Source organism: Paenibacillus sp. Mc5Re-14, from assembly GCF_001049835.1.
Lineage (GTDB): Bacteria > Bacillota > Bacilli > Paenibacillales > Paenibacillaceae > Paenibacillus > Paenibacillus polymyxa_C.
The window spans coordinates 3862501-3920171 of sequence record NZ_CVPD01000001.1; the positions used below are offsets into that span (position 1 = coordinate 3862501).

At 45.4% G+C, this 57671-nt stretch carries 53 protein-coding genes, 11 tRNA genes and 2 rRNA genes (1 of these 66 running past the window's edge); 58 read left to right on the forward strand and 8 right to left on the reverse strand.

The genetic code is table 11. From position 1 onward, the window contains the following. The first annotated feature begins 156 nt into the window (after positions 1-156). The 21 genes from BN1546_RS17555 (at position 157) to yajC (ending at position 12417) form a co-directional block, all read left to right on the forward strand. Positions 157-3085, forward strand: a 23S ribosomal RNA gene (locus tag BN1546_RS17555). A gap of 78 nt (positions 3086-3163) precedes the next feature. Then, a 5S ribosomal RNA gene (gene rrf / locus BN1546_RS17560) occupies positions 3164-3280 on the forward strand. An 18-nt stretch (positions 3281-3298) separates the two neighbouring features. After that, a tRNA-Asn gene (locus BN1546_RS17565) sits at positions 3299-3374 on the forward strand. A 3-nt stretch (positions 3375-3377) separates the two neighbouring features. Further along, positions 3378-3469 (forward strand) — tRNA-Ser (locus BN1546_RS17570). A gap of 17 nt (positions 3470-3486) precedes the next feature. Continuing rightward, positions 3487-3558, forward strand: a tRNA-Glu gene (locus tag BN1546_RS17575). A 9-nt stretch (positions 3559-3567) separates the two neighbouring features. Next, a tRNA-Val gene (locus BN1546_RS17580) sits at positions 3568-3643 on the forward strand. Between the two features lie 30 nt (positions 3644-3673). Beyond that, positions 3674-3750: transfer RNA gene (locus BN1546_RS17585), tRNA-Met, on the forward strand. A 26-nt stretch (positions 3751-3776) separates the two neighbouring features. Then, positions 3777-3853: transfer RNA gene (locus BN1546_RS17590), tRNA-Asp, on the forward strand. A 28-nt stretch (positions 3854-3881) separates the two neighbouring features. After that, positions 3882-3957, forward strand: a tRNA-Lys gene (locus BN1546_RS17595). A gap of 35 nt (positions 3958-3992) precedes the next feature. After that, positions 3993-4067, forward strand: a tRNA-Gly gene (locus tag BN1546_RS17600). Between the two features lie 5 nt (positions 4068-4072). Further along, positions 4073-4149, forward strand: a tRNA-Arg gene (locus BN1546_RS17605). A 12-nt stretch (positions 4150-4161) separates the two neighbouring features. Next, positions 4162-4241: transfer RNA gene (locus BN1546_RS17610), tRNA-Leu, on the forward strand. 7 nt (positions 4242-4248) lie between these two features. Next, a tRNA-Pro gene (locus BN1546_RS17615) sits at positions 4249-4322 on the forward strand. A 107-nt stretch (positions 4323-4429) separates the two neighbouring features. After that, on the forward strand, positions 4430-5131 hold the full coding sequence (locus BN1546_RS17620) for a BofC C-terminal domain-containing protein (protein ID WP_013372653.1): 702 nt from the start codon (positions 4430-4432) through the stop codon (positions 5129-5131). Positions 5132-5356: 225 nt separating this feature from the next. Then, positions 5357-5860, forward strand: a complete 504-nt coding sequence (gene ruvC / locus BN1546_RS17625; RefSeq protein ID WP_025675038.1) for a crossover junction endodeoxyribonuclease RuvC — start codon at positions 5357-5359, stop codon at positions 5858-5860. Then, positions 5857-6471: a Holliday junction branch migration protein RuvA gene (ruvA, locus tag BN1546_RS17630; protein ID WP_025675036.1), complete on the forward strand. Its 615-nt coding sequence runs from the start codon at positions 5857-5859 to the stop codon at positions 6469-6471. The genes ruvC and ruvA overlap by 4 nt, the downstream gene beginning before the upstream one ends. Positions 6472-6521: 50 nt before the next feature. Next, complete coding sequence (ruvB, locus tag BN1546_RS17635; RefSeq protein ID WP_013372650.1) at positions 6522-7529, forward strand: Holliday junction branch migration DNA helicase RuvB; 1008 nt, start codon at positions 6522-6524, stop codon at positions 7527-7529. Between the two features lie 227 nt (positions 7530-7756). Further along, positions 7757-9850, forward strand: a complete 2094-nt coding sequence (locus BN1546_RS17640) for a SpoIID/LytB domain-containing protein (protein ID WP_090738427.1) — start codon at positions 7757-7759, stop codon at positions 9848-9850. Positions 9851-9857: 7 nt separating this feature from the next. Next, a complete protein-coding gene (gene queA, locus BN1546_RS17645; protein WP_090738428.1) occupies positions 9858-10886 on the forward strand; it encodes a tRNA preQ1(34) S-adenosylmethionine ribosyltransferase-isomerase QueA in 1029 nt (342 codons plus the stop codon). Positions 10887-10906: 20 nt separating this feature from the next. After that, positions 10907-12046: a tRNA guanosine(34) transglycosylase Tgt gene (tgt, locus tag BN1546_RS17650; RefSeq protein WP_013372647.1), complete on the forward strand. Its 1140-nt coding sequence runs from the start codon at positions 10907-10909 to the stop codon at positions 12044-12046. 35 nt (positions 12047-12081) lie between these two features. Next, positions 12082-12417: a preprotein translocase subunit YajC gene (gene yajC / locus BN1546_RS17655; RefSeq protein ID WP_013372646.1), complete on the forward strand. Its 336-nt coding sequence runs from the start codon at positions 12082-12084 to the stop codon at positions 12415-12417. Positions 12418-12486: 69 nt separating this feature from the next. On the opposite strand, the gene BN1546_RS17660 is transcribed toward yajC, so the two are convergent. Continuing rightward, positions 12487-12876 (reverse strand): TIGR04086 family membrane protein, encoded by a 390-nt coding sequence (locus BN1546_RS17660; RefSeq protein WP_090738429.1) that lies wholly within the window; start codon positions 12874-12876, stop codon positions 12487-12489. Between the two features lie 206 nt (positions 12877-13082). Between BN1546_RS17660 and BN1546_RS17665 the strand changes: the two genes are divergently transcribed. Next, positions 13083-13859: a YetF domain-containing protein gene (locus BN1546_RS17665; protein ID WP_025675029.1), complete on the forward strand. Its 777-nt coding sequence runs from the start codon at positions 13083-13085 to the stop codon at positions 13857-13859. Between the two features lie 6 nt (positions 13860-13865). On the opposite strand, the gene spoVB is transcribed toward BN1546_RS17665, so the two are convergent. Further along, positions 13866-15437, reverse strand: coding sequence for a stage V sporulation protein B (spoVB, locus tag BN1546_RS17670; protein WP_013372643.1), 1572 nt, complete (start codon positions 15435-15437; stop codon positions 13866-13868). 308 nt (positions 15438-15745) lie between these two features. Here spoVB and BN1546_RS17675 point away from each other — a divergent pair, with 308 nt between their 5' ends. From BN1546_RS17675 to BN1546_RS17705, 7 genes are all read left to right on the forward strand, one after another. Then, the gene (locus BN1546_RS17675) at positions 15746-16003 is read left to right on the forward strand and encodes a post-transcriptional regulator (RefSeq protein WP_013372642.1); all 258 of its coding nucleotides are present in this window, start codon (positions 15746-15748) and stop codon (positions 16001-16003) included. Between the two features lie 90 nt (positions 16004-16093). Continuing rightward, positions 16094-17350 carry a protein translocase subunit SecD gene (gene secD, locus BN1546_RS17680; protein WP_013372641.1) on the forward strand — a complete coding sequence of 419 codons (1257 nt, stop codon included), beginning with the start codon at positions 16094-16096 and terminating at the stop codon, positions 17348-17350. Then, positions 17340-18254, forward strand: a complete 915-nt coding sequence (gene secF, locus BN1546_RS17685; RefSeq protein WP_058830129.1) for a protein translocase subunit SecF — start codon at positions 17340-17342, stop codon at positions 18252-18254. Before secD ends, secF begins: the two co-directional genes overlap by 11 nt. 199 nt (positions 18255-18453) lie before the next feature. Beyond that, positions 18454-19410 carry a cation diffusion facilitator family transporter gene (locus tag BN1546_RS17690; RefSeq protein ID WP_058830128.1) on the forward strand — a complete coding sequence of 319 codons (957 nt, stop codon included), beginning with the start codon at positions 18454-18456 and terminating at the stop codon, positions 19408-19410. Between the two features lie 33 nt (positions 19411-19443). Further along, a complete protein-coding gene (gene recJ / locus BN1546_RS17695) occupies positions 19444-21840 on the forward strand; it encodes a single-stranded-DNA-specific exonuclease RecJ (RefSeq protein WP_090738430.1) in 2397 nt (798 codons plus the stop codon). A 65-nt stretch (positions 21841-21905) separates the two neighbouring features. Further along, positions 21906-22418, forward strand: coding sequence for an adenine phosphoribosyltransferase (locus BN1546_RS17700; RefSeq protein WP_013372637.1), 513 nt, complete (start codon positions 21906-21908; stop codon positions 22416-22418). Positions 22419-22652: 234 nt separating this feature from the next. Then, positions 22653-24701: a methyl-accepting chemotaxis protein gene (locus BN1546_RS17705; RefSeq protein ID WP_090738431.1), complete on the forward strand. Its 2049-nt coding sequence runs from the start codon at positions 22653-22655 to the stop codon at positions 24699-24701. A gap of 137 nt (positions 24702-24838) precedes the next feature. On the opposite strand, the gene uraA is transcribed toward BN1546_RS17705, so the two are convergent. Further along, positions 24839-26149 carry a uracil permease gene (gene uraA / locus BN1546_RS17710; protein ID WP_058830125.1) on the reverse strand — a complete coding sequence of 437 codons (1311 nt, stop codon included), beginning with the start codon at positions 26147-26149 and terminating at the stop codon, positions 24839-24841. Between the two features lie 269 nt (positions 26150-26418). Between uraA and BN1546_RS17715 the strand changes: the two genes are divergently transcribed. The 14 genes from BN1546_RS17715 (at position 26419) to crcB (BN1546_RS17775) (ending at position 43560) form a co-directional block, all read left to right on the forward strand. Beyond that, complete coding sequence (locus BN1546_RS17715) at positions 26419-28596, forward strand: RelA/SpoT family protein (protein WP_013372634.1); 2178 nt, start codon at positions 26419-26421, stop codon at positions 28594-28596. A 136-nt stretch (positions 28597-28732) separates the two neighbouring features. Further along, positions 28733-29179: a D-aminoacyl-tRNA deacylase gene (gene dtd / locus BN1546_RS17720; protein WP_013372633.1), complete on the forward strand. Its 447-nt coding sequence runs from the start codon at positions 28733-28735 to the stop codon at positions 29177-29179. 132 nt (positions 29180-29311) lie between these two features. Further along, positions 29312-29473, forward strand: a complete 162-nt coding sequence (locus BN1546_RS27345) for a hypothetical protein (protein WP_013372632.1) — start codon at positions 29312-29314, stop codon at positions 29471-29473. A 233-nt stretch (positions 29474-29706) separates the two neighbouring features. Further along, positions 29707-30213: a type 1 glutamine amidotransferase domain-containing protein gene (locus tag BN1546_RS17725; RefSeq protein ID WP_013372630.1), complete on the forward strand. Its 507-nt coding sequence runs from the start codon at positions 29707-29709 to the stop codon at positions 30211-30213. A gap of 61 nt (positions 30214-30274) precedes the next feature. Beyond that, positions 30275-30745 carry a hypothetical protein gene (locus tag BN1546_RS17730; RefSeq protein WP_090738432.1) on the forward strand — a complete coding sequence of 157 codons (471 nt, stop codon included), beginning with the start codon at positions 30275-30277 and terminating at the stop codon, positions 30743-30745. 695 nt (positions 30746-31440) lie between these two features. Beyond that, on the forward strand, positions 31441-32685 hold the full coding sequence (gene hisS, locus BN1546_RS17735) for a histidine--tRNA ligase (protein WP_090738433.1): 1245 nt from the start codon (positions 31441-31443) through the stop codon (positions 32683-32685). An 85-nt stretch (positions 32686-32770) separates the two neighbouring features. Then, positions 32771-34549: an aspartate--tRNA ligase gene (gene aspS, locus BN1546_RS17740; protein WP_025676154.1), complete on the forward strand. Its 1779-nt coding sequence runs from the start codon at positions 32771-32773 to the stop codon at positions 34547-34549. A 151-nt stretch (positions 34550-34700) separates the two neighbouring features. After that, entirely contained in the window at positions 34701-35450 is a 750-nt protein-coding gene (locus tag BN1546_RS17745; RefSeq protein ID WP_013372626.1) for a tRNA threonylcarbamoyladenosine dehydratase, read from the forward strand. Positions 35451-35622: 172 nt separating this feature from the next. Beyond that, complete coding sequence (locus BN1546_RS17750; RefSeq protein ID WP_090738434.1) at positions 35623-36921, forward strand: NCS2 family permease; 1299 nt, start codon at positions 35623-35625, stop codon at positions 36919-36921. A 98-nt stretch (positions 36922-37019) separates the two neighbouring features. Next, positions 37020-38837, forward strand: coding sequence for an ABC transporter ATP-binding protein (locus tag BN1546_RS17755; RefSeq protein ID WP_090738435.1), 1818 nt, complete (start codon positions 37020-37022; stop codon positions 38835-38837). Between the two features lie 140 nt (positions 38838-38977). Beyond that, positions 38978-41119, forward strand: coding sequence for a HelD family protein (locus BN1546_RS17760; RefSeq protein ID WP_090738436.1), 2142 nt, complete (start codon positions 38978-38980; stop codon positions 41117-41119). 279 nt (positions 41120-41398) lie between these two features. Beyond that, complete coding sequence (locus BN1546_RS17765) at positions 41399-42709, forward strand: replication-associated recombination protein A (RefSeq protein ID WP_090738437.1); 1311 nt, start codon at positions 41399-41401, stop codon at positions 42707-42709. A gap of 87 nt (positions 42710-42796) precedes the next feature. Further along, complete coding sequence (crcB, locus tag BN1546_RS17770; RefSeq protein WP_058830120.1) at positions 42797-43198, forward strand: fluoride efflux transporter CrcB; 402 nt, start codon at positions 42797-42799, stop codon at positions 43196-43198. Then, a complete protein-coding gene (gene crcB, locus BN1546_RS17775; protein ID WP_058830119.1) occupies positions 43195-43560 on the forward strand; it encodes a fluoride efflux transporter CrcB in 366 nt (121 codons plus the stop codon). Before crcB (BN1546_RS17770) ends, crcB (BN1546_RS17775) begins: the two co-directional genes overlap by 4 nt. 106 nt (positions 43561-43666) lie before the next feature. Here crcB (BN1546_RS17775) and BN1546_RS17780 read toward each other — a convergent pair whose 3' ends face one another. Continuing rightward, the gene (locus BN1546_RS17780; RefSeq protein WP_090739166.1) at positions 43667-44497 is read right to left on the reverse strand and encodes a PPK2 family polyphosphate kinase; all 831 of its coding nucleotides are present in this window, start codon (positions 44495-44497) and stop codon (positions 43667-43669) included. 291 nt (positions 44498-44788) lie between these two features. On the opposite strand from BN1546_RS17780, the gene BN1546_RS17785 reads away from it, so the two are divergent. The 3 genes from BN1546_RS17785 to BN1546_RS17795 all read left to right on the forward strand — a co-directional run bounded on the left by BN1546_RS17785 (position 44789) and on the right by BN1546_RS17795 (position 46731). Next, complete coding sequence (locus tag BN1546_RS17785) at positions 44789-45994, forward strand: WXG100 family type VII secretion target (RefSeq protein ID WP_090738438.1); 1206 nt, start codon at positions 44789-44791, stop codon at positions 45992-45994. Positions 45995-46008: 14 nt separating this feature from the next. Then, positions 46009-46359 carry a hypothetical protein gene (locus BN1546_RS17790; RefSeq protein WP_013311534.1) on the forward strand — a complete coding sequence of 117 codons (351 nt, stop codon included), beginning with the start codon at positions 46009-46011 and terminating at the stop codon, positions 46357-46359. Positions 46360-46446: 87 nt separating this feature from the next. After that, positions 46447-46731, forward strand: coding sequence for a maleylpyruvate isomerase N-terminal domain-containing protein (locus BN1546_RS17795; protein ID WP_255305406.1), 285 nt, complete (start codon positions 46447-46449; stop codon positions 46729-46731). A 228-nt stretch (positions 46732-46959) separates the two neighbouring features. Here the strand turns inward: BN1546_RS17795 and mnmA are convergent, their stop codons facing one another. Beyond that, on the reverse strand, positions 46960-48081 hold the full coding sequence (gene mnmA, locus BN1546_RS17800) for a tRNA 2-thiouridine(34) synthase MnmA (protein ID WP_176702339.1): 1122 nt from the start codon (positions 48079-48081) through the stop codon (positions 46960-46962). A 304-nt stretch (positions 48082-48385) separates the two neighbouring features. Here mnmA and BN1546_RS17805 point away from each other — a divergent pair, with 304 nt between their 5' ends. Further along, positions 48386-48805, forward strand: coding sequence for a cysteine metabolism transcriptional regulator CymR (locus tag BN1546_RS17805; protein WP_013372613.1), 420 nt, complete (start codon positions 48386-48388; stop codon positions 48803-48805). Between the two features lie 92 nt (positions 48806-48897). Here the strand turns inward: BN1546_RS17805 and BN1546_RS17810 are convergent, their stop codons facing one another. The 3 genes from BN1546_RS17810 to BN1546_RS17820 form a co-directional block, all read right to left on the reverse strand. Continuing rightward, a complete protein-coding gene (locus BN1546_RS17810; RefSeq protein WP_090738440.1) occupies positions 48898-50121 on the reverse strand; it encodes a tyrosine-type recombinase/integrase in 1224 nt (407 codons plus the stop codon). Between the two features lie 88 nt (positions 50122-50209). Continuing rightward, on the reverse strand, positions 50210-50620 hold the full coding sequence (locus tag BN1546_RS17815; RefSeq protein ID WP_090739167.1) for an ImmA/IrrE family metallo-endopeptidase: 411 nt from the start codon (positions 50618-50620) through the stop codon (positions 50210-50212). Between the two features lie 9 nt (positions 50621-50629). Continuing rightward, a complete protein-coding gene (locus BN1546_RS17820) occupies positions 50630-51058 on the reverse strand; it encodes a helix-turn-helix domain-containing protein (protein WP_090738441.1) in 429 nt (142 codons plus the stop codon). A gap of 191 nt (positions 51059-51249) precedes the next feature. On the opposite strand from BN1546_RS17820, the gene BN1546_RS17825 reads away from it, so the two are divergent. The 11 genes from BN1546_RS17825 to dnaI all read left to right on the forward strand — a co-directional run. Further along, positions 51250-51450, forward strand: a complete 201-nt coding sequence (locus tag BN1546_RS17825; RefSeq protein WP_061829360.1) for a helix-turn-helix domain-containing protein — start codon at positions 51250-51252, stop codon at positions 51448-51450. A 30-nt stretch (positions 51451-51480) separates the two neighbouring features. Continuing rightward, the gene (locus tag BN1546_RS17830) at positions 51481-51672 is read left to right on the forward strand and encodes a helix-turn-helix domain-containing protein (protein WP_090738442.1); all 192 of its coding nucleotides are present in this window, start codon (positions 51481-51483) and stop codon (positions 51670-51672) included. Positions 51673-51689: 17 nt separating this feature from the next. Beyond that, positions 51690-52811: a ParB N-terminal domain-containing protein gene (locus BN1546_RS17835; protein ID WP_090738443.1), complete on the forward strand. Its 1122-nt coding sequence runs from the start codon at positions 51690-51692 to the stop codon at positions 52809-52811. Next, on the forward strand, positions 52808-53239 hold the full coding sequence (locus BN1546_RS17840) for an ORF6C domain-containing protein (protein ID WP_014599959.1): 432 nt from the start codon (positions 52808-52810) through the stop codon (positions 53237-53239). The genes BN1546_RS17835 and BN1546_RS17840 overlap by 4 nt, the downstream gene beginning before the upstream one ends. Before the next feature lie 105 nt (positions 53240-53344). Further along, positions 53345-53713, forward strand: coding sequence for a hypothetical protein (locus tag BN1546_RS17845; RefSeq protein ID WP_090738444.1), 369 nt, complete (start codon positions 53345-53347; stop codon positions 53711-53713). Next, positions 53704-54105 (forward strand): hypothetical protein, encoded by a 402-nt coding sequence (locus tag BN1546_RS17850; RefSeq protein ID WP_090738445.1) that lies wholly within the window; start codon positions 53704-53706, stop codon positions 54103-54105. The genes BN1546_RS17845 and BN1546_RS17850 overlap by 10 nt, the downstream gene beginning before the upstream one ends. Positions 54106-54162: 57 nt before the next feature. Further along, positions 54163-54696, forward strand: coding sequence for a hypothetical protein (locus BN1546_RS17855; RefSeq protein WP_255305409.1), 534 nt, complete (start codon positions 54163-54165; stop codon positions 54694-54696). Between the two features lie 179 nt (positions 54697-54875). After that, complete coding sequence (locus tag BN1546_RS17860; protein WP_255305410.1) at positions 54876-55283, forward strand: hypothetical protein; 408 nt, start codon at positions 54876-54878, stop codon at positions 55281-55283. Positions 55284-55300: 17 nt separating this feature from the next. Then, on the forward strand, positions 55301-55732 hold the full coding sequence (locus tag BN1546_RS17865) for an HNH endonuclease (RefSeq protein ID WP_090738447.1): 432 nt from the start codon (positions 55301-55303) through the stop codon (positions 55730-55732). Continuing rightward, positions 55725-56741 carry a phage replisome organizer N-terminal domain-containing protein gene (locus tag BN1546_RS17870; protein ID WP_090738448.1) on the forward strand — a complete coding sequence of 339 codons (1017 nt, stop codon included), beginning with the start codon at positions 55725-55727 and terminating at the stop codon, positions 56739-56741. Before BN1546_RS17865 ends, BN1546_RS17870 begins: the two co-directional genes overlap by 8 nt. A 6-nt stretch (positions 56742-56747) precedes the next feature. After that, positions 56748-57671 carry the 5' portion of a primosomal protein DnaI gene (gene dnaI, locus BN1546_RS17875; protein ID WP_090738449.1) on the forward strand. The gene runs 33 nt beyond the window's last position, so 924 of the gene's 957 nt are visible here — the first part of the coding sequence; its start codon is at positions 56748-56750; its stop codon lies beyond the right edge, outside the window.

The window sequence follows — 57671 nt, forward strand, 5'->3', positions numbered from 1 at the left end:
TTTGATATGATGTTCTTCCGGGATTAAAACCGGTGAATATTGCACCTTGAAAACTGGATACCGAAACGAAATTGCGTTTTAGAATATTCCTTTAAGCTGATCTTGTGTAAACAAGTGAAATAAAGGTAGCATATCGTATTTACATTGTAAATACTAGGTTAAGCTACAAAGAGCACACGGAGGATGCCTAGGCGCCAGGAGCCGACGAAGGACGTGGCGAACAACGATAAAGCCTCGGGGAGCTGTAAGCAAGCTTTGATCCGGGGATGTCCGAATGGGGAAACCCGGCTGTCTTCATCGACAGTCACTACTCACTGAATTCATAGGTGAGTGAGAGGCAGACCAGGGGAACTGAAACATCTAAGTACCCTGAGGAAGAGAAAACAATAGTGATTCCGTCAGTAGCGGCGAGCGAACGCGGATTAGCCCAAACCAAGGAGCTTACTCTTTGGGGTTGTGGGACGTCTCACATGGAGTTACAAAGGAACCGGTTAGATGAAGAGGTCTGGAAAGGCCCGCCAGAGAAGGTAAAAGCCCTGTAGTTCAAAACCTGTTCCCTCCGAGACGGATCCCGAGTAGTGCGGGGCACGTGAAACCCCGTATGAATCCGGCAGGACCATCTGCCAAGGCTAAATACTCCCTGGCGACCGATAGTGAAGCAGTACCGTGAGGGAAAGGTGAAAAGCACCCCGGAAGGGGAGTGAAATAGATCCTGAAACCGTGTGCTTACAAGAAGTCAGAGCCCGATCTATGGGTGATGGCGTGCCTTTTGTAGAATGAACCGGCGAGTTACGTTCCCGTGCAAGGTTAAGGTGAAGAGCTGAAGCCGCAGCGAAAGCGAGTCTGAATAGGGCGAATGAGTACGTGGACGTAGACCCGAAACCGGGTGATCTACCCCTGTCCAGGGTGAAGGTGCGGTAACACGCACTGGAGGCCCGAACCCACGCATGTTGAAAAATGCGGGGATGAGGTGGGGGTAGCGGAGAAATTCCAATCGAACCCGGAGATAGCTGGTTCTCCCCGAAATAGCTTTAGGGCTAGCCTCGGAAAAAAGAATCGTGGAGGTAGAGCACTGATTGGGTGCGGGGCCCGCAAGGGTTACCAAGCTCAGTCAAACTCCGAATGCCATAGATTTAGTTCCGGGAGTCAGACAGTGAGTGCTAAGATCCATTGTCGAAAGGGAAACAGCCCAGACCATCAGCTAAGGTCCCCAAGTGTGTGTTAAGTGGGAAAGGATGTGGAGTTGCACAGACAACCAGGATGTTGGCTTAGAAGCAGCCACCATTGAAAGAGTGCGTAATAGCTCACTGGTCGAGTGACTCTGCGCCGAAAATGTAACGGGGCTAAACACACCACCGAAGCTATGGCTTGATGCTTTGCATCAGGGGTAGGGGAGCGTTGAATGCGGGTTGAAGGTGTACCGGAAGGAGCGCTGGACTGCATTCAAGTGAGAATGCCGGTATGAGTAACGAAAAGATCTGTGAGAATCAGATCCGCCGAAAGCCTAAGGGTTCCTGAGGAAGGTTCGTCCGCTCAGGGTAAGTCGGGACCTAAGGCGAGGCCGATAGGCGTAGTCGAAGGACAACAGGTAGAAATTCCTGTACCACCGTAATCCGCTATGAGCGATGGGGTGACGCAGTAGGGTAGTGACGCGGACTGATGGATGTCCGTCTAAGCAGTGAGGCTGATGTGTAGGCAAATCCGCACATCGTTAAGGCTGGGCTGTGATGGGGAGCGAAAATTATAGTAGCGAAGGTCATGATCTCAGACTGCCAAGAAAAGCCTCTAGCCAGGAGAAGGTGCCCGTACCGCAAACCGACACAGGTAGGCGAGAAGAGAATTCTAAGGCGTGCGGAAGAACTCTCGTTAAGGAACTCGGCAAAATGACCCCGTAACTTCGGGAGAAGGGGTGCCTCGGTAGGGTGAATAGCCCGAGGGGGCCGCAGTGAAAAGGCCCAAGCGACTGTTTAGCAAAAACACAGGTCTGTGCGAAGCCGCAAGGCGAAGTATACGGGCTGACGCCTGCCCGGTGCTGGAAGGTTAAGGGGAGTGGTAAGCTCTTCGGAGCGAAGCTATGAACCGAAGCCCCAGTAAACGGCGGCCGTAACTATAACGGTCCTAAGGTAGCGAAATTCCTTGTCAGGTAAATTCTGACCCGCACGAATGGCGTAACGACTTGGGCGCTGTCTCAACGAGAGATCCGGTGAAATTTTAATACCTGTGAAGATGCAGGTTACCCGCGACAAGACGGAAAGACCCCATGGAGCTTTACTGCAGCTTGATATTGAATTTGGGTACGATCTGTACAGGATAGGTGGGAGCCGTTGAACTTTGAGCGCCAGCTTGAAGGGAGGCATCCTTGGGATACCACCCTGATCGTATCTAGGTTCTAACTTGGTACCGTAATCCGGTACGAGGACAGTGTCAGGTGGGCAGTTTGACTGGGGCGGTCGCCTCCTAAAGAGTAACGGAGGCGCCCCAAGGTTCCCTCAGAATGGTTGGAAATCATTCGAAGAGTGCAAAGGCAGAAGGGAGCTTGACTGCGAGACCTACAAGTCGAGCAGGGACGAAAGTCGGGCTTAGTGATCCGGTGGTACCGCATGGAAGGGCCATCGCTCAACGGATAAAAGCTACCCTGGGGATAACAGGCTTATCTCCCCCAAGAGTCCACATCGACGGGGAGGTTTGGCACCTCGATGTCGGCTCATCGCATCCTGGGGCTGAAGTAGGTCCCAAGGGTTGGGCTGTTCGCCCATTAAAGCGGTACGCGAGCTGGGTTCAGAACGTCGTGAGACAGTTCGGTCCCTATCTGTCGTGGGCGTAGGAAATTTGAGAGGAGCTGTCCTTAGTACGAGAGGACCGGGATGGACGTACCGCTGGTGTACCAGTTGTTCCGCCAGGAGCACCGCTGGGTAGCTATGTACGGAAGGGATAAGCGCTGAAAGCATCTAAGCGTGAAGCCCCCCTCAAGATGAGATTTCCCAATTAGTAAGACCCCTTGAAGACGACGAGGTAGATAGGTTGGGGGTGGAAGTGCAGTAATGCATGGAGCTGACCAATACTAATCGGTCGAGGGCTTATCCTAAAGATAAGGCGCAATGAAGTTTCGGATCCAGTTTTCAGGGTGTAACCTTGAAGTTAGAATTTGCGAGGCAAATTCATGTTTGGTGGCGATAGCGGAGGGGTTCCACACGTACCCATCCCGAACACGACCGTTAAGCCCTCCAGCGCCGATGGTACTTGGACCGCAGGGTCCTGGGAGAGTAGGACGCCGCCAAGCGAGTTTTGTAATTATTATTCCCTGATAGCTCAGTTGGTAGAGCACTCGACTGTTAATCGAGTTGTCACAGGTTCGAGTCCTGTTCGGGGAGCCATATGGAGAGGTGTCCGAGTTGGCCGAAGGAGCACGATTGGAAATCGTGTAGGCGCCAAAAGCGTCTCGAGGGTTCGAATCCCTCTCTCTCCGCCAGAATTATTTTATAGTATGGCCCGTTGGTCAAGGGGTTAAGACACCTCCCTTTCACGGAGGTAACAGGGGTTCGAATCCCCTACGGGTCATAGTAGTATGGAGGCTTAGCTCAGCTGGGAGAGCATCTGCCTTACAAGCAGAGGGTCGGGGGTTCGATCCCCTCAGCCTCCACCATTTATTTTTAATAGACTTCCCTACTATTGCCGCGGGATGGAGCAGTTCGGTAGCTCGTCGGGCTCATAACCCGAAGGTCGCAGGTTCAAATCCTGCTCCCGCAACCAATTAACTTTTTAATGAAAATTATTATGGAACTGTGGTGTAGAGGCCTAACATGCCTGCCTGTCACGCAGGAGATCGCGGGTTCGAATCCCGTCAGTTCCGCCATTTTCACAAAGTTACATTACCCTGTTGGGAGCCATTAGCTCAGTTGGTAGAGCACCTGACTTTTAATCAGGGTGTCGAAGGTTCGAGTCCTTCATGGCTCACCATTCATGTACTTATATGTCATGGATATAATTGTATTGCGGACGTGGCTCAGCGGTAGAGCATCGCCTTGCCAAGGCGAGGGTCGCGGGTTCGATTCCCGTCGTCCGCTCCATATTTGCGCCCTTAGCTCAGCTGGATAGAGCGTTTGACTACGAATCAAAAGGCCGGGAGTTCGAATCTCTCAGGGCGCGCCATTAACTTCATAAGCCGGTGTGGCGGAATTGGCAGACGCGCGCGACTCAAAATCGTGAGGGAAACCGTGGAGGTTCGAGTCCTCTCACCGGCATCTATTTCGGGATGTAGCTCAGCTTGGTAGAGCACCTGGTTTGGGACCAGGGGGTCGCATGTTCAAATCGTGTCATCCCGATTCAATAGGAAGTCGCTGGAAGCAGCGACTTTTTTGTTATTATCTTTTGTATAAATCAGTAATCTTCAGGTCACACTAACACAAAAAGTGGGACGGAAGGGATTACTGTGAAGCGATTAAGTTGGAAAAAACAGATGAAACGGCGCTGGAAACAGTGGAGAAGAACAGTGTGGGCATGTACTATTTTGGGTGCGGCTTGCTTACTGGCAGGGTTGGGTATTCTGTTTTCGAATCATATGCAGGCTATGCTGTCGCAACCACTGGCTACTCCCGTTATGGCAGAGATGGAGGAGGAGTCACCAAATTATACTTCTACCGAAGACCGCTCCTCGCAGATGCAGCTATTGCAAAGTATTCATGCTTCCGGTATAAGCAGGAAGACCCGTTTGTTAACTACCTACGTATGTGGTACGGAGACCACTTCCTTGGGAACGTTAAGTTCACAACAACTGGAAAGTTTGCTGAAGCAACATCCCGATTGGAAGGGACGGCTTAATACTAAAGGAGAAGTGTGGCTGGAGCGCAGAGTGGAAGATTTGTCGGAGTCATGCAAAGAGCGTGCATATATGGGCTTAAGCACTGATGGACAGCTTACACTGTTTGAAGGGCTGCCTAAAAAGGAAAAAGTAATTCGTACTTTTTTTCAATTGGATATAGGGTCTATGGAGACGGCCTTGCCGGAAGGGGTATATAAACAACTTCAGCAGGGAATCCGTGTACAGGATATAAATGAGTATAACAGTGTAATCTCCACTTTTAGTGACTTCGCAGTGGAGCGAACACAGAGGGTATTAAAGCAGCATTATTGATTACAAGTACGAGACGTTAGGCTTTGCCCATGAGGTGAGGCTTGTAGCGTCTCTTTTTATGTTTTCACTCATGGTTAAACTTTTTCCTCTATTAGATACAAAGTTTTGTTATAATGAAAAGAACGACACATATGTTCGCTTTATATGGAATTTACTCATGTATAATAACGATAGTGCTAGCTAATGGTTAGTTAGGCATGTTTGAGCGATAGGGGAGAGGTTTTTTTGCGTTTTTTAGGAATTGATCCCGGTATTGCCATTGTGGGCTTCGGGTTTGTAGACAAGATAGGCAGTAAGGTGGTTCCTGTGCAATATGGCTGTATCCAGACGGAGGCCCATACACCGGAAGAAGACAGGTTGCTTCATGTGTATGAAGGCATGTTGCAATTAATTGATAAGTACAAGCCGGATGCGGTTGCATTGGAGAAGCTTTTTTTTAATCGCAACGTTACAACAGCCATGTCCGTGAGTCAGGCACGTGGGGTGCTGGTATTGGCTGCCAAGCAACGTAATTTGCCTATAGGGGAATACACGCCCATGCAGGTAAAGCAGGCTATTGTAGGGTATGGCAAGGCGGAGAAGAAGCAGGTACAGGAGATGGTTAGAATGTTTCTAAAGCTCCAGGCTGTGCCCAAACCGGATGATGTAGCGGATGCTTTGGCAGTGGCTATTTGTCATGCGCATTCCTATGGACTAAATTCAAAATTAAATGAGGTATTACGAAAATGATAGATTTCTTGCGTGGTTCTGTAGCTCACTTGGAAAATGAATATGTCGTTTTGGATGTGCAGGGTGTAGGGTATCGGGTATTTTGTCCGAATCCTTACGCCTTCGCCAAAACGGAAGGACCGGTGGTTATTTACACTCACCATCATGTAAGGGAAGATGCTATTTTACTGTTTGGGTTTGCAACCCGTGAGGAGCAGCAATTATTCCGTAAATTGATCGATGTGTCTGGTATTGGACCACGGGTGGCTCTTGGTATTTTGGGAGGCGGTACGCCTGCGCATGTGGTGACGGCGATTTATCAGGAGAATATCACATTTCTCACCAAATTACCGGGGATCGGTAAAAAGACGGCACAACGTATGATTCTAGATTTAAAAGACAAGCTGGACGGTATTGGGGCGTTAGGAATGGCTACCGGATTGTTTGCGGAGCCTGCTGTAGAAGAAGGCGAAGGTTCGTACTGGAGTGAGGCGCGTGAAGCGCTTAAAGCACTCGGTTACACGGATGCTGAGTTAGATAAGGTATGGAGCAAAATGAAGAAAGATGCGAAACCTGATGATTCTGCCGACATTTTGATGAAACGGGCTTTGCAACTGTTGTTTGCCGGATAGGACGCTGTTGTCCGTGAATAGAAATCTGGTAAAAAGAGGAGCGATGGATTGTGGATGACCGGATTATTTCCGCCAATTTGATGATGGAAGACCAGACGGCGGAGTTAAGCCTTCGCCCCCGTTATCTAAATGAATATATCGGGCAAAATCAGGTCAAGGAAAATCTGAAAGTATATATTGAAGCGGCCAAGATGCGTAAAGAAGCGTTGGACCATGTATTGTTGTACGGACCGCCCGGATTGGGTAAAACCACTTTGGCTAACATTATCGCCAATGAGTTAGGGGTTAATTTACGTACAACTTCAGGTCCTGCAATTGAAAGACCGGGAGATTTGGCAGCATTGCTGACCAACCTTCAAGAGGGTGATGTTTTGTTCATTGATGAAATTCATCGCCTTCACCGTACAGTGGAAGAAGTCATGTATCCGGCGATGGAAGATTTTGCACTGGACATTATGATTGGCAAAGGCCCAAGTGCACGTTCAGTTCGTTTGGATTTACCGCCCTTTACTCTTATAGGTGCTACTACACGCGCTGGGTTGCTCTCTGCGCCATTGCGTGACCGATTTGGCGTTATTAGTCGATTAGAGTTTTATACGACAGACGAGCTGGCTTACATCGTGTCTAGGAATGCGGATATTATGGAAATCGAGATTGTTGGGGATGCGGCGGAGGAAATCGCATTGCGTTCACGGGGGACACCGCGGATTGCCAACCGACTGTTAAAAAGGGTACGTGATTTTGCTCAAGTTGCCGGAGACGGTATTATTCATTCAGAGTTGGCTGCAGAGGCACTAAAGAGACTTCAAATAGATCCACTTGGGCTGGATGAAATTGACCATAAAATGCTTAAGGCTATGATTCATTCATTCCGAGGCGGACCTGTAGGATTGGACACCATTGCTGCGACCATTGGTGAAGAGAGCCAGACGATTGAAGATGTGTACGAGCCTTATTTGTTACAAATTGGCCTTTTACAAAGAACACCTCGCGGACGAACGGTGACTCCGGCGGCATATGCTCACCTTGGAATTCCTATGCCAACAGACCCACGGTGACTAGGAAATTATAGTGCACTTTTAAAAATCATTGAGTGTTATTCGTAAGTATGACGATATGAAGTGGATTAGACAGATGAATTGAGCTAAGAAGTGTATAAGTCCGATTCAAGCGGGTTCAAATTTTAGTTTATTCCGCCGATGTATTTAAAGGGATAGACGCGGGTCGAGATCCCGATAAATCATGTAATATAAGTGCTAGTCAGCTAGAATTGGGGGAGCTAGAAATGAGTGGAGATACATTGAACCGAAATAAAAATTTCGGAGCGTGGACAGGCCGGCTCAAACGAGCAGCTTTGATTATGGTATTAGCTACAGCTTGCATACCTTGGCCTTCAGCTGTTCAGGCTGCTGCCGCCCAAGAGGATATTCGTGTAGTGATCTTTGCGGATCTAGGCAGCAAATATAAAGCGACAGTTCCCGCTGTAACTTTGAAATCATCAGGGAGCCTGAGTGTCGGACAGAACAGTGGGGGCAGCTTTCAGGCTTGGATGGGACTGCCAGACAGTACGGCTCGTTTTAGTGTAGACAGCTATCGAGTGAAGGTGCTTGAAGGAAATGAAGCGGCTGCGATAAAAGCGGCTCAAGCTCTGCAAAAGACTAATGATAAACCTACTGTTTTTATTGGTTCAAAAAACGGTGGCTCTGTCTATCAAGTGTATGCGGGATTATATGCTAGTGAACAGTCGGCACAGGCTGCCGTGCAACGGATTTCCTCAGCAACCGGAGCGCAGGCCGAAGTTAAGGGAAACAAACATTGGTCGACGGGAAGCTACGGAAGCGAGCAGGAGGCTAATCTCGTTCGCACGACAATTGCTGCCGCAGGTTTTGATGCTTTTACTGTAATTCAATCAAGAGGCCAGTATGCTGTATGGGTTGGAGAAGAAAGTAATGACAGTAAGCTGTCGGCCTTGAAAACAGAGCTGGAGAGCAAGCAGCCTAGACTCACCCTTTCCAAAGTGAATACTACTCAAACTGGTCTTATCCTAAGACAGGAAGCAGGAGTAACGACAGGCTCACAGGTGATGCCTCATTACATGCTAAGTGGCTCTAATAATAGCAAGATAATTGTCAACGGCGGTAATAATGGAATCCAAGTGGTCGAAAGGTCACAGCGTACATATCGCGGCGACATGGAGATTGGCATATCGTCAGGACAGCTGGCGCTTGTGAATGAAGTCCCTTTGGAGCAGTATTTGTATTCCGTAGTTGGAGCAGAAGTCTATTCCTCATGGCCAGCTGAAGCGCTTAAGGCTCAAGCGGTAGCGGCTCGCAGTTATGCGCTTGCCCAAGGCAATCGGTTTCAGATCGGCAATGTGGTAGATGGCACGCTAAGCCAAGCTTACAATGGTAAGAGCTCAGAACATGCAAATGTCAACGAGGCTGTAGATGCAACAACTGGTGAAGTTATTAAGAGTGGCGGCAAAGTGGTCGAAGCTGTATTCTCCTCTAATGCGGGCGGTGTGACAGCAGATGCTTCCGAAGTGTGGAATAGTGGTGGCGAAGCGTTTGCAAGCGTGGACAGCTCAGGAGATACCTCAGCGCAAAAAGGAGCACAGGAGTGGTATCATGTACTTCTCTCCAATGGCAAGACAGGTTATATCCGCGAGGATAACGCTAAGGAGCTGGAGGGAGTCACAGAAGCGGGGTTAGACAAAATCACCGTCACTGCGGAAAATACAAATGTGCGTCCTATTCCTCAAATCCAATCAACGGTTACACCCGTAGAGAAGGTGCAGCCGGGTGAAGAGATGATTGTTCTGGAAAAGGTGCCTCAATCCGGAGACTATGCATGGGTTAGAGGGCCCTTTACAGCAGCTCAGATTGCTAAGTCCTTGCAAGGGAAAATAACTGGCACAGTACCGTCCTCTGTTAATCACCTTGATGTTACCAAACGGGGTCCGTCAGGTCGAGTGTTGGAGGTTGAAGCAGATGGAACTCCTCTAAAAGTGAAGTATCCGGACATGTATCGCTCAGCGATGGGGGGACTACCAAGCACACTGTTTGATATTGCGAGTACCGGCAGTTATACTGTATTAGGCGCTGATGGAGCTACTACTCATGTAAGCGGCACACAAGGTACCCAAATTCTGTCGGCATCTGGCAGCAGCACTTTAAGTGGTAACGGGGTGGTTGTCATGAATGAAGATCGCCATGCACGAGTCATCGACAAAACGCAAAGCTTTATTTTTACAGGTAAAGGGAATGGTCATGGCTTGGGCTTATCACAATGGGGGGCCAACGGTTTGGCAGAGCAGGGGTATGATTACAAGAAAATTTTGCAACACTATTACAAAAATGTGGATATAGTTAAGGACTGACCAATATATGAACGTAAACGATTACGATTTTGAACTACCTGAAACATTAATTGCACAGACGCCTTTGCTTGAGCGGACTGCTTCTAGATTACTGACGCTAAACAAAAACAATGGTGAAGTGGGGCATCATACCTTTTCGGATATTGTGCAGTATCTTCAGCCAGGGGATACGCTGGTTCTGAATGATACCAGAGTAATTCCTGCACGTTTGTTTGGCATCAAGCAAGACACCGGGGCTAAGGCCGAGGTTTTGCTGCTTAAACAATTGGAGGGAGACCGATGGGAAGCATTGGTGAAACCCGGCAAAAAGCTGAAAAAGGGAGCTATTATTGTTTTCGGTGATGAGCTGAAGGCAGTTATTGAGGAAGAAGGAGATATGGGCGGAAGGGTACTTTCATTTTCATATGATGGTATTTTTCAGGAGATCTTGGATCGCTTGGGGCAGATGCCGCTTCCTCCGTATATCAAGGAACAGCTGGATGATCGTGAGCGGTATCAAACCGTTTATGCTCGGCATGAAGGTTCTGCTGCGGCTCCAACGGCAGGGTTACATTTTACCGAAGAATTACTGGACCGGATTAAAGAAAAGGGCGTTACGGTTGCCTTTATCACACTTCATGTCGGTTTAGGGACGTTCAGACCGATGTCGGTGGATACGATTGAAGAGCATGTCATGCATGAAGAATACTATTCATTGTCACAGGAAACGGCGGATGTACTCAATGCAACCAAGGCGCGCGGCGGAAGAGTCGTGGCAGTGGGAACAACCAGTTGCCGAACGCTGGAGACGGTGGGCAATAACTTCGTAGATGGTGTACTACAGGCCAGCAGTGGCTGGACACAGATTTTTATTTATCCAGGCTATAAATTCCGTGTGGTGGATGCAATGATTACGAATTTTCATTTGCCTAAGTCCACCTTGGTTATGCTGGTCAGCGCACTGGCTGGCAGAAAGAATATTATGCATGCTTACCAGGAGGCGATTGACCAAAAATATCGGTTCTTTAGCTTCGGGGACGCTATGTTCATTTATTAATTAAGGATGGTAGAGAAAATATGGCACCAGCAATAAGATACGAACATATTAAGACCTGCAAGCAATCAGGAGCACGTCTTGGACGTGTACACACGCCTCACGGAGTTATTGAGACTCCAACCTTTATGCCCGTGGGAACTCAAGCAACTGTTAAAACGATGAGCCCTGAGGAACTGAAAGCGATGGATGCTCATATTATTTTGAGTAATACGTACCATCTGTTTCTTCGTCCTGGTCATGATATTATCCGAGAAGCGGGCGGACTGCACAAGTTTATGAATTGGGATCGTCCTATTTTAACAGACAGCGGCGGATTCCAAGTGTTTTCCTTAAGTGAAATGCGTAAGATTTCAGAGGAAGGTGTTCATTTCCGCTCTCATCTAAATGGAGATAAGAAGTTTCTTTCTCCGGAAGTGGCGATGGAAGTCCAAAACTCGCTTGGCTCGGATATTATGATGGCCTTCGATGAATGTCCACCGTTTCCGGCTGAGTATGAATACGTGAAAAAGTCACTGGAGCGCACCAGCCGTTGGGCTGAGCGTTGTTTGGAGGCACATGCGCGTCCACATGATCAAGGGCTCTTCGCCATTGTACAAGGAGGCATGCATGAAGATCTGCGTAAGCAAAGTGCGGCAGATTTGACTTCCATGGATTTCCCGGGGTATGCTATTGGTGGACTGAGTGTAGGTGAACCTAAGCATTTGATGTATGAAGTGCTCGATTACACGGTTCCTCTGCTTCCTACTAACAAACCACGTTATCTGATGGGCGTTGGTTCGCCGGATGCTTTGATTGAAGGCTCCATTCGTGGTGTGGATATGTTCGATTGTGTACTTCCAACCCGAATTGCTCGCAACGGGACAACGATGACAAGTCAAGGACGTCTTGTTGTTCGGAATGCGAATTATGCAAGTGATTTTGGCCCGCTTGATCCGGCTTGTGATTGCTACACTTGTCGCAATTATTCACGTGCTTACTTGCGACATTTAATTAAAGCAGATGAAACCTTCGGGCTCCGACTGACAACGTATCATAACTTGCATTTCTTAATACAATTGATGCGTAATGTCAGACAAGCGATTATGGATGACAGGCTGCTTGATTTCCGCGATGAATTTTTTGAGCAGTACGGTCTTCATGATAATGATAAAGGCTTTTAAGTTTTAGGGGAGAGTATACGAAAGGGGGATTTAATGTGTTTCATTTTGCTACAGCTGCGGCTGCACCTGGTGGAGCTGGCGGACTTTTTCAAATGATCTGGCCACTGGCTCTGATGTTTGTAATCTTCTATTTCTTGCTGATTCGTCCGAATCAGAAAAAACAAAAGCAGCGTCAATCGATGCTTCAAGCTTTGAAAAAGGGAGATAAAGTAATTACAATCGGAGGTCTTCACGGTACAATTGTGGAGATTACGGACGATGTGGTTGTTTTGCGTGTGAACGATGTGACGAAGCTGACCTTTGACCGCAGTGCAATTAGTAATGCGATTGCAAAAGACACTGCATCTGAGGAAGTTGTTTCTAAATCGTAATATGCGATTGTTATGCAAAAACCGAGCCTTTGAGGAGGCTCGGTTTTTTTGTGTTACATACATGTTGACTTACTTACTAAAGTTAATGCCAAACATCCCGCCACCTGCTCCTATAACAAACGCGATTCCTAAGTGCAGCAGGTCTTTACCATTCATGCCTGCATCCAATGCCAAAAAACCGACCAGAAGAACGATTAGTCCATACAGAATACCTGTAATACCGCCTTGATACCAGCCTTTGTTCGTGGATCTTTTACCGGCGACGAAGCCACCAGATAGCATGGCGAGTGCGTGGACGATGTACGTATACAATGATAAGTCCTGTTCTTGCATCTGTGTCATCCACAAGAGTATTGAAAGAATCAATGCGCCAAACAGCATCCATGCAAAGGCATAAAATAAGCCGGATAAAATGGGATGGGCCAGACGAAACGAACACCAGCGGCGAATGAGCTCCATGGATAATTCCTCCTGTACCAAGGTTTGAACTATTATCATTCTATGGCCAAGCTTCCCGGGTTAGTACCAAGTCGTAAGCAGTCTTTCTCTTTATTTCAATAATTTAGCCTTTTGTTTTTTGTATGAGCCAAGTGAGGAACGGTCAGAATACGTGTACAATGAACGACTAATGTCTTGTCGCAAGTACAGGAGAGGAGGCGAACCAATTGAGTCACGATATTTTTGCTCATATTTTTCGGACGCTGCTCATGTATTTTATTGTATATCTGGTGATGCGCTTGATGGGTAAAAGGGAGATCGGAAAATTGTCTGTTTTCGATCTCGTCATATCCATTATGATTGCGGAAATTGCTGTATTCAGCCTGGAGGATATAAAACGTCCACTTTATGAAGGGTTGATTCCTTTAGGAGTGCTGTTAATTTTGCAAATCGGAATTTCCTATTTCAGTCTGAAAAGTCGGCGTCTGCGCTTACTATTTGATGGTAGGCCCAGTGTATTGTACTCAAATGGACAACTAAACAAGGACGAAATGGCGAAGCAACGTTACAACTTAGATGACTTGCTGTTACAACTTCGTGAACAAAATATAGAAAGTTTGGATGAAGTTGAATATGTCATTTTGGAAACAACAGGTAAACTTACGGTGATTGACAAGGATATTTACGATGGCGCTAAACATGAAAAAATAAAGCAGGAACAAAACAAAAATGATTTGATAAGCAAAGAACAACAGGAAAATAAAGTCCACCCTTCTCCACAAATCGGTGGAAAATTTAGATATGAGGGACTACCGATTCCATTAATTATGGACGGCAAGGTGCTGGATCGAAATTTGGAACGGATGGATATGAACCGTTTTTGGCTTAAAAATCAGATTCAAGCGAAGGGTCACAAAGATTTTAAGGATGTTTTCTTATGCTCGGTCAACCATAGAGGGGATGTGTATATTACACCACCGGCCTATGGAGAATCTTTGGATTAGCTTTTTTTATGCTTTAAACCATCTTCTCAGTATTGGAATGCGTGTGAGGTTGTCCCAGTCGATCATTTTGATCAAGGTCATCAGGAAAAGGTAGAGAATAATTCCCAAGCCTGCGGCAAACATAAATTGGAGCCACATTTGATCGAAAATCGTTAAATGTCTGTAGGTATATAATACCGCTGCCGCCATAATGATCATGCCCATCCCGGTTTTCCAGAAGTCAAGTAAACGTACACGAAAGCGAAGCAGTCTGCTGACACTGAAGCCATGTAGGAGGGTAACGATAGCACTGTTAATACAGATGGCGATGACAGCTCCGTAGATACCGTACTGAGGTTGAGAAGCAAGCCATACAATCAGCACAATTTTGATAATGGCTCCGATAAAGGTGTTCAATAAGGCACTTCCAGGGCGGTCTAACGCCTGAAGTGCTGCCTGAAGAGGGGCCTGAATGTACATAAAAAGTGCAAAGGGAGCCATGAGTTTAAGCATGCCCGCAATATCGCCATTATTGTAGAGCAGCAGACACAGCGGCTCTGCTAATACATACATAATTACGGCAAATGGGGCTCCTGCGACTAAAGCAAGTCGAAGCGATTGATGCAAACGTTTGTGAATGGCAGTAATATGCCCTTTCGCTGCTGCTTCGGATAACGAAGGCACGAGTGAAACAGCCAGCGAACTGGTAAGGGCCCCTGGTAGTAATAACACAGGAATAACCATGCCTTGCATGGCCCCATATTGTGCGGTTGCCACGCCAGTTGCAATGCCTGCTACGGCGAGGCTACGCATGCATAAGATAGATTCGAGCAAATAAGATAAGGAACCGACAAGCCTTCCAGCAGTAACGGGAACAGATATCGACATAAGACGTGACAAAACGGATGATTGGTCGGTATGAACCTTTGGGGGTAAAGGGGCCTTTGGTTGAAGAATGTGATCTTTTCGCTGGTTCCAGGCATATTGCCACAGCAGCACAACCATGCCAATGAATTCACCCGCCAAAGCACCAAGCATGGCACCTGCAGCAGCGTAGGCTACACCATGAGGAAGTAACAAGTAAGCAAACCAAATGACGCAAAAAATGCGCATGACGGTTTCCGCAATGGAGGAACTTGCGGAAGGAATCATATTTTGTTTTCCTTGAAAATAGCCCCTATAAGCTGAGGAAACAGCAACAATGACAATCATTGGACTCATACTTACGAATGTATAATACACACGGCTGTCGGTCAGGAGATGGCTTGTGATCCAAGGTGCAAACACAAGACAGATTGCCATGGCGATCAGGCTGAGTGTAATGGTGAAGCGCAAGCTAGTGTGCAAAATACGCCGTGACATCTCGGGTTGCCCCGCTGTTTCAGCTTCAGCTACAAGCTTGGCTACCGCAAGAGGGATGCCCCCAGTAATAAGAGTCACTAGTACAATAAAAAAGGGATACCCCTGCTGGTACAAGCCGACTCCTTCGGGGCCTATGATACGCGGGAGTGCGATTCGGGGAATAAAACCCAGTAGCCGATTGATGATTCCCGCTGCCAATAAAATAATTGCTCCATGAATGAATGTCTGCTTTTTCAATCGCAACTCCCTCTTCCCCAAAGTGAAATTCTGCGTCTATGTGTTTCCTTAGAAGATATGCTGGACCTGTCCATGTTCATGACAAGCTTTTCAGTTTAGAAACAAGGTGATCCAGACTACAAGAGGGAGAGTGGTGAATTCTGCTATTGACGAGCGAAATGAATGCATATATTGTTGATTTACGGCTATTTTTCGACGAAAAGAAGGGTTTTCCAAGATCAGGACAGAAATGTTCTATAAAGCAGTCAATAACCCCGCTATTTGCTGATCTGCGGAACCGATAGTCGCTGGGAGGAGGAACGACCATCGTGGGTATGGAAGAGCTGGATGAGCAGGATTGGGATGACGCAATTGAGATACTCTGTCAAAGTAAGGCAGACGAGCTGATTCTCGTAGGCTATGAACATGTCACCAGTAAGGACGTGTGGAATTGCGTCAGCCATAAATATGAAAAGGAGGGTATTCCTCCGCTGCACAAGCTCGTTAACGATATACTTTCCCTTAAAGCGACGAGCTTTATGAACTATTTGACGATGTCCGCATTACGGGGCTCCACTTTCGAATAGAAGGGGGTCTTTTTTTGCGTTCAAATTGACTGCTTTTTGAGGGGTAGCTATAATAGGAATATTGAGAATGAAAGGGGAACATGGGACGGAATGAAGAGAATTCTAAGTTTCATCGTGGTCGTGCTCATAACTACTGGTGTTATGGTCGGGACAAGCCCGGGCCTACTAAAAAGTTTAAAACTAGGCCTCGATTTAAAGGGAGGCTTTGAAATTTTATATGAAGCCCAGCCTTTGGAAGCCGGGCAACGTGTAACCAGCCAGTCTCTGATACAAACAGCACAAAGTCTGGAGAGACGGATTAATGCGCTTGGTACGACTGAGCCGGAAGTAACAACGGAGGGCACTAATCGTATTCGCGTGCGGCTTGCTGGTGTCTCTAATGAGGCAGAAGTCCGCTCCATGCTGAAAAAGCCCGCAGAGTTAACCTTCCGTAGTGCAACGGCAGCAGATGCTAAAAAGCCGGGTCAATACAGCAAAATTGAGCTCCGTGGTAATGATTTTGTGGAGAATGGCGCTGTTGTAGGCTATGACCAACTGAATCAACCTGAGATTAGTATTAAAGTAAAAGACAAAGCCAAATTTGCAGAAATCACAAAGCGACTTATGAATAAAGAGTTGGCTATTTTCCTGGATGATGAATTGCTGTCTGCACCTACAGTCCGTAGTGAATTGACGGATGGCAGTGCTTCGATTACAGGTAGCTACACACGTGATGAAGCGAACAAGCTAGCAGATACGATCAACCTGGGTGCTCTTCCGCTTAAATTGACGGAAAAATATTCTCAGAGTGTAGGAGCTACACTGGGTCAACTGTCACTGGATCAGACGATCCGTGCTGGTTTGATCGGCTCGGTCATCATTCTGATCTTTATGATTGCAATGTTCCGTGTCCCGGGACTGATAGCTAGCTTCTGTCTCATCGTTCATACCTGGCTGGTGCTTGCGATCTTCTATTTGGGCGGCTTCGTGCTTACACTTCCAGGTATTGCTGCATTCGTGCTTGGGATCGGGATGGCAGTCGATGCCAATATCATAACGTATGAACGGATTAAAGAAGAAATCAAGTCAGGCAAAACGATTCGCTCCTCTGTCATTGCAGGCAGTAAGGCCTCGTTCCGTACTGTTATGGATGCCAATATTACGACAATTATAGCGGCAGCCGTCATGTTTGGCCTGGGTACAGGCTCCGTTCGAGGATTCGCTCTCGTGCTCATCGTTGATATTGTCGTCAGTATTTTGACGAATATCTTCTTCTCGCGCTTCTTGCTCAATCTGCTAGTTAAAGCGGATGCTGTGAAGAAGGCCAAGTATTTTGGTGTGAAGGAGAGTGATATCAGTGCGCTTTAATTGGGACTACAAATATGTCAAGATGAGCAAGTGGTTTTATACATTCTCGATTATTGTCACATTGCTTGGTATTTTGAGCTTGTCGATATTCGGTTTGAATTACGGAGTTGACTTTCGTTCCGGTTCCAATGTGGATGTCAATTTGACTAAAGTCGTAACACAGGAGCAAATCCAAGGTTTATTGGACGAGAAGGGAATCGGCAAAGAAGTCGATTACACACCAGGTAAAGAGCGCTTCGGCATTCGTTTTTCACAAGTGTTGACGGATCAGCAAGTGAATGATTTCAAAACCTCTTTTAACAAAGAGCTTGATCCAAAGGCATCATTTGAGGTCAATACGGTGGATACGGAAATGGCGCAAGAGCTGGAGCGAAATGCAATTTGGGCGGTTTTGCTAGCCTCTGTGGCCATTGCTATCTACATTTCGATCCGGTTTGAATGGCGTTTTGCGGTTGCTGCAATTGTTTCGTTGCTGCATGATGCGTTTCTTGTCATCAGTATTTTCTCGATTTTCCGACTTGAGGTCGATTTGACCTTTATTACGGCCATTCTGACGATTGTCGGTTTCTCCATTAACGATACCGTCGTTATTTTTGACCGTATTCGGGAAAACCTGCGATTTGCAAAGAAAAAGTCCAGAGCTGATTTGGAGCAAGTAGTCGATCACAGTATTGCACAAACAATGACGCGTTCACTCGCAACTGTGTTTACAGTGTTTATTGCGTCCGTCTGTCTATTCATATTTGGCGGCGAATCCATTCGGATGTTCTCGCTTGCGATGGTGATCGGTTTGCTGTTCGGTGCTTACTCTTCCATCTTCATTGCCAGCCCGCTGTGGGTAGCTTTGAAGGGGAAACAAAAGACCCCGACAGCTGGTGGAGCAGCCAAAACTGCAAAGTCTTAAGTTACGCAAATACCAGTAGTATAAATTAAAGAGAAAGCCGCGTCTGCTTGGGCGCGGTTTTCTAAGGTTTTAAGATTTACCTTATGCTGTGGCTAATAGTGAAACACCTGATTGTAAAAGGTTTAGTTTTAAGAATTCGGTTATATTGGATTGGAGCTTTATCGGGAAATGGTTAGTTCAGGATTGAGGGGGAAACGTTGTGAATAGCGAACGCAGCCGATCATTAGAAACTGCGGCGTTGAGCGGGATTGTAGGTAATCTCGCGCTGGCTGTTCTAAAGGGAACCGTCGGTTATGCGGCAAACAGCAAGGCGTTGATGGGGGATGCACTGCACACGGCTGCGGATAGTGCTTCCCGTTTGCAGGAACTGCTGTTCTCCAAGGGTGGTACAGATCACGGAGTGCTGGCGCGGTTGCGGAACGGTGAAAAAGTTCGGACGGTCATATCTGTGGTGCTGGCTATTTTAGTGCTGATGAGCGGACTTCAGCTAGGTATTTCCGCCGTTCGTTCATTAAGCAGTTCGGAACCGCAGGCTCCCGGTCTGTATGCTTTAATTACCGTGTTAATTGCCCTGGTGTTGAGAGAAGCGTTATTTCAGTTTCAATATCGCTATTCGATTAAACATGGCCATAAAGCGGAAGCAGATCGGTACGCTAACCATGAACGGTACTCGCTGTATGCATCGCTGATTGCATTGATCGGTATGATCGGTGCAATGACTGGCGAAGCAATGGAATGGCCTGCATTATTGTATCTTGATCCAACTGCAGCTTTGCTGGTAGCCTGTCTGGTGCTGCGTAAAGGATATCTGATGGTGATGAATACCGCTTATCAGGCACCTGCACAGCCCTTGCGGGAGGAAGACTCCCAGCGCTTTATGGAGACGATTCAACGAGTATATGGTATTGTAACGGTTGAACACTTACATGCTCAGGAAACGGGCCATTTCATAACAGTGGATGTAACGATAAGTGTTAACCCGCGGATTACGGTGCAGGAAGCGCAGGAAATTGCCGATCGAGCCAAAAATTTACTGTTAGCCCGTTTTCCACAGGTGACTCATGTACAAATGCAGTTCATTTCTTACCAAGCCGGGTATCCTTATAAATCCAATCATGAACTGCCTGATAATGATGCGTCGTCCTTGCTTCAATAAGGCAGGCCGACTATGAAAGAAAGGTGAATAGGATTGCTTCATTCGCAGTACAGATGGAAGACCCCGGATGTTAACCTGGAAGCGGCTCAGCCGTTAACAGAAGAGCTGGGGATTTCACCATTGTTGTCCCGGCTTTTAGTGAACCGGGGCGTCACTACGGCCGGGGAAGCAAACCGCTTTTTGTACGGAAGTGTGGACGATGTACACGACCCATTTCTGCTTCTTGGCATGAAAGAGGCCGTGCCGAGAATTCGCCAGGCTCTGGAACGCGGCGAGCATATATTAATCTATGGCGATTATGATGCGGACGGCGTATCCAGTACATCATTGATGATTCAGCTTATGCGTTTTCTGAAGGCATCTTATGATATTTATATCCCCCATCGTTCCAATGAGGGATATGGTCTGCACAATCATGCTCTGGACTGGGCACATCAGCAGGGAGTTACGCTGGTCATTACAGTGGATACGGGAATTAGTGCAGTAGAGCAAATTGCTTATGCGACTTCCTTAGGGATCGATGTGATTGTGACTGACCATCATGAACCGCCTGCTGTGCTTCCCGAGGCTTATACTTTGATCAATCCGAAGCTACCGGATTGTCCCTACCCATTTAAAGGTCTTGCAGGCGTTGGTGTTGCCCTGAAGCTAGCTCAGGCGCTGTTGAGTGAAGTACCCGAGGAATGGTTCGAAATCGCTGCTATTGGTACGGTAGCTGATTTGATGCCACTACATGGTGAGAATCGGACGATAGTACGTAGAGGGATTCAATCCATGAGAAACTCCGCATTTCCAGGGATTCGAGCGTTGCTTCATGTAGCGGGCGTGGAGATATCCACAGTGACTTCGGTCAACATCGCATTTGCATTGGCTCCGCGGATTAATGCGAGCGGGCGTCTAGATCATGCGGGTCGAGCGGTTTCTCTGCTGACGACAGAAAAAGAGGAGGAAGCAGATCAACTTGCGCATGCACTGGATCTGCTCAATCGTGAGCGTCAACAAGTGGTCGAACGCATTGTGGAGCAAGCCGAGCAGCAATTAGCATCCAAACTAAATGGAGGCAAGCTTCCATCTGTTATTGTTCTGGCTGGTGAGGGCTGGAATGTTGGTGTCGTCGGAATTGTGGCATCCAAGCTATTGGATCGTTATTATCGTCCGACCATTATTCTGGGCATAGATACGGAGACAGGCATGTGCAAAGGCTCTGCTCGTTCTATTCCTGCATTGGATATTTATAGTGCTCTTACAGATTGTCATGAGCTTATGGAGCATTTTGGTGGACATCCTTCGGCAGCGGGGATGACGCTGTCCCGTGACCATCTGGAATTATTCGAAGAGCGGCTAAACCGCTATGCAGGTTCCATTCTGACACCGGAAGATTTTATCCCTATAGCTGAGGCCGATATGGTCTGCCGTCTGGATGAGATATCTTTACAAGTGGTTGAAGAACTGGAATTGCTCCAGCCTTTTGGGATGGGAAATCCTTCTCCACGATTCGTATTACAGGGACTTCAATTACGTGAAGCTCGGAAAATGGGACGTGAGAAAAACCATGTGAAGCTATTGCTGGAGCAGAACGGTTTATCGCTGGATGCGATTGCCTTCCGACGTGGCGATTTGGCTGATTTTTTGCAGCAGCAAACGGACATAGATCTGTTGGGCGAATTATCAATTAACGAGTGGAACGGTAAACGTTCACTCCAGCTGATGATGCAGGATATTCGTGTACAGGCTCCGCAAATATTTGATTATCGTGGAGTATCGGATCCTCTTGCCGAACTGGAGCGAGGGCTGAGGATCTTCCATCCAAGCTTAGAGGAAAGAAAGAATAATGTTGCGGTGTTGATCCATCCGTCATCCATGCTTCGGCCATCGAGCTCCGTGAGCGCTGAATCCTTATGGCTATACGATAAAGATGGCAGCATTACTCCCAGTGAGGGTCAAAAAGATACACAGCACTTTGTGAAGTCGCTATTCGTACTGGAGCCGCCAGATACACCCGAGCAGTTTCATGCCTTATGGTCTACCTTTGAGAATGTGGAGAATGTATTTCTTCTTCATTCGATCAGTGAGCGTGGCGGCCGGCTCGTAAGCCCCGATAGGGAGCTGTTTAAGCGTATTTACATTGTGCTTTCCCGAATGGGAACACAGCTAATTGACGAAAAGGCAATGCTACCTGCTCTTAGCCGGCAGTGCTCCTGTTCAGTACGCATGTTATCCAAAGTACTGGATATCTTCGAGGATCTTGAGTTTTTGACGCGTACAGATGGTCAATTTCGGTTTGTATCCAATCCGCCCAAGCGGGATTTAACTGCTTCTCCGCGCTATCAGGAATTGTATAATATGGCTGAGATGGAGCGGTACTTATTGGATGCAGACACCACCCAGATGACGAGTTGGATCATGTCGCTTATGAAGGGTGCGTCTTGAGATACTACCTTGCAGTTTTGTAAAATGTATATACTAATTAGAAGTTTACAGTAGGAGGAACTAAGTTGGACTACAAAGAATATATTCGGGTGATTTCCGATTTTCCACAACCAGGGATTAGTTTTAAGGACATTACGACCCTAATGAAAAATGGTGAACTGTATCGTAAGGCAATCAACGATATGAAGGAACTGGTATCTGATTTAAAAATTGATTTGATTGCAGGTCCGGAAGCACGTGGATTCGTTGTCGGTGCACCTCTGGCTTATGCGCTTGGTGTTGGTTTTATTCCCATCCGTAAGAGTGGTAAGTTGCCTGGAGAAACCATTGAGGAAGCATACGGTTTGGAATATGGTAAGGATACTCTGGCTATGCATAAGGATGCGATTGAGCCGGGGCAAAATGTTCTGATTGCTGATGATCTGCTTGCTACAGGTGGAACCATCGCTACATCCGTTAACTTGGTACGCCAACTTGGTGGCAATGTGGCAGGGGCTGCTTTTCTTATCGAGCTGTCCGATCTCAACGGACGGGCAAAGCTGCCTGACGTAGACGTATTCACCTTAATTAAGTATTAAGTATTTCGAAACCGGGGTTTCCCGGGAAATATTTATGTATGATGATTTGCCTAAATAGTCCGATGGAACATCTCTTTTCTCTAAAGAGTTGCTCCATCGGACTATTTTGATTAGCAGTAATTATATTGAATTTCCTTATTGTCACGAATTACCACGGTTTTTATTGGAAAAAAGTTATAAAAAAATAAAATAAATGTCGATAAAGATTAAAAAAGAAATAGAGGTGGATATATATTGGGTATATTTCAATTTAAGAGTTTACAAGCACGAACATTTTCTACCTTGGTTCCGCTAGTACTTATAACACTGATTTTAATCAGTTTTTTGTCTTATTTTTTTGCCAAGCAGAAGCTGGATACGGAAATAAGCCAAAATGCTGCTCATTCCTTGTCGAGGGTTAAAGCAGATATTGCAGCTAACGTAGATCGTCATGCTTTACTTGTTTCGATGCTGACTAAGAGTGCGGAACAAGTGGGAACAGAAATGAACATTGAAGATTATGGACGACTCTTTGAACAAGAGCTGACATTAAATGATATGACTTACGGGTTAGGGATTTATTTTGCTAAAGATGCGTATGATCCAGGAGTGACATACCGTTCAATATATGTGCATAGAGATGGCGAGCTAGTCAAGCAATCGACTGAATATGACGATCCACAATATGACTATTTAACGCAGCCTTGGTATACAGAAGCCGTGGAACGTGGTAAAGATATAAATTTCACAGAGCCATTTTACGATAGTAAGCTGAAAATCAATATGATTACTGCGGGGAAAGCATTTTATAACAGAGAGGGAAAACTGTTAGGTATCATTACAGGCGACCTAAACATGACGAATATCCAAACGTATATTGAAAAAATGAAGTTTGGTACTCAAGGTAGTGCGATCTTGATGGATAAGAACGGAGCTATTCTGTCATCCGGTCTCCCGTCCTTAAAATCTGGCGAGTCGTTAACAAATACGATAAATGCGGAAGCAGCACAAGCTATTCAAAAAGGTACATCTGGACAAGTCTCCGTAGCTATTGATCAAGAGAATTATCGGGTAATGTATGAAACGCTACCACAAACCGGATGGAAAATCGGCGTATTACTGCCAGAATCAGATTTGAATCGCTCTGCGAATGAAATGCTTAAACTGTTATTAATTGTTATTGTTATAGGCATTTTGCTAATTATGGGAGCGTTATTGATTAATAATTCAGGTATGATCAAAGAGATTAAAAAAATTAGGCAGATGACCAACCGTATGGCTCTTGGGGATTATACCGTTGAACTACCCCATCATCGTAAAGATGAGTTTGGCCAAATGGCTGATGGGATCAATAAGGTGATTGTTGCAACCAGAGGAATGGCATTGCGCTTGAGCGAAGAGTCAGATGTGATCTCAGGCGTATCTTCAAAAATATCCCAAGAGATTTCTGGAGCTACTAAAGATGCGCAGCATAATGCAGGAGAACTGGCACAGGTGAAGGAAGGAGCCGAGCTTCAGTTGACCGCAGCAGCGGAAAGTGCGACTGCGATGGAAGAAATGGCTGTTGGCATACAGCGTATTGCTGAATCTATACAGCATGTATCCGAGGCTACCACTGAGATTGAACATAAAGCACAACAAGGGAATGAACGGTTGAACGTGGTCAGCCAAGGAATGCATAAAGCGAAAATGTCTATGGATGAGGCAGGCAGAGTAGTAAGCTCGTTAAATGAGCGGTCCGCCCAAATTGGCAGTATTATTGGAATGATTCAGGAAATTAGTGGGCAGACCAAGTTGTTGTCGTTGAATGCTTCCATTGAAGCCGCACGTGCTGGGGAGCATGGCCGAGGGTTCGCTGTGGTGGCTTCTGAAATCGGCAAGCTGGCTGTTAACGTAAGCGAGTCTGCTGAGCAAATTACGAGTCGAATCCGAACCATGCAGGAAGAAACCAAATTAGCTTTGGAAGGAATGCAACAGGGGACTCTGGAAATGGATGAAGGAGTATCTATTTTACGTGAGGTGGAAGAACGTTTTATAGCGATGAATCAGGATATTCAGCAGGTGGCAATAGAGGTGCAGGAAGTTTCATCTGCCTCTGAAGAAATGTCGGCAGGCTCAGAAGAAGTTGCAGCTTCTATTGGTTATCTTGCAGACATTGCAAAAGCTTCAGCTGTACGTGCAGGGCAAGCCTCGGAACGCTCTGAACGGCAGCTAAAGGATCTGGAAGGTCTGGACAGCTCCGCCAAGTCGCTTACAGGTGTCTCTGATACGCTTAATCAGGTCGTATCCCGTTTTCGTGTGTGATATCTTCTTTTAAAATAAAAGCCGTGCATAAAAAGACGCCGTTCCATGTAAGAGGATACTTACACGCTTGTCTAGAAGTCTGAGCGTGTTGATCCATAACTAACATGGAGCGGCGTTTTAAAATTGAAAAACAGATATCAATCTGGTGTTTTTTCAGTTAAAGGTTCCTGCGTTTTATCGTTCGACCAGCCGAGCACATCAACCAGCTTGAAGAACAAACTCAGGATAATACCGATGATTGTCGCCAATGCCATACCTTTCAAGGTGACAGCACCCCAAGTGAGCGTAGTACCACTGATTCCCACAACAAGCACGATAGTAGCGAGCAGCATGTTGGTTGGCTTGGCGAAATCAACTTTTTGCTCAACGAAGATTCTAAGACCAGAGGCAGCGATCACACCGAATAATAGTAAGGATACGCCACCCATAACTGGAGATGGAATATTAGAAACAATCGCTGAGAACGTACCCGAGAAAGACAACAGGATGGCAATAACAGCCGCTCCGCCAATAACCCATACAGAGTACACTTTAGTTAATGCCATAACACCGATATTTTCACCATAAGTCGTATTAGGTGTAGAACCTACAAAACCGGAAATGACAGTAGAAATCCCGTTACCCAGCAGAGAGCGATGGAGACCAGGATCTTTGGACAGCTCACGTCCGACGATGTTGCTAGTCACGAGCAAGTGACCAATGTGCTCTACAATGACGACCAGAGCAACTGGAAGAATCGTTAGCATAGCCGAGGCATTAAAGGTTGGAGTGGTAATTGCGGGATGGGCAAACAAAGGAGCGTCCGCAATAGCCTGTGTATTGACCATGCCCATGAAATAAGCAAGCACATAGCCCACCACGATACCGATTAGAATATGAATGATTTTGGCAAACCCGCGAAACAACACCGCACCCAGAACAGTAACACCGAGCGTAACGAGGGAAAGGGTGATCGTTTTGGGATCTGGCATCCAGGCTTTAGTAGGATCGGCATTAATAATGCCTGCCATGCCTGCAGCAACCGGAACTAGTTCCAGACCAATTAAGGCTACGATTGATCCCATGACAGCCGGTGGAAAAACGATATCCAGCCAACGTGTCCCGGCATACTTGATTACCAGTGCGACGAGACAGAAAATAATACCTGTAGCGATGAAAGCACCCAGGGCCATTGCATAGCCACTGCTGCCAGGATTACTTTTAAGCACAAGACTGACGGGAGCGATAAAAGCGAAGCTGGAGCCGAGATAGGCAGGAATTTTGCCACGGCAGATCCATATGTACAACAATGTTCCGATACCGTTCATGAGCAAAATCATGCCGGGATCGACGCCGAAAATATTGGGCACCAGCACGGTGCTGCCAAACATGGCAAACAAATGCTGTACGCTGAGCAGGATCCCAGGTCCTGCTGGAAGCTTTTCATTAACTTGAATTTCGCGTTGCAACGCAGTTCACTCCTTAGTTCTTTCAATTATTCTTATATACATTAATTACTTTTCGTAATTTTTTCAATATAATTCGTTTCATTTCGACAACAATTCTGATTTTACTTATCCATGTGTGACAAAATAATGCGACAGTGCCAAACCTGTAATAGTTGACGTGTGGCGTGCTAAGCGTCATAATTGTAGGAAATCACTTTTAAAAGGGAACCTTTGCGCGACATTGATCGGCGGGTTCCATTTTGCATAGAAAGGACACGGAATAGAGCAGAATGGGGATAGAGCAATTACTTAAAAAGGCCGGGGCCTATACCAGAGAAGCAGATCTTATCCGCATCAGGGACGCCTATGATTTTGCCGAGCAGGCCCATTCCGGCCAGACTCGTAAGTCCGGTGAACCTTATATTCTGCATCCGCTTGCGGTTGCTGATATCGTCGTTAATATGCAGATGGATACCATCTCCATTATCGCCGCTCTTTTACATGACGTTGTGGAGGATACGACGGTGTCTTTGGCGCAGATTCGCGAGCATTTTGGCGATACATGTGCGATGCTTGTTGATGGTCTGACGAAGCTGGAGCGTATCCAGTTCCGTTCCAAGGAAGAACAGCAGAACGAAAATTATCGAAAAATGTTTATTGCCATGGCGCAGGACATTCGTGTCATCGTCATTAAGCTGGCAGATCGTCTGCACAACATGCGTACTCTGAAATATCAATCGGAAGAAAGCCAGCGTCGAATCGCTTATGAAACGTTGGAAATTTTCTGTCCGGTTGCAAACCGATTGGGTATTTCAGCGATTAAATGGGAAATGGAAGACATTGCTTTGCGCTATCTGAATCCTCAGCAGTATTACCGCATCGCTAATTTGATGCATAAGAAGCGGGCAGAGCGCGAGCAATTTATTGATAATGTCATACAGCGTATCAGAGAGAAGCTTGAAGAGATGGGTATTCAGGCTGATTTGTCTGGACGTCCTAAACATATTTACAGTGTGTTTAAAAAGATGACGACGAAAAACAAGCAATTCAATGAAATATACGATTTGCTGGCGATTCGAATTATTGTGGATAACATTAAAGATTGTTATGCCACACTGGGGATTATCCATACGTTGTGGAAACCGATGCCAGGGCGGTTTAAGGATTATATCGCCATGCCTAAGGCTAATATGTATCAGTCCCTCCATACGACCGTAGTAGGTCCTAATGGAGAGCCTACAGAAGTACAAATTCGCACAGTGGATATGCATCGCACTGCTGAATTCGGGATTGCCGCCCACTGGGCCTATAAAGAAAACAACGGGGCAAATAACACAAACTTTGAGGACAAAATCACCTTTTTCCGAGAAATTCTGGAGTTGCAAAACGAGGCGAAGGATGCTTCGGAATTTGTGGAATCACTCAAAATGGACTTTTTCTCAGACCTTGTGTTTGTCTTTACACCTAAGGGAGAAGTCATTGAGTTGCCGGCTGGATCGGTTCCGCTGGACTTTGCTTTCCGTATCCATACCGAAGTTGGAAATCGAACGATTGGCTCTAAGGTTAATGGAAGAATTGTTCCTTTGGATTATCGTCTAAAAACTGGCGATATCGTGGAAATTATGACGTCCAAGCACTCTTATGGACCTAGTCAGGACTGGCTTAAAATTGCTCAGTCCTCTCACGCGCGCAGTAAAATCAAGCAATGGTTCAAGAAAGAAAAGCGTGAGGAAAATGTAGAAAAAGGCCGCGAAAGCCTGGAACGTGAGCTAAGAAAGCGTGATATTGAGCCATCCGTGTGGATGAGCGAGGACAAACTTCAGGATGTGGCACAAAAGTTCTCTTTTAATGATTCTGAAGATATGCTGTCTGCGATTGGCTTTGGCGGTATAACCGCAGCGCAGGTTTGTACACGTCTGACAGAGAAGCTGCGCAAGGAACAAGAAGAGGCACGGCTAATTGAACTGACGACCGAGGTCAAGGAGTACAAACCGCAGGGCGAACGGAAAAAAACACCGACCAACGGTGTCAGCGTCAGAGGCGTCGACAATTTGCTCGTTCGCTTTGCACGATGTTGTAATCCCGTACCGGGTGATGACATCATCGGCTACGTAACACGCGGGCGCGGTGTATCTGTGCACCGTACCGATTGCCCGAATATTCCTTCGGGTGTGGGCGAAGATCAGGCGCGCGTGATTGAAGTTGAGTGGGAAGAAGCAGCTGAGGTCAATTATAGCGTCGATATTGAGATTACAGGACATGACCGCAATGGTTTGCTGAACGAGGTGCTCCAGGCCATTTCTGAGAACAAAACTAGCTTCTCGGCCGTGACAGGACGTACAGATAAAAATAAAATGGCAATGATTCACATTACAATTCTTATTCGTAACACGGATCATTTGCATTCTGTTGTCGAACGGATCAAACGGGTGAAGGATGTATACACCGTGCATCGGATTATGCAATAAATTTGTTAGGTGTACACACAGGTTTGTATAGCCTTTGTAATACATCTTGGGCACAAGGCTCATAGATGGCTGTAAAAGCCGTGATACGGCTGTGAGCAACTTTTAAGGGGAAAAGTAAAGGAGTAGCGGATAGGCGATGAAGATCATTATTCAGCGCTGTAAAGACGCTCAGGTAACGGTGAATCAAAAGGTGGTCGGCAAAATCGGAACTGGATTAATGCTGCTGGTTGGTATTGGTCAGGGAGATACGGCAGCCGATGCCGTTTATTTGGCGGATAAAACAGCGGGATTGCGTATATTTGAAGATGCTGAAGGCAAAATGAACGACAGTGTTCTGGATGTCGGCGGGGCCATTCTGTCTGTCTCCCAATTTACGCTGTATGGTGACTGCCGTAAAGGAAGAAGGCCCAACTTTATGGGAGCGGCCAAACCTGAGGAAGCGGAGAAACTGTATGATTTCTTCAACAGTCAGCTTCGAGCCAAGGGCCTGGAGGTCGAGACCGGAATTTTTGGAGCTATGATGGATGTTTCCTTGACCAACTGGGGTCCAGTGACGTTGATTTTGGATAGCGAGCGTTCTTAGGTATCCATTCTTGGTATGATCTGAGAACTTGAGCAGAAGAGAATAAAATAGCCGTTTAGAGGGACCCTAATGTCATCCCGGTTGGTGAGTAGCCATCTGGAAAGCCTTAAGGGTGACAGGAGAGACGAAGCTATGCGTCAGACCCCAAAAATGGACGGATATCGAAGCGCGGTGTTGCTTTATCCTGGGAGTATGCGAGAGGCAATCAGCCTTACCCGTAATGCAGATGCGTTATTACAGCATGTTGCTACAGCTATGGACAAGCCAGGACGCGGTGCCCTGCCACGAAGGTAACAACGGGAATTCATTGGTAAAGCATTAAAGACGTGTTGCCTAAAGCGGCTATTAAGAGATCTAAAATAATTATGTAGCAGTAAATCAGGGAGGAGCCAATGGCTCCTTTTTCTTTTTCACTGCTGAAAATTGTTATAAACACAGATCGAGCGGGTAATAACAAAGCGTGATAGACAAACAACCCTAACTTTAAACTCGCTCTGAGGATAACCGGAAAGGAGATCTGAACGATAATGAGTAAAATTGCATTTTTGTTGGCTGACCAATTTGAGGATTCTGAAATGAAGGTCCCCTATGATGAGCTGAAAAAGGCTGGACATGAGGCAGATATTATTGGACTGAAGCAAGGTGAAAAAGTGAACGGTAAGCAAGGAAAAGCAAGCTACACTATTGAAAAAGCCATTGCAGATGTGAAATCAAGTGACTATGATGCAGTTGTTATTCCTGGTGGATCATCTCCGGAAAATCTGCGTTTGGATGCAAATGTTCTGAAGTTTGTAACTGAAATGAATGAGTCCAAAAAAACGATTGGCGCTATCTGCCACGGGCCGCAGATTTTGGCTAGTGCCGATTTGCTACAAGGCCGGACGATTACAGCTTATCCTCCATTGAAAGATGACTTGATTAATGCAGGTGCTCATTTTGAGGATCGAGAGGCGGTCGTGGACGGTAACTTTATTACGTCTCGGACTCCTAAGGATGAGCCAGCCTTTGTGCGTGAGTTGTTAAAGGCATTGTAATTTGACCGTGAATACTCTGTAGATTTATGCCAGGACAATTCCCAAACGAGGAGGATTTGATATGGCTAAACAGATTCAGGCTTATTTTCGCACAGAAGATGAAGCAGAGGGCGCCAGAGCTTCGCTTCAGGCTTATAGAACTGAACATTTGGAAGTAGGTGCTCTGGATGAGGCGCTCGGTCGCGAGACGAGGGTTTTAATTCCGTTGGTTCCCTATAACAATACTGGCTCTGTGAGCACAGGAGGCTCTGCTGGTGCGGTAATTCCAGCCGCAGGGGCTTATGGCGAAAATATTCTACCAGATGCAAAGAATGACGAGGTTAACTATGGCTCAGCCCAAAGGGATCTGAATGAGGATCGGAGCGGAACAACGAATCATGACGGAGGTTTGCTCCGTGCGACAGATGTGTATATTAACGGTGATCATGATGAATTACGGTATGTATTGTCCGCCAAGGTAAATGATGCCGATTATGATGAGATCATTTATAAGCTCCGTTCCAATCGTGCATATGTGGCGCAGCTGGATTAAAAAGGGAGCGAGTGTCACAAGATTGTCGATACACGAGGAAATTAGTCACACTAGAGTGGCTGTAATACAATTGTAATATTCGAAACATCATTCCTTAATATTCGTTGTTTATAATAACAGCATGACCCCCTTTTGATATATCTTTTAGACCTGCGGACCGTTTCCGCAGGTTATTTTCTTTTTATAAGACTTAATATTTGTCTGATTCTAGGGGGAATGTCTTGACTTTGTCGAAGCAGTTCATTAAAATCATAAAATAATGAAAAATGATTTGATGACGGGACCAAGTACTCCGAACCCACAAGCGCAGAGAGGAATTTCCAGGCTGTAAAAATTCCCTTGATGAGCGGACGAATGACCTCCCCGAGAACAGGCGGCGAACAATGAGGAATCTTTGCTGAGTAATGCATGGCATATGCCAAACACAGCAGACCATCCTGCATAATAGCCGTACTGCGCGTTACGGGCGTTATACGTATGAGCGGAGTCAGTGCAATGCTGACGGACACTGAGTCATTTTTATGACAGTGGTCTGGGTAAACTCCGAAATGTGGGTGGTACCACGGGTGATTTGTAAACGACAATCCCTCGTCCCTGTTAATAATAACAGGGCGAGGGATTTTTTGTTTTATATTGAAAAGTGGAGTAAGTAGAGAGCGCACAAATAAGAAATATAATGACGGGGGGATACGTAAATGGCCTTTCAAAAACCGACGGGAACACAGGATTTGCTGCCAGGCAGTGTAGAAAAATGGCAAGTGGTCGAGGAAAAAGCCCGCGAAATTAGCCGCCGCTTTAATTATCGTGAGATCCGTACACCGATGTTTGAACAAACGAATTTGTTCGTTCGGGGTGTGGGTGAAACGACCGATGTGGTGGAAAAGGAAATGTACACTTTTGAGGATAAAGGAAAGCGCAGCATGACTTTGCGTCCAGAAGGAACAGCAGGGGTTGTCCGCTCTTATGTGGAGAACAAACTGTATGGTGAGCCGGATGTGACCAAACTGTATTACATTGGCCCAATGTTCCGGTATGAGCGTCCACAGGCTGGGCGTCAGCGCCAGTTTCATCAATTTGGCATTGAAGCATTCGGGGCGCTGGACCCGGCGCTGGATGCAGAAGTTATTGCTTTCGGGTATCAATTCTGCCGAGAGCTGGGCTTAAAAGGAGTACAGGTAGAAATTAACTCCGTTGGTAATGCTGCCAGCCGTGCTGCTTATCGACAGCATTTGGTGGACTTCCTGATGCCAATTAAGGATATGTTGACCAAGGAGAGCCAAGCGCGCATCGAGCGTAATCCATTGCGAGTACTGGATAGTAAAGACGATCAAGACAAATTTGGCGGGGCACCTTCGATTTTGGATAGTTTGGATGAGGAATCCAGCACTCACTTTGAGAAAGTGAAGCAAAATTTGGATGCGATGGGCGTGGAATATACAGTGAACCCGCGCTTGGTACGGGGGCTGGATTATTATACGCTGACAGCATTCGAGTTCAAAGCCGAAGGAATTGGTGCTATTGACACGATTGGTGGAGGAGGCCGATACAACGGATTGGTTGGAGATCTGGGCGGACCGGATCAGCCGGGCATTGGTTTTGGTATTGGGCTTGAGCGAATTCAGCTGATTTTGGAGCATCAGGGTGTCAAATTGAACGAAGCCAAGCCATTGGATATCTATATGGTGGCGTTGGGTGAGGCGGCAGAAACGGAAGTGACCAAACAACTGTTCAAGTTGCGTCAAGCTGGATTTTCCGCAGAGCGAGATTATCTGGGGCGTAAAATGAAGGCGCAGATGAAATCAGCAGATCGTTTTAAAGCAAGATATACAGCGATTTTGGGTGACGATGAGCTGGTTAAAGGTGAAATTGCACTGAAAAACATGGAAACCGGCGAGCAGCGTACCGTTAAGTTGGATCAGTTGGTGGAAGAATTAGGATAAATAACATGAGTAACATCAGTCAGGGGGAGTTTCCCTCTGGCTGTCCATATAGCATTAACTACTAAACCTAACAGGAGTGTGTATTATGAAAAGGAGTCATCAATGCGGCGCATTGACTCATGCGCATATCGGAGAAACAGTTACATTGAACGGTTGGGTACAGACCCGTCGTGACTTAGGGGGCGTACTTTTTATAGACCTGCGTGACCGTAGCGGAATTGTACAAATCGTGTTTAATCCGGCCTATTCCGGTGACGCACTGCAAATTGCGGACCGTGTTCGCAGTGAATATGTGCTAGAGGTTACTGGTACCGTTGTTAAACGTGATGCAGAAACGATCAATTCGAACTTGCCTACAGGTGAAATTGAAGTGCGTGTCACAGAAATCGAAGTATTGAATGCATCCAAAACACCTCCGTTCTTCATTGAAGATGGCGTAGAAGTTGACGAGTCGCTGCGTTTGAAATACCGTTATCTGGACCTGCGTCGTCCGGAAATGCATCAGACTTTGAAACTGCGTTCCAAAGCAGCAAAAGTATTCCGCGACTTCCTGGACGGTGAAGATTTCATTGAAGTGGAAACACCGATTTTGACGAAAAGCTCCCCAGAGGGCGCACGTGACTATCTGGTGCCTAGCCGAGTGCATGAAGGCGAATTTTTTGCCTTGCCGCAATCGCCACAATTGTACAAGCAATTGCTGATGGTGGGCGGCCTGGAGCGCTACTACCAAGTTGCACGTTGTTTCCGTGATGAAGATTTGCGTGCTGACCGCCAGCCTGAATTTACGCAGATCGACATTGAGACTTCCTTCATGCAACAGGATGACTTGCTGCCTATGATGGAGCGTCTGATGGTGAAATTGTTCAAAGAAACAGTTGGGGTAGAACTGGAAACACCGTTCCAACGAATTACACATGCAGAGGCAATGGACAAGTATGGTTCTGACAAGCCTGACCTGCGTTTTGGTCTTGAGCTGGTAAATGTTAATGATATCGTGGCAACCAGTGGTGTGAAAGTATTTGCTTCCGTCATTGAAAAGGGTGGCGAAGTTAAAGTCCTTAATGCCAAAGGATGTGGCACGTGGAGCCGTAAGGACATTGATGACCTGGGTCCTTTCGCAGCACGTTATGGAGCAAAGGGCTTGGCTTGGATCCAAGTGAAAGAAGGCGAATTCAAGGGGCCTATCGTTAAATTCTTCACACCAGAAGAAATCGAAGCCTTGAAAGAACGTACGGGAGCCGAAGAAGGCGATCTGTTGCTGTTCTCTGCGGATAATAAAAAAGTAGTTGCTGATGTTTTGGGCGCGCTTCGTCTGAAAATTGGCCGTCATTTGGGGCTCATCGACGATAACAAATTCAAATTTGCCTGGGTCGTAGACTTCCCGCTTCTGGGCTATGACGAAGAACAAAAACGTTATGTAGCGGAGCACCATCCGTTCACTCGTCCGAAGGAAGAAGACCTGGCCCTCTTGGACACAGATCCAGGTCAAGTTCGTGCTCAGGCTTACGACATCGTGCTGAACGGCTACGAAGTGGGTGGTGGCTCGATGCGTATTTTCAAACGTGAAGTTCAGGAGAAAATGTTCAAAGCACTCAACCTGCCGCCTGAAGAAGTGAAGGATAAATTCGGTTACTTGCTGGATGCATTCGAATATGGTACGCCTCCACATGGTGGTATTGCCTTCGGTTTTGACCGTCTTGTCATGCTGCTTGCAGGTCGTACAAATCTGCGTGAAACCATTGCATTCCCGAAAACAGCCAGCGCGACAGACCTGCTTATGGATGCACCAGCCGAAGTGGATCAAGCTCAATTGGATCAGCTTCATATTCGTCTTGCTCCGAAGCCTGTTGCGCCTAAAGCTTAAGACAAACGTTGGATTTTGCAAATTGCCATCTGTGGCATGTAAATAGATTATAGAATGCCGTGAACCCGTTACCCTTTTATGGATAATGGGTTCGTGGTTTGTATGCTGGAGTTCCAGCATAGAGTTTAAACCAGTGAGGGAGGATTACCATATGCTGCATCAATTTTCACGCACGGAACTGGCCATCGGGACGGAAGGTCTGGAGGTTATGAAAAATAGCACGGTAGCTGTATTGGGTATCGGCGGTGTCGGTTCAATTGCAGTGGAAGCGCTGGCGCGAACGGGTGTTGGACGCATTATTTTGATTGATAAGGATGTCGTAGATATTACCAATATTAATCGCCAAATTCATGCGCTGACGACAACAGTAGGTCAAAAAAAGGCTGATCTGATGGTAGAGCGTGTGAAGCTGATTAATCCTGAATGTGAAGCAATTGCACTGAACATGTTCTATACAGAAGAAACATATGAGGAGCTATTCAAGTACGATCTGGATTATGTGCTGGATGCTTCAGATACGATTATTTACAAAGTTCATTTGATTAAAGAATGCTTGAAGCGGGGAATTCCGATGATCTCCAGTATGGGCGCTGCGAATAAAATGGACCCAAGTCGTTTTCAAGTAGCTGATATTTCCAAGACAAGAATGGACCCGATTGCCCGTGTCATCCGCACCAAGCTGCGCAAGGAAGGCATTACCAAAGGCGTCAAGGTTGTATTCTCTGATGAGGAGCCAATGAAGCCGCGCGAAGAAATTACCAAAAAAATTGTACCTGCCAACGCACCTGAAATCCGGAAGGCGAAACAGCCGCCTGCAAGCAATGCTTTTGTACCTCCGGTAGCAGGCTTGATCATGGTGAGTGTGGCTGTGAAGGATTTGTTAGAGCGCGCTGGTGTGTAAGCTGAAAAAGTAGCATGACAGACATTTATAGATTACAGTAGTATGTATTCACTTTTAAGACCTGTAGTTCTGTGCATCACTTCTTGGTGTCACAGTAGGCTACAGCTCTTTTTGTTTTGAAAAAACGCAGCTTACTGCAAACAGATTGAACAACTTGCTGGAGGGTTTTGGTATGAAGGATGGGCTATGGTCCAGAAGTCTCGGTTTCAAGCCCGAGCATCATTGGAAAAAGGAATTAGCCGCGGGTGCCATTTCTTATTTTTCCGTTGTATACATTATTATGGTTAATGCAACTATCTTGGCAGATGCGGGCATTCCTCTTCAAGGGGCAATGCTCGGGACGCTGCTGACATCGATGATCGGCTGTCTACTGATGGCTTTTGGCGGAAAGTCTCCCATGGTCGTTGTACCAGGGATGGGGATTAACGCCTTTTTCACTTACACGCTCGTACATTCCATGAAGCTGAGCTGGCAGGAAGCGTTGATGGTAGTTGCCGTCACAGGGGTGATATTCGCCATTGTGGCATTTACATCATTGTACAAGCTGATAAGCCAGGCGATTCCCCACAATTTGCAACATGGAATTACGGTGGGCATTGGTTTGTTTTTAACCTTTATCGGCTTGCAAAAAAGCGGGATCGTGATTGCACATCAAACGACTTTTGTGGCTATTGGTCATTTTAATGATCCTAAGGTGATTACAGCCTGTGTAACGTTACTGCTCGCTATTGTATTATTTGTGCGTAACGTTCAGGGAGGTTTGCTGATCAGCATTTTAGCAGGAACTGGGCTTGCATACGTACTGGGGGCTGTAGAGCCGGCAAGCACGGTGCGAACCTCTGAAACAGTACGACAGTACGGGCAATTGTTTGGAGAACTTTCTTTTTCAGGCATCGTCTCGGTAGCCTTCTGGATCGCTGTTTTTTTGCTGTTACTGATTGTGCTGTTCGAGAATGTTGGAATGATTACTGCACAGACCAACATGATTGGAAGACCGGATTCTTTTAAGAATAGCTTGCGTGCGTTAGCTGTGACCAATATTTTTGCTGGTATTCTGGGCAGCAGTCCCGCGGTAGCCGCTGCGGAGTCTACAGCTGGTATTGCCGCAGGGGGACGTTCGGGAATGACACCGCTGGTAACAGCAATTTTATTCGGAGCCACATTTTTCTTTATTCCATTGTTGGCTTATATTCCTGACAGTGCCATTGCGCCTGTATTAATCATTATCGGGGGCCTAATGGTGCAAAATGTGCGAGAGATGGATTTCAGTGATTTTACCGAATCGTTTCCTGCGTTTCTGATCATGGTGATGATGCCCTTTACTTACAGTATTGTAGATGGGATGGCATTTGGTTTTATTGCATACCCCGTAGCCAAGCTGGCAGCAGGACGGGGCAAGGAAGTGCCTGTCGCATTATATATCATTTCTGTACTGTTTGTGGCTAACTTTGTGCTTCATTCTCTGGTGTAGTAAACTCGAAGATAGGTTGTACTGTTCATACCCGCGCAGAGCGCGGGTGTTGTTGTTTGAACAAGAAATGGTCAGACAGGAAGCGAGGTTGATGGTTTATGGAAAAAGAACATCATGGGCGACAAGATGAGCAGGAGGATCGGACGAAGGAAAAGCCGGGGAAAAGGCCGGATAAGGCTGGTATGGGTCGGTTTATCAAACTGATTGCGAGTGCACATCCGCCCAAGGCCATTCTGATCATTGCCCTGATTCTGACCCTGATTCAGACGATTGCTGGTTTAATCGTACCGATGATGACCAAAGGGTTAATTGATGGCTTAACCTTTTCTTCACTGAACCGTATGGTCATTATTGGTCTGCTTGGCGCTTTTGTGCTTCAAGCGGTAGCTTCGGCGGTTTCGATCTATATGTTGAACTATGCCGGGCATAAGATTGTGGCTAATTTGCGCAAACGTTTATGGCATAAAATCTTATCTCTACCTATCCCTTACTTTGATCGAAATCGGTCAGGAGATACGATGAGTCGAGTCACCAATGATACAAGCCTGATTATGAACTTAATTACCGAGTATCTAGTTAATCTGATCTCTAATGTAATTGCAATTATTGGTGGTATTGCGTTGTTATTTTATCTGGATTGGGTGATGACGCTCATTATTATGACCATTGTTCCGCTAACAGCCCTGATTTTATTTCCGGTAGGCAGAAAAATGTATCGTATCTCCAAAAAACAGCAGGATGAGATGGCAGATCTGACCTCAGTACTGAGTCAGGTTATCGGCGAAATCAGGCTGGTTAAGGCCTACGGAACGGAAAGCAGAGAGGCACAGGCCGGGGAGGATCGCATTTACCGTATGTTCCGCTTCGGGTTGCAGGAGTCACGTATATTGGCCCTTGTAGGTCCTATTTCTACCTTTTTGCTAACTGCGGTGCTGGTTATTATATTGGGTGTTGGTGGTGTTCGCATCGCATCGGGTGTACTGACTGCGGGGGATTTGGTGGCTTTTATTTTGCTACTATTTCAGGTGATTACACCGATGGCCCAATTCACGACCTTGTATTCACGTCTGCAAAAGGTGGTTGGAGCCACTGAACGGATTCAGACTATTTTAGATCATGAAGAGGAACCACTTGAATTGAAGCAGGAAGCGGCAAAAGAGAGCAGAGATATTGTATTTCGTGATGTTGCTTTTTCCTATACCGAAGGTGAGGAGGTTCTTCATCATGCAAACCTGGTCATACCGGCTAACCGGACGACAGCATTCGTGGGGCCGAGCGGAAGTGGGAAGTCCTCCTTGTTTTCATTGTTGGAGCGCTTTTATGTGCCAGATACAGGGGAAATTCGTTACGGAGACGAATCGATATCTTCATATACACTTTCCTCCTGGCGCTCCAAAATTGGTTATGTATCACAGGAAAGCTCAATGATGACCGGAACGATTAGAGATAATATTACGTATGGCTTAGGACGCGAAGCTGATTTGGAAGAAGTGAGACGAGCTGCCATGATGGCGTATGCGGATACATTTATTATGGATCTACCTCAAGGCTACGATACGGAGGTAGGGGAGCGGGGAATGAAGTTGTCCGGCGGGCAACGTCAACGGATTGCCATTGCGCGTGCGCTTCTTCGCAGTCCTGACATCCTCATGCTGGATGAGGCTACTTCTAGCCTGGACAGCTCATCCGAGCATGAGGTGCAGAAGGCCTTAGCGAACTTGATGGAAGGACGTACGACAATTGTCATTGCACACCGATTGTCTACAGTAGTCCACTCCGATCAAATTATTGTGTTGGACAAGGGCAATGTAACTGGTGCAGGGACCCATACCGAGTTATTAGAGACCCATCAGGTGTACCGCGAGCTGGCTCAAAAGCAGTTTGTGGAGATGGGAGAAAAGCTCCATACTTTGTGAAAGGGCGGGGAAATGGGCGTTTTAGGAAATAAGGTTGGATTTTTGTGGTCAAATGTGTTACGCTTACTTTCCTTTTTTTGTGTCGGAGCAAGGGATAAGATGCAGAAATCGAGACTTGATATTCTTAGGAGGTAACTGAAATGGAGAATGAGTTTCAAAGTGCCTATCAAGAAGAACAGCACAGGCTGTCGCTTGCTATGGAGGAAATTGATCGGAGGCTGGAACGGCTTCGCAATACACCGGTTTACACCGGGCATGACTTTACGGAGCAAGTACTGGAATCGGCACGGGAGGAAAAACGCCAGGCTTTGGCCAAAAGCTCGCAGGAGCCTTACTTTGGGCGTATGGATTTTGATGAGCGCGGTAGAGGGCAGCGGAAGCCGCTTTATATCGGTAAAATCGGGGTGGAGCGTGAAGAAACGTCAGCGTATCCGCTGGTGATTGATTGGCGTGCACCGATTGCTAGCTTGTTTTATTCGTTTACAGGTGGTGAAGAAACGGCGTCTTATGAAGCTCCTGAGGGAACTGTCGAAGGCTTGGTGTATCTGAAACGTAACGTTGTCATTCGTAAAAGGATCCTGGAACGGGTAGCGGATACGTACAATCGTGAAAGTGACGAGCCTGCCGTTTCCGATGAATTTCTCGTTTATCGTTTGGGAGAGAACAAGGATAACCGTTTACGGGATATCGTATCTACCATTCAAGCAGAGCAAGATCAGATCATCCGCGCGGCTAAAAATACAGCCCTCGTTATTCAGGGGGTAGCGGGTAGTGGCAAGACGACAGTAGCGCTGCATCGACTCGCATTTTTGCTGTATCAATACAAGGATCAGGTATCGGCAGACAAAATGGTTATTTTCGCACCCAACCATATGTTTCTCGATTATATTTCAGATGTACTTCCAGAGCTGGGGGTCGGAAATATTCAGCAAAGTACATTTGCAGATTGGGCGCTAGGTTTACTGGGGCTGGATTTACCTTTGGCAGATCCTACCGAAACGTTATCTTATTGGTTTGAAAGTGGCGGCTTGAGAACGGAATCTATGGATGAGGCGCCGGGTAGATTTAAGGGGTCGGTTCATTTTATGAAGCTGCTTCAGGATTTTGTGGAACGACTGGAGCCTATCTCGGTGCCTGAGGGCGACTTTTCACCTTGGGATGGTGCGGTGCTGTCCCGAACTGAGATTTTGAATTGGTTCAATGAGGAATATAAGCCCTATCCGCTCGCGAAGCGGAAGGAGCGTGTGCTGGCAAGAGTCCATCGCTGGATTGAGATGGAACTGAAAAAGTCACCTTCGGCGGCTGCGCTCAAGGAACGGAAGAAAAAAGCCGGATCTCGGGAAAAGGCGTATGCTAAAAAATGGCCACAATACGATGCACTGACGCTCTACAAGCAGCTTTTTCAGGCAGCTAAAGGGTTACCCGCAGAGGCCGCTGCGGAAATGAAGGCTTCTTTGCCGGCTTCTATCTTTAAGGCCACACAGTCGGACCTGCGAAGTCAGATAATTCGTGAAGAGGATCTAACTGCGTTAGTATATCTTCACGTGCTGATTCATGAGGTAGAATCATCTCAACGTTTTGACCATGTAGTCATTGATGAAGCGCAGGATTTTTCACCTTTTCATATCGCCTTGCTGGATTTGTTCGTAAAAGGGCATTCCTTTACGATACTGGGCGATTTATCGCAGGGGATTCATGAATATCGTGGTGTACATGCATGGGAGGAAATGAGTTCTCTTTTTGCACCTGAACAAACGGGGTATTTTGCACTTACACGGAGTTATAGATCAACTTTGGAAATTATAGAATTTGCAAATACAATTTTGGAGCAGGGAGTACGTGGCGGCATTACAGCGGTTCCAGTATTTCGTAGCGGCGATCCGGTGCGTACCGTGTCTTACGACTCGTCTGTACGTGGGGAGAGTTTGCTCACCGCTTTAAAAGAGCTTTCCTCCAAGGAGTATCGTACTGTTTCTGTGCTGACACGTACCTTAAAAGAAGCTGTAGAGCTGCATGAGGTTTTCACAAGTGCGGGATTGGATGTCCATTTGATTGACGGTGGTAAAAAGCAATATGAAGGCGGCTTGTCTGTGCTGCCTGTATATCTGTCCAAAGGTCTGGAATTTGATGCAGTTATTGTGGCCGATGCCGACCAGGATCATTATGGAGAACGGACATGGGATGCCAAGCTGTTGTATGTAGGATGTACGCGTGCGCTGCATGAGCTGTGGTTATTGCATGACGGTCCACTTCCAAGTTACGTACAGGCGCAAACGGAGTAATTAGAACGCTGTATGTCATGCCAACCAAAGAACAGCCACGAAATTCATTTTTCGTCCCAGGCTGTTCTTTCTTTTTAGTTGAATCACGTGTAGGGATACAGTTATACCGTGACCAGGCTATCTGCAACTTGTTAACCGATATGGTAGAATAAGAGGCGGTTTATCATCGTTTTAATGCAGTAGATAAATTGAATTTTCATGTCTTTTAGCTGTATGGGCGAACTTGTTTTCAATGAAAAAAGAAAGTGTTCGTTCATAAATGATAAGGAAGTGAATGAAATGGACTTATTTTCATATTCCCAGGAATCAACGCCAAACAATCGGTTGCTTGCAGACCGCTTGCGTCCGACTTCGCTGGATGAATATATTGGACAGGAGCATGTTGTGGGTCCGGGCAAGCTGCTGCGAAGAGCTATAGAGGCTGATCAGGTTTCTTCTATATTGCTCTACGGGCCACCGGGCTGCGGCAAAACGACACTGGCACATATCATTTCTCAACACACACAAGGCGATTTCGTCCGTCTAAATGCAGTAGAAGCCTCTGTGAAGGATGTAAGAGAAGTCATTGACCGTGCACAGACGAATAAATCGATGTATGGCAAAAAGACCATTCTGTTTCTTGACGAGGTACATCGTTTTAACAGTTCACGCCAGGATGCATTGCTGCCTGCGGTGGAAAAGGGGACGATCGTGTTTATTGGCGCCACGACGGAAAACCCTTTTCATTACGTCAACGGCGCTTTAATGAGCCGTTCTACACTGTTCCAGCTTGAAGCGCTAACCCAGGAGCATTCGCTGGCCGCTATGCGCCGCGCCTTGAGCGATGCGGACAAGGGGCTCGGCTATATGCAGCTTCAGGTAGACGAAGCTGCACTGGATCACATCGCGTCCATGGCGAACGGCGATATCCGCCGTGCTTTGAACGCGCTGGAACTAGCGGCGCTCACGACACCTCCACTAGCAGATGGCACAATTCATGTGACGCTGGAAGTGGCAGAGGAATCCATCCGCCGCCCGATTGTCAAGGCAGACGAGTCTACACAGTATGACGTGCTGTCTGCCTTTCACAAAAGCATTCGCGGTTCCAGCGACGCGGCACTATTCTGGTTCCTGTATGCCGTAGAGAAGCTCGGTATGGACCCGATGACCTTTATTCGCCGCCTTATCGCAGCAAGCAGCGAGGACATTGGCCTGGCGAACCCGCAGGCGATGGTCCAAGCAGTGAGTGCGCTTGAAGCCTACCGCAATAACGGCTGGCCTGAGGCTAAACTGAACATTGCACAGGCCATTTTATTCGCTGTGGAAAGTCCCAAGTCGAATGCCGTATACACGGCGATTTCACGGGCCATGTCGGCCATGGACGATATGAAATCGGCCGAGGTGCCGCTGCATCTGCGCGATGCACACTACAAGGGCTCGGAAAAACTCGGCCATGTTGGCTATCAATATCCGCATAATTTTCCGAATCACTATGTAAGGCAGCAATATTTGCCCGATTCGATAGCAGATCAGACCTTTTACCAGGCCACTGAGCAGGGAAATGAGTCTAAAATCAGGCAAAATCAGCGTTGGCGGGATTCACAATCTTAATATATGGGTGACTTTAATATACGGAATGTGTACGATTTGTTGTCATGTTACACCATGATCCGGTAAGAGCGAAGAAGGGGATAAAAAATGAAAGACGTACTATTCGTCGCCGCGGGTGGAGCGATCGGAACCTCTGCTCGCTACAGCCTGCAATTACTGTTGCCTGCGGCTGGGGCGGATTTTCCGCTTGGCGTGCTGCTAATGAATTGGCTCGGCTGTCTGTTCCTAGGCTGGTTCTTTACGGTAACCTTGCGATCGTGGCGGATCAAACCACATTTGCGACTTGCCATCGGAACAGGCTTTACAGGGGGATTTACCACCTTTTCCACCTTTGCAGTGGATGCTGTACGCCTCACGGTTCATGATCGCATGCTGACGGCTGTGTTGTATCTACTGCTGAGCGTAGGCGTAGGCTTACTTTTAACGTGGGCAGGTATCCGTCTAGGCACAAAAATGACGCAGACTGCCCCCAAGGGGGAACGCTTATGATCTGGTGGGCGGCGGCAGGCGGAATGGTGGGTACAATAGCAAGATACGGGCTTGGCATGTGGGCCGGAAAAAGGTTGGGTACTGTATTCCCGTGGGGGACCTGGATCATTAATATCAGCGGTTCATTACTGTTAGGGTGGCTGTATGGCGAGTTTACGCAACACAATCTGTCGCCTGTACTCTGGACGCTGCTGGGAACAGGTTTTTGTGGCGGCTACACCACCTTTTCCACATTCGGCTATGAATCTATTCAACTGATGGAACATAAAAAATACCGACGTATGGCTGTATATGTATTGTCTTCTGTAATAGTAGGAGTTATAGCTGCAGCTATCGGGTACAGGGTCAGTTATATCTTATAAATTTTCAAAATGACATGTGAGCACACAATAAAAGCTTCCAAACCCTCAATCAAGGCGTTATCAGCCGTAAATAGGAGGGTGGAAGCTCAGTGCTGTGCCTATTTAACTATTTTTTATCTCGTTCTTTGTATAATTCAGGTAAAAGTGCTTTGAGTTCAGGTCGTGGATCAGGGTCAGACAGCTTCATTTCCTCTAGCGTTTGGACAGCAATCCGCAGTACAGTATAATCTCTATACCAACGATTGTCTGAAGGAACAACATACCAAGGAGCTTGCTTGGTTGCACTTAGCTCTAGTACCTCCTCATAGTATTGAGTATATTGCTTCCAAAATTTTCGTTCCTGCAAATCACTCGGATCAAGCTTCCAGTTTTTGCGAGGCTTCTCAATCCGGTCAATCAGTTTTTCCAACTGGAATTGCTTCGAAATATGTAAAAAGATTTTAACCACCTTTACACCACTATCCAGCAACAACTGTTCAAAATGCTTGATATGTTTTATATTCCGTTTGGCCTGCTTATCGGATACCTGCCCGTGGACACGTGTAATCAGCACATCCTCGTAGTAAGAACGGTTGAACGCTGCAATATATCCTCGTCCTGGAGTTACGCTATGGGCGCGCCACAAGAAATCATGGCTTAATTCCTCCGTCGTAGGTGATTTAAAGCTGTGTACAGTCACCCCCGCAGGGTTAAGATTAGAAAACACCTGCTTGATGACGCCATCTTTTCCGCTGCAATCCATACCCTGAAATACAAACAAAACGGCTTGTTTTTTCTCTGTAAATAATTTGCTTTGTAATTCCGCGAAGCGGTCCTTCAATTGATCTGTTTCCTGTCGGATTTCTTCTTTGTTTTTGATATTCTTCGTATCCTTGGGGTCCCATTCTTTCAAAGAAACTTTTTTACCCGGTGTCAGCATTCCCAATGAATCAGACATAAAGGCACGCTCCTTTTCAATTGAAGTAATGATCATCTTGTCTACATCATATACCCAAATGGGGACGTTATCAAAAATTTCATATGTATGATCTTTATTAGCGATTTTTCTACTGGGGATGCCTCTGGTCACGAAATTTTCTTCAGGTTCAACAATTAAAAAGTTAAGTTTTAAGTCTTTAGACATAGGCAGTAAGGTTAATCTTTCTTATAACAATTAGGAATTAAGATGGTTCTCCATAAAGTTTAAGAGTGTTATTATGTCATGACGAACTCTCAACAGAGGTATAATATGACAACTATTAAAGTAACACCTGAGCAGCTTATGACTATCTCCAAGCAATTTGAACTTGCACAGCAAAAAGTGACCCAAATGAACAGCATTTTAATTCAACAAATTTCATCTATGGAACGATTCTGGGATGGAGTGACCAAAGAGCAATTCTATTATAGTTTCCAAACATCTCAGAAGAATATGAATGGCTTTGTTGCACTGACAGATTCTGTTGCAAAAGAATTGCGTCGTCATGCGGATAAATTCAGGTTAGCTGATTTGCTGGAAGCAGGTAATATTGATTCAAGCTGCTTACCACCTCCACCTAATTCATGTGCTCCCCCTGCTCCAGATACTAGAAATGCTTTGGAAAAATCAGCAGATAGTTTGGTAGAACTTGGTGAGGATTTTTTGTCTGCTGCGGAGGACAGGTACGAAAAACGCTATGACTCTGTAGGCGGATTTTTAGACTATTGGACGTTTGGAATTCCGAAAGGTTTGTATCAAGGATATGCAGAGCGTGCATCCAAGCAGTTTGATTCAGGGAATGATTTTTTTAACTTCTGGACTTTTGGTGTACATGGAACAATCAGAGAAGCAATGTTTCCTACAAATGCATGGTCAAAGGAACATTGGGCTAATATGATCGGTACAGCGGGAATCTTTGGGGGAGTCAGTTCAGTAATTAAGCCTAAGATTGGATTGGGCTCGTCAATGAAATATGAGGTGAAATCTGGGGCTAGTCTTGAAGTTAAAGGGACTTCGAATCGATTATCTGATACGATGTTAGGTAAGAATGATGCTGATCCATTTAGGGATATATATGGTCCTGGACGACTTTCTCATCCAGAAGAGTGGAGTACCATTATTAAGAATACGCAAGGAGCCGGGGTTGAAGTTAGAATTCTAGATAGAGATATTATGGCGTATGCACCCAAAGGATCAGGAAAGCCGGGGCAATTGAATATATATGAGGATGCTTCAATTAGTGCACTGCGGCATGAGTACCAACATTTTCTTGATGATAAAGCTAAAGGTTTTCCTAGTTTGGATGTAACATATGAATTCAAAAATAGGATTATCATGGAACTTAGAGCCTATATGGTCGAGATAAAAGAAGCAGAGAGGATTGGAAATAAGGACCTTGCAGAACATCTTTGGAACAATTACAGGGATGAACGGCAGTATCTTTTAGAGAATTATGGGCCAGTTAAACTAGATTGATGGGAGATAACAAAATGAAGCTACTTACTTTATCAAAGGAAATACGAGAGGGGAAAATAGGCGACGATCAATTGGTGGAATGTTTGGATATCCAGCATAATCAGGTACAGTTGAATGCAATGAGTCAGATCGCTAAAAAGAAACTATGCAATGAGAAAATAATTGAAAAATTGAAACATATTAGCCAGTTCAGAGACCCTAAGGTAAATAAGCTTTTTGGTATTGATACGCTTGGACACTATAGTATTGCTGTACTTCGAGTATTGAACACTTCTGAATCTATAAAGCAGTACGAGTTGTTAATGTCTGAACTCGATGATTTTGATAAAGGAATAGTTGAAAGAATTACAGAGGGAATAAGTTAGTGTTCATTTTTTTGAAGTCCATAGTTAGGCTTTTTTTGTGAGGAGTTCTACTTGATAATGTAAAAAAATCTTAAAATAAAAGAGCTATTGATTGCTGTATCTAATGAAGCTATTATTCGCACAAAATTAACTTGTGAACCTATAGCAGGTAAATGGTCGATTCAAGATGTGGTCAGTCATATTATGGGCTGGGATAAAAACTTCACTAAGGCGCTTATACAGATTATCGATAAGGGACAAGTCATGCTCAAGGAGCATCCTGATGTACAGACATTCAATGATTCATCTGTAGCGTTCGGTAGAACTATGAAACCACATGATTTGCTAAATGAAGCTATTGCTCAGCGTAAGCAAATGATTGCCAAACTCTAAATGGTATCAGAATCGGATTTTATGCGTCCAGTTCCTAATAGTCTGTACACTTTGGAAACGTTTTTACAAGAGACGTTTGTCCAGCATGACAAACATCATAAAGAGCAGATTATGAATTCTTTACAACTTATAAACTAAAAACATCTTTTATAAAAAAAGTCGCCCTCCATAAATCTGGAGAGACGACTTTTTTAATTCCTGCTATATCAATGCAAAATAGTCATTCATTTAAACCGTTTCAGGCTGAAGTTTTTCAACCTTATCAATGGTTCCGCCGCCCAGACAACGTTCCCCGTCATAAAATACAACAGCTTGTCCAGGGGTAATGGCCTTTTGATGTACATCGAATACGACATGCACGGTTCCATCCGTAAGCCATTGTAAAGTTACTTGCTGATCAGGCTGGCGGTAGCGGAACTTGGCTGTGCAGCGGAATTCGCCGGATGGACGTGCATCTGCGCCTTCAATCCAGTTTACATCCGTGGCAATCAGGCTGGTAGAATACAGGCTGTGGTGACGATCACCTTGTACCACATACAGGATATTCTTCTCCAAATCTTTATCTGCTACGAACCATGGTTCGCCTGAACCTGAGCCGCCAATGCCCAAGCCTTGTCTTTGGCCCAGTGTATAGTACATCAGACCATCGTGACGTCCTTTGACTTCACCCGTAGCGATATCCACCATATCTCCACCTTTTGCAGGCAGATACCCACTCAGAAACTCCTTGAAATTGCGTTCGCCGATAAAACATACACCTGTGCTGTCTTTTTTCTTGGCTGTATAAAGTCCCGCAGCTTCTGCAATTTTGCGTACTTCTGGTTTCGGCAGATGGCCGATCGGGAACATGGTGCGCGACAACTGTGCTTGGCTTAATGCATTCAGGAAATAAGTCTGATCCTTGTTGCTGTCCACACCTCTCAGCAAAGTAAAGCGGCCGTCTTCTTCCACAACCTGTGCATAATGTCCAGTAGCAACATAATCTGCTCCCAAATCCAGCGCTTTGTTCAGAAACTCGCCGAATTTAATTTCACGGTTGCACATGACATCCGGATTGGGTGTGCGTCCAGCTTTATATTCATCAAGAAAATAGGAGAATACTTTATCGAAGTATTCTTTTTCAAAATTGACTGTATAGTAAGGAATGTCGATCTGTTCACAGACGCGGCGCACATCCTCCGCATCCTCTTCAGCCGTACAACGGCCAAATTCATCCGTGTCATCCCAATTTTTCATGAAGATGCCGATTACGTCATAGCCCTGCTCCTTTAGCAGCAGCGCGGTAACGGATGAGTCGACGCCACCGGACATGCCGACGACGACACGGGTTTCATGATTGGCTTTAGCCATGGTCATCACCCAATTCTTTCAATATTGTTGTAGAACCCACCTATTGTAACATAAACGATAATAAGTTACGATGTTTGGACGAACAAATGACACGGCGAACGATGCAAGAAAGCTACATAAAACGGGCTAAATCTGTTCCTAATCGCTCGAAAGCAACTTTTTTTAAGATTGTTACCGTAATGTTTCCCTTTACCTGCCCTAATATGTTAACATAAGCTGAGGGTTAGGATCGGAATAGAGAGGTTTACAACTCCAATTATTCCGCGTGTTTAACGGAATTGTTACTATAAGCGAGGTGCCACAATTGAAAATATCAACGAAAGGCCGTTACGGCCTGACCATTATGATGGAGCTTGCAGCCAGATTTGGCGAAGGTCCAACTTCTTTGAAAAGTATTGCCGAAAAAAATCAGCTATCAGAGCATTATCTGGAACAGCTCATTGCGCCTTTGCGTAATGCAGGTTTGGTAAAAAGTATCCGTGGTGCTTATGGCGGTTATATTTTGGCGAATGAACCGTCAGGCGTAACAGCAGGAGACATCATTCGTGTACTGGAAGGTCCGATTTCTCCAGTCGATTTCACGGAAGAAGATGATCCGGCAAAACGCCAGCTTTGGCTGCGAATTCGTGACAGCATTGCTGAAGTGCTAGATTCTACTACACTTAAGGACTTGATCACATATCAAGAACATGATGAATTGGATAATTACATGTTCTATATTTAGCCAAGAGTTAGTTATATAGCCAAATTGCCTTATGTGGCAAGGGTTTTCGAGGTTATGGGTTTGAGCGAGTTACCCGCAAATTACCCGCATTTCTAATTGTTGATTGCCCATTCAAAATCGTCAGCGATCTTGATTTGGCGGTTCTTTGTGACGTGGAGATAGATCAGTTCTGTAACTTTAGAATTGCTCTTATGCCCGATTCGTGCCTGAATTTCCGGCAATCCAACTCGTGGATTAGAAGCAAGTAACGATACATGGGTATGGCGTAAACTATGTGGAGTAAGATTGGTTGGCAATTCAGCATTCGCAAGAACCTTCTTCATATAGTCTCCCACCCTTGTGACTTGAACTGGATATCCAGGATAAGACGGACACCAAAAAACAAAATTATCCTTTGGGTTAAACTTTTTGGCAGAAAGGCGTTCATCCTTTTGCGATTCCTTCAATAATCCGAGAGCCTTGGCTACAGTATCTCCAAAGCTTACAATGCGTTCGCTTTGTTCATTCTTTGGAGGAATAAAGGAATACTTAAGAACGCTTGTACCGTAAAGCTGTTTGTTTACATCAATCGTTCGTGCATCAAAATCAATATCGTCCCATTGAAGTCCTGCTGCTTCACTGATTCGTAAGCCTGTGTAGGCTAGTACAATGAAAAAAGCCCACATATTGGTTGTAAGCATAAATCTGGCTAATTGTAGAAATTTTTTTAGTTCGTCCTTCTCAAGAAATTTGGGGAGGACTTGCCTTTTTTCTCCCGCTTTCCGTGCCTTTTTTTTCTCCTTTGGTATAACTGCATCAGCGGTTGGATCGAACTCGATCAAGCATTTTCGTTTAGCGTGTTCATACATAAGAGATGCTGCTGTGTGTATAGTGGTAATAGTACTGCGGCTCTTACCTTCTTCTTTTAGTTTATAAAGGAAATCCTGATATTGACTCGCGGTCACGTCTGCAAGCGCAAAGCCACCAAATTGCTTCAACAGAACACTTAGCCCATACACGCGACTTTTGATCGTGTTGCCAGCTGGCTCTCGCTCTATGATATATGCTTTAAGCCAAGTCTGACTCCAAGTCCTTACTGTTAGGTCGTCTGTGTATTTCAACTTTTTCTGTATCTTTTTCGCCTCGATCAAGATTCCAAAATCAACTGCCTCTTGAATTGTATCAAATCTAGGCGACTCCATTTCTTTACTGCTTTTCTTCTCCTCCCCATCAATGAATTTGGTAGTGGGAATGTAGTAGCGATAAGTATACTTGCCATCACGTTCCCTTACATTTGTTGGTATCTTCCTTTTTGTGGAACTTCCTTTCTTTTTCACATTTTTGACTCCTTTCCTTTAGAAATATAAGAACATACGTTCTTTTTGTGGGTATATTTAAACAGCCTTGCAGCTGGAAAGCACAAAGTTATATGTGAAAATTATGAAGTTGTTTCGGAATGCCGCAGCGCAGTAAATAGTCTTCGTGCGTTTCCCCCGGCTCCGGTTCCACGGAATATGTCAGTAGTTTTACAGCAAAAAAGTTGGCTTGCCGTTCGTATTTCCCGACTGCAAAAAAGGTGTGCTCATCTAACCAGAATTGGCTTAAACCTGAGTGTAGACGGTCGTGTCCAAGCTCGTGAGCACATACTACACGCTGCCATTCATCAGACAGACCATTATGGATACAAATAAATCGTCTTCGCAATTTACGGTAATACAGACCGCGAGTCCCTTCATCGAATTCCACATGGCGGATTAATATGTTAAGCCCCTTGGCAATGACAAAGGGGTCGTTTGTTTTGAATCGTTTAACAAGCTTGTGAATAATATCGTCCAAAACATTCACCTACTCTTTGTCGTCCTTCGAGGCACCTTTCTTCTTTTTTCCATAAGTCTTTTTATTCAGTTCCTTGGCTTCCCAAAAAAGCCCAGTGAGCATATCCATGACTCTCTGACGCTTCTCTCCCTCAATAGGAACACCGTCAAACAAAATTGGTTGGTCTTCTTCAAGCATCTGCTTAAAGTCAGCTACGTCCTTGGATGTCGCCCATTCAGGAATTAACTGCGTATCTTCGCCTTCATCAACAGTAAAATAATCCAAAGGCTTGTTGAAATAATTAGCTATTAATTTTAACGAATCTATTTGAGGGTGTTTTGTTTGTCCCGTAAGTATTTTAGTGACACCGGTGTAGGAGACGCCTGTTTCCTTGGCAAGACGGTATTTAGTAATTCCACGTTCATCCATCAATTCCTGGATTTTATCTGCTAACTCCACAACAGCAATGCCTCCTATATATCTCAATAGTGTTATATCTCTATGAAGTTATAATAAAACACAAAAGGGAGATAAGTCAAGTATTTCGAAGAGAGCAGGAGAAAAAAGGTCATTATATAACACTATCGGGTTATATCGTGCGTTGATTATAATCCTATAGAGTTATAGTATGTGTGTAGGAGGTGAACGCAGTGGGACAAGCAATTGAAGAAAATGTGCAGAGGTTAATTGATGCAAAAGGCTGGACAATCTACCGTCTCTCTAAAGAGAGTGGGGTTGCAGTATCTGCATTGTACAACATAGGGAAGAAAAAGCAAGGTCCATATGCTGAAACGCTAGTAAAGCTCGCTGATGCTCTTGAATGCACAGTTGATGAATTGGTCAGATGCTAAAAAAATAATATTGCTACAGGAGGGTGAGCTTTGACGAATGTTGATTTAAAGCCAACGTTGAATGTTATTGACGCTGCAAATTATCTAAATGTCAGCAAATATACTGTGATCAATCGTATCAAACAAGGTAAGTTAAAAGCCTATAAACAAGGTCGGGTATGGAAAATTAAAAGAGAATGGCTTCTTGAATATGAAAATGATCTACTCAAACAAATCGCATAAACGAGAGGAGACTTATCTTGCAAATTGACATCAACAAAATCAAAGTCAATGACCGAATCCGAAAAGACTTTGGTGGAATTGAAGAACTGGCCCGAGATATAGAACAAAATGGACTCATTAATCCTATTGTAGTAACACCGGATTTTCAGTTAATTGCTGGAGAGCGGCGACTAAGAGCACATCAGTTTCTAGGTCGGAAAGAAGTAACGGTCAGAGTCATGGAAATAAAGGATTTTGAACATCAACTACAGCTTGAGATCAGCGAAAACGAACATCGCAAGGAATTCACGTTTAGCGAGCGAGTCGAGTGGGCGCGGAGATTGGAGGAGGTTGAACGTCTAAAGGCCAGAGAACGGATGGTTGGCGGCAAGGAAAATTTACCTGACCAACCAACCGGACAAGTACGGGACATTGTAGCGGATCAAGCAGGCTTTGGTTCCGGTAGGCAGTATGACAAAGCGAAGTTTATTGCGGAAAATGCTACTCCTGAAATCATTCAACAGCTTGATGAAGGTTTGATCAGCACTCATAGGGCATTTGTAGAAACCAAAGCTCGGCTCGAAGCTGCTGTGCGTGAGGCAGAGGAAAGAGCAGAGCAGGCAGAGCGGGACAAGCTTGAGTTACAAAGACAGTACAAAGATGCCATTCCTGCTGATCAACTTGAAGATGCAGTATCTGCTGCTGTAGAGCGTCATGAGGAAGAAACGGGCATTTTCATTCGTCAAAAGGAAAAAGAGGCAGAAGCACAGCTCAAGCAACGCGATGAATATTGGAAAAACAAACTCAATGATGATTTGGAAAAAGAACGTTTAAAAGTTGAACAATTGAAGAGTGGCTACCAAAGAGCTAAAGAAGAACTTGAGAGTATCAAACTCCAGAAGCCAGACGACTTCAACGAACAGGAGGCCGCTGCTCAAATGAAGAAGCTTCGCTTTGAAGCGGACAGCAACACGATCCAAGTGAGTATCCATGTGAAACAGTTTCTGCAAAAGGTTGGAATTACTTCGTTCATGTTGGGGGCAATAGGCAGTGCAAGTAGCTCTGAAAAGAAACGGTTGTCTGAAAGTTTGGATATGTTGGAAGCCTTCATTGAACAACTTCGTCCAGCCGTTAACGGTAGAAAGGTGGTAGAAAAATGACACTAATTAATCCTAATCAGCAGCCAGATTTTTTGTCTGTAGTTGAAAAGCAAATGCAACTGACAGAAGCCCAAGGCATGGCAATTAGAGGCCTCGTAGACGGTATTAAGCAAATGCATTTGGATGTAACTGAAAAAGTGGAAGAAGTTCAGATGATGGTTCAAGAGGTTCGGGACAGTGTAACGCTGACGGATGCTGAATGCTATCAGTTACAGGATGCAGTAAGAATTAGGTCCATTACTCTCACAAAAGATCGTTACAAGGAGACAGATGGAAAATTTAACGAAACGGTCGGAAAATATCGCCGCATGATTTGGAGTAAGTTGAAAGTTTTGTTCTCAGTCGCGAAGTACAGTCACATCCGGCGCATTGATTTTGATGATTCCATTTACTTCGTTAAAGACTTTCGTCCAGAAGACTATATCTAAGGGGTGAATGATTATGACTCTACCGGAATTGGCTCGTATCTGGTTCGAAAACGAATTACAGCATGCCATTATCGTTCGTAATATACAACGCAAGAGCAAGTCAAAATGAGTAGCAAAATGCAAACCATTTACTCTATTCCTATTGTGGATGATGAAGGCTTCAAATTTACATTGGATCAACCAGCAGACTCGCTTATAGCCGCTGTATTACTCATGCATCGTTGGTTGAATTGTCAACATTCGGTAGATATTGAGATGCTACAGCTGACAGAGCAGGATAAGAAAAAGCTTTCTCTTCAAAAGGAAAAAGAAATAACTGAACAAAAGCTTCGGGCCATTTATAAAACTCAATATGCTATTACAGATAGTCCATGGCCTAATCACGTTTGTATTCAGAAGATGAAACCTTTGAAGGAACAAGCAAGGCAATTGAAGGCTAAAATATCCGAACTTGAGGCGGAGATATGGAGCTGAGAGAGTTGGAAGATCATAAACGATCTAGAGTGCTTAGAGCGCAATTACGTGAGTTATATGAGGACAGCATTGACGCTGTCAAATTCGGATTACCGACTGACGAAATTCATGCTCAAATAGATTTGCTTACTGCTGAATTAAGTGAACTTGAGGAATTTAAAAATGAAGAATATGAAGGGCTAGAGGCTCCTAAGTCATCAGGATACAAGATATCTGGTAAAAAAATAGGATGCTGCAAGCATTGTGAAAAAGAAGTCTTTGAAGGACAAAAAATTCCTAATCCAAAAGAAGAAGGACTTTTCTGTAATTACTATTGCCGTAAGTTATACCGCAAAAGAAACGACAGAGAAGCCCAGAAAAACAACCGTGCTACCAACACGATCACTTTATAAACATTTCAACGGCAGTATATCACGTATTTTAAAAATTGAAAATAGGAGCGTAATAATATGAATTTAAATAATTTGGTAAATGATGCGATGCAAACTATTCAAAAAGACGGGTTTGTTGAGCAGGTCATTAAAAAGCAACTTGAGACTACTATCAAAAAAGTGGTAGAAGAGTATTTTGGCACTTACGGAGATTTTCGTAAAGAGCTAGAAAATCACGTAAAAGAGCAGTTGCAAATTGATATGAAAAAATTGGGTATCGGCGGATACAATCTTATGGTTTTGAATGAAGTTAAATCTCAGTTGAATGCCGCTCTCCATATTCAAGGTGTTCAAAAAATTAAAGAAAACATTGAACAAATGCTTGTTGGTATTAAACCTGAATACAAGTTGTCTGAATTGATTGAAGCAATGAAGAAAGATGAGAATGATCACCATGAACGAGATGGTGAAAAAATATCTTTCATTTTGGAAGGCGAGGAGGATGGGTATCGTCACATCTATTTTGATCCAGAAAGCGAAAGTAGAGATTCGTGGGGTTCTGAAAAATCAAAGTACAGATACAAATATCAACTCCACTTGGACAAAGAATGACACGTCTATGACTCTAAAATTGATGGTCAAAACCTTTCCAATAACAAAGATATTATGACATCGTTCTACCATTTTGAAAAGTTGATGTTCCAAATTTTTGCGACTGGAGCCAAGGTTATCGTGGATGAAGACGAAGTTGATACTTATTACGGCGAAGAATATTAATTGAGGGTTAAGGAGTGGCTGCATTGTCTCTACAAAAACAATATACGCTCGGAGAGCTTTATAGTCTTGCGGATCAATGCAGTCATGATTACCCTGCTACCCTGGCTCGCAAGATTGAATTGTTGACCGAAGTCCAGATTCTCCTAGGGCGCAAGTCAGCTGAGGCCGTAAGGGATTATAAGAAGAAATATGCTGAGAGGAAACGCGTTTATGCTGAAGCGTATATTGCAGCAAAGAACCTAAGGGAGCAGCGTGCGGAATTGGCGGTAATTGAACTTCGCGTCCAAGAAGCAGATGCAGAAGCTGATAAGGTCCGCTGGAGTAATGCTGTAGAAAGTAATGACCAGGTAATAAACTCTTTAAAATACAGTCTAAAGGTGTTGCTGGCGGAGTATGGAAGCTCCGCCAGCGGGATTAGATAATATCCGGGGTGAGTGAAATGGACAAAAATAGTATTTGCTTGTGGTGTGAACATACTTCTGAGGATGTAAACCACATAAGATTCGTAGACTTTACGGGTACAGGATATGGAATTTGCCAGCTGTGCTACTGGAGGTTAGAGGACGATGGTTTTATGGAACCTAACCCTCGTAGAAGACCTGTAAACATAATAAAAAAGATACCTGTTTATTCTAAAGCTTTGATTCCTAAGGAAATGAGGAAATTGGTACTAGAAAGAGATTGTTACAAATGCCAATATTGCGGGAGAGAAAAGGGACTAACCATCGACCATGTGATTCCTGAATCAAAGGGCGGACCGACTGAGCTTCATAACCTGATAGTTGCTTGTAAATCATGCAATTCCAAGAAGGGCGTTAAAGATGCTGAAAATATGAGAACTGCTATTCAGAGGATTGATACAGATGGCTGAGATTAAATGGATTAAGCTCAGCACCGGCATGTTTGACGACGAAAAAATAAAAATCATTGAAGATATGCCCGAAGCTGACACGATCATTGTTATATGGCTCAAGCTAATGACTATGACTGGCAGATCCAACATGGGCGGTTACATCATGCTAACCGAAACTATTCCATACACAGAGGACATGTTGATTTCAGTGATCAAGAGGCCGCTGCCAGTTATAAAAATGGCTCTATCCATCTTTGAAAGATTTGGGATGCTAGAAGTATCTGAGCAAGGAGCTTTCTTTCTACCTAACTGGGAGAAGCATCAGAATGTAGACGGGATGGAGAAGGTCAGGGAACAAACTAAAAAGAGGGTTCAGAAATACCGCGATAAGCAGAAGCAGTTTGGTTCAGGTGAAGCGAATTACCATGTTACAGGAAACGCTACTAGTAACGTTACAGTAACGGTCGGTAACGAAACAGATAAAGAATTAGATTTAGAACTAGAAAAAGAAAGTTGTTGTTGCTTAACTCCCGAAACTGAAATCAAATCCGAAGATGAGGGGATACCGTCTTCCCGACAGGATACCGTTCCTGTCACTCCTGAAACAGATGCCGACTCTGGACAGGATGAAATATCATCTGCGGATATGGATTATCGCAACGCTGTTGCTACCAAATACCTTCAGCGTAGGGGGAAAGGGTTAATGATCAGCTTGAAAGATGAGTCTGTTATAAGCAAGTACATCGCTGACAATATACCGCTCAAAACGGCGCTTGACGGAATCGACAAAGCTTTCGATGATTTCAAACCAAGTCCAAAGAACAAGTATGACGGTATAAAGAGTCTAAATTATTGTACAGACCTCATTTATGCACTTCATGCCAGTCGGGATACTGCGATGGAAAGCAAGAAGTCCATCGAGACAGAAGTTCAAGGACAATCCGATCAGACTGAACTGGTAAGCGAATATACCAAATCTGACATCCAAAGCATGCTTGCAAAACTGAGGGCTAAACAGGGAGGTTGATGCCATATGGAGAGCTTCGGTAAAGAACTAAAGGCATTAATACCCGCTGGTTTTGCTAAAAGACAGGCTGCGGCGCTTGAACATCTTGCAAACCACCCTGAGGTTCAGCGATTAAAGAATGAATTTCCTGAACAAACCGAGGATCTGACCGAACCAAAAAGATATAGAGATCTGTCACAGCATATATCCTATTGCGATAAATGCAGCGAGTGTCCGGGTTTACTGGATTGCCAGAACGAACAGAAGGGGCATACAAGCGTTGCAGAACCTAGCCCGACCAAAGGTGATGAACTGGTCTTTCGACTTCGAAAATGCCCATTGTTGGCTGCTTACGAAAGGGAACAAGGGATAGGTCAGAGGATCAAGAGCCACTACATCCCGGCTCACATCCTGAATGCCACCTTTGAAGACATTGAACCTGACCCGCAGCGGATATCTGCAATTGCGGCGGCAATAAACTTTTGTGATGAATTTGTACCAGGTGAAACAACAAAAGGTTTGTACTTTTACGGTCAAATGGGTGTAGGCAAAAGTCGTATTGTTGGAGCCATTGCCCAAGAGTTGGCTAAGCGTGACGTAAGCGTACTGATGGTCTATGTTCCTGATTTTCTACTGGAGGTCAAGGATGCAATTGGCTCAAATACAGAGACTGTTGAAAGCAAACTTGATGCTTTGAGAACTGTTCCTGTGTTGATATTGGACGATATCGGGGCCGAGTCATTAACGACTTGGACAAGGGATGAAGTCCTGGGACCAATACTTCAACGGCGGATGGAACGCCTAACGACGATCTACACATCGAATTTAACCATGAGTGAGCTGAAACAGCATTTGGTGAATGTGAAAGACAGCAAGCCGAGCGAACAGAAACAGAATGACAAAAAAGCGGCCCGGATCTTTGAGCGAATAGAACCATTTGTAAAGATACTG

Coding starts and splice junctions, on each gene's coding strand:
- ruvA (WP_025675036.1), top strand. CDS start 5,857: ATGATAGATTTCTTGCGTGGTTCTGTAGCTCACTTGGAAAATGAATAT.
- BN1546_RS17640 (WP_090738427.1), top strand. CDS start 7,757: ATGAGTGGAGATACATTGAACCGAAATAAAAATTTCGGAGCGTGGACA.
- queA (WP_090738428.1), top strand. CDS start 9,858: ATGAACGTAAACGATTACGATTTTGAACTACCTGAAACATTAATTGCA.
- tgt (WP_013372647.1), top strand. CDS start 10,907: ATGGCACCAGCAATAAGATACGAACATATTAAGACCTGCAAGCAATCA.
- BN1546_RS17660 (WP_090738429.1), bottom strand. CDS start 12,876: ATGGAGCTCATTCGCCGCTGGTGTTCGTTTCGTCTGGCCCATCCCATT.
- secD (WP_013372641.1), top strand. CDS start 16,094: ATGAAGAGAATTCTAAGTTTCATCGTGGTCGTGCTCATAACTACTGGT.
- BN1546_RS17715 (WP_013372634.1), top strand. CDS start 26,419: ATGGGGATAGAGCAATTACTTAAAAAGGCCGGGGCCTATACCAGAGAA.
- dtd (WP_013372633.1), top strand. CDS start 28,733: ATGAAGATCATTATTCAGCGCTGTAAAGACGCTCAGGTAACGGTGAAT.
- BN1546_RS27345 (WP_013372632.1), top strand. CDS start 29,312: ATGCGTCAGACCCCAAAAATGGACGGATATCGAAGCGCGGTGTTGCTT.
- BN1546_RS17725 (WP_013372630.1), top strand. CDS start 29,707: ATGAGTAAAATTGCATTTTTGTTGGCTGACCAATTTGAGGATTCTGAA.
- BN1546_RS17730 (WP_090738432.1), top strand. CDS start 30,275: ATGGCTAAACAGATTCAGGCTTATTTTCGCACAGAAGATGAAGCAGAG.
- hisS (WP_090738433.1), top strand. CDS start 31,441: ATGGCCTTTCAAAAACCGACGGGAACACAGGATTTGCTGCCAGGCAGT.
- aspS (WP_025676154.1), top strand. CDS start 32,771: ATGAAAAGGAGTCATCAATGCGGCGCATTGACTCATGCGCATATCGGA.
- BN1546_RS17745 (WP_013372626.1), top strand. CDS start 34,701: ATGCTGCATCAATTTTCACGCACGGAACTGGCCATCGGGACGGAAGGT.
- BN1546_RS17750 (WP_090738434.1), top strand. CDS start 35,623: ATGAAGGATGGGCTATGGTCCAGAAGTCTCGGTTTCAAGCCCGAGCAT.
- BN1546_RS17755 (WP_090738435.1), top strand. CDS start 37,020: ATGGAAAAAGAACATCATGGGCGACAAGATGAGCAGGAGGATCGGACG.
- BN1546_RS17760 (WP_090738436.1), top strand. CDS start 38,978: ATGGAGAATGAGTTTCAAAGTGCCTATCAAGAAGAACAGCACAGGCTG.
- BN1546_RS17765 (WP_090738437.1), top strand. CDS start 41,399: ATGGACTTATTTTCATATTCCCAGGAATCAACGCCAAACAATCGGTTG.
- crcB (WP_058830120.1), top strand. CDS start 42,797: ATGAAAGACGTACTATTCGTCGCCGCGGGTGGAGCGATCGGAACCTCT.
- crcB (WP_058830119.1), top strand. CDS start 43,195: ATGATCTGGTGGGCGGCGGCAGGCGGAATGGTGGGTACAATAGCAAGA.
- BN1546_RS17780 (WP_090739166.1), bottom strand. CDS start 44,497: ATGTCTGATTCATTGGGAATGCTGACACCGGGTAAAAAAGTTTCTTTG.
- BN1546_RS17785 (WP_090738438.1), top strand. CDS start 44,789: ATGACAACTATTAAAGTAACACCTGAGCAGCTTATGACTATCTCCAAG.
- BN1546_RS17790 (WP_013311534.1), top strand. CDS start 46,009: ATGAAGCTACTTACTTTATCAAAGGAAATACGAGAGGGGAAAATAGGC.
- mnmA (WP_176702339.1), bottom strand. CDS start 48,081: ATGGCTAAAGCCAATCATGAAACCCGTGTCGTCGTCGGCATGTCCGGT.
- BN1546_RS17840 (WP_014599959.1), top strand. CDS start 52,808: ATGACACTAATTAATCCTAATCAGCAGCCAGATTTTTTGTCTGTAGTT.
- BN1546_RS17845 (WP_090738444.1), top strand. CDS start 53,345: ATGAGTAGCAAAATGCAAACCATTTACTCTATTCCTATTGTGGATGAT.
- BN1546_RS17850 (WP_090738445.1), top strand. CDS start 53,704: ATGGAGCTGAGAGAGTTGGAAGATCATAAACGATCTAGAGTGCTTAGA.
- BN1546_RS17855 (WP_255305409.1), top strand. CDS start 54,163: ATGAATTTAAATAATTTGGTAAATGATGCGATGCAAACTATTCAAAAA.
- BN1546_RS17865 (WP_090738447.1), top strand. CDS start 55,301: ATGGACAAAAATAGTATTTGCTTGTGGTGTGAACATACTTCTGAGGAT.
- BN1546_RS17870 (WP_090738448.1), top strand. CDS start 55,725: ATGGCTGAGATTAAATGGATTAAGCTCAGCACCGGCATGTTTGACGAC.